Source organism: Phycisphaerae bacterium (assembly GCA_018003015.1).
In the GTDB taxonomy this organism is placed as follows: Bacteria; Planctomycetota; Phycisphaerae; order UBA1845; family PWPN01; genus JAGNEZ01.
This window is the reverse complement of the sequence record JAGNEZ010000002.1, coordinates 1-57671: the sequence shown is the minus strand read 5'-3', so window position 1 is coordinate 57671 and position 57671 is coordinate 1. Positions and strand designations below refer to the sequence as shown.

Genomic DNA, 57671 nt, shown 5'->3' with positions numbered 1-57671 from the left:
GACCAACAGCCACCAGGCGATCGGCACGAGTGGGACGACGCGAATCCACGGCGGCAGTCCCAGCCGTGGCGGTTGCAGATGTCCGCCGGACAGACAGGCGAGGCCGTACAGGTGGGGAGCCAGCCAGTTGCGAGCGGCCAGCACTACGACCAGGGGCGACACCGCGAGCAACAGTCCCGCGCCAGTCCATGCGGCTGACCAGACGGCCTCCCGCCGGCGGCCCGATCGCCATGCACGAATCGCCCCGTGGACCAGGAGAGCGACCAGCAGACCGACAGCCGTCTGTTTGACTGACAGGGCGAGGCCCAGGCCGAGGCCTCGAACCAAGGCGCGCCGTCGCCGGTCGGGCATGGCCAGATGAGCCAGCACGGCGACGAGTGCGGGCAACAGCAAGTAGTTCTCATTGACATTGAAGCCGGCCGTACTATCGTCAAGCGTGTTGTAGGCATTGAACGCGAGAACCAGCATTGCCAGCTGTAGGGAGGCGACGCGGGAACCGTGGAGACGGCGTGCCAGATGCCAGAATGCCGCGTAGCCCGCGAGAAGGAACGCTGACTCGATGGGAACGAGGGCCAACCGCGAGGGGGATCCAGGCCACAGCCGGTAGCACCAGCCGGTCAACAGGGCCTGGCCGGCCGGTTTGTCGGCGACGAGGTCGGCGGCGAGAGCGTCCGGGCTGTAGAATTGCCAAGCGGCGACGGCGTAGGTGAGGCTGTCGTAGTTGGCGCTGGTGCAGATGGCGCTCACCCGGGCCAGGACGTGCGCGGCGGCGATGGCCAGAGTCAGGAATACCAGGAACGGGAACCGAGAGGCCTCATCGGGGCGCCGAGGTAATGCAGCGGCCGGGCCCATCCCGGTCCGTCCCGCGTCGAAATCGCCCGTGTCGCTACCCAATGGTTTCCACTCAGAATGGAGACATCCATGCCGCGCCGGCCAGCAAGACGGCGTTGAACCAGGCGCTGACGCCCGGCCAGGAGAGTCCCAAGACCGCCAGGATCGACAGGGCTCCGAGCATTGCCTCGATCGCCGGGCGCTCGCGTCGTCGGGAGAGCATGTCCGCCGCGTCCGTCATTCCGAGAGGCGCGAACCACCACACCGCCAGCACCACCAGCCGGACGTTCAGAGGAAAGCCCAGAACGATCGGCAGGATGGCGAGCAGGCTGATGGCGGCGCAGCCGGTCAACGCGCGAACGGACCCTTCGTCGTCGCTCCGACGGCAGCGGGCCAGACCGGCCGCACCGAGCACTACCACTGGAAGGCACAGCAGCAGATCGCGGTGCAGGGCGTACGCCACCCCGTCATGAGAGTAACCGGTCAGCGCGGGCAGTCCGATCAGGCGTCCCGCGATGCACCCGAGAGAACCCGCGATCAACAGGCCCACGCCGCGGACGAACGGACCGCCTCGTCTGGTTCCTGCACACAGGACACCCAGCGGCCACACGAAGCCGGTCGCATCCAAGCCGCAGGACGCCGCCGTGAATACGAATCCGAGCGGGGTGCGCAGCCACCACCCAGTCGCCAGGCCGGCCCAGACTGCCAGGGCCGTTACCACGAAAGCGGCTGCGGCCTGAAGGTGGTGCTGAGTCTCCTCCACGGCCAGCGGGACAAGTGCGGCCATCGCCATGGCGGCCGCAATCCGCGACCAGGCAGGGGTCGAACGGCCGAACACGCGGGCGGTCGAGACCAGCAAGGCTGCGGAAGCCACCCAGAAACAGAGGAACACGGGCAGCCACTCGGCCAGATCGAACTCGCCCTTTCGATGATCCAAGGCACCCGGCAACGCCGCCGGCGCGGCCAGAAGGCCGCAGGTCACGATCGTCAGCCAGAGGGAAGCTCGTCCGACCATCAATGCTCGTCCTTGATCAGGTGATCGGCTGCCGTGCTCGGCGACCATGTCTTCACCCAGTGATCGAACTCGACCACCTCGTTCTTCGGGTCGAACGTATGGACCCGTTTAGATGCCTCCGCCGCGAGGGGGAGAGCAGCCACGATCGCAAAGCCGGCGGTGGTCGCGCCCACCCAGATCCAGAGACGCAGCCGGTCGCGACGAGTCAGATCCGCGAAGCGCCGAGTCACTCCGACGAGGGCCAGGCCCGCCGCCAGGGCCACGGGGGCGACGAGTTGCTGGTAGTAGTGGGTTGACGGCTTGGTCATTGCCCAGACCGAGGTTGCCTCGATGGCCAGCCAGAGCCACACGAACGCGGTCACCGACCAGTCGCCGGATCTGTGCTGCGGCGGGTCCACCGGCCGCGGCCGGCAGCACCACGCTGCGGCTCCGAGAAGCAGCCACCACAGGCAGGGCAACAACGGGGAGATGTTGTACCATGGCGGGCACTCGAAGGGCATCACGGTCAGATGCTTGCCCGAGAAGCGGCCCAGATCATGAAGGTGCGTTTCCAGCCAGCCTTGGGCGTGCAGGAAGCCGACCAGCGGCAGGGCGACCAGGGCCATGCCTGCCAAGGTCCCGAGGCCGGCCAAGGCATTCCGACGGGGGCGCCCGGCGATCAGGGCCGTCAGGAGATCATGGATCACGAACGCCACGAGGAGTGTTGCGGCCGTCTGCTTCACCGCCAGGGCTGCCCCGATCGCCAGGCCGCGCAGGAGACCTCGCTTTAGCGGACGCTCGATCACCAGGTGTGCGTACACTGCTGCGAGCACTGGGAGGACCAGGTAGTTTTCTCCGAGGTTGAAGCCATCGGTGGTGATGTCGCAGGCGTTGTAGGTATTCTGAGCAACGACAAAGAAGAGGGTCATTGCCGCCGCCGTTTGCCGGCCGAACAGGCGCGAAGCCAGCAGCCAGAACGCCACGTATCCTGCGATCAGGAAGGCCGATTCGACGGGAAGTAGCTTCACCCGACTGGGCGGCCCGGGCCAGACATGAAAGACCCAGCCGCTCAGCATGGCCTGGCCGGGGGGCTTGTCTGGAATCAGGCACGCGACGGTGGCGCCGGGGGCGTAGAGTTGATAGGCGGCCACCGTGTAGACGAAGCTATCCACCTTGACCGGGGAGCAGAAAGCGGCCGCCCGGCCGACACAGTGCATCAGGATCGCCAAGGTCACCAGCGTGGCCGGTCCGCTCAGGAAGAAAGGCAGCCGCCGGGCCGACCAAGTCATGCACCCACCTGTGGGATAGCGCACCTAGGCCGGCAACTCGGCCCGATGCTGGTAGATTTTCTCGAACGCGGTGGCGATATCGTCCATATCCGACCTTGGCCCCAGAAGCACGCTCTGATAGAGCCAGGCGCCTTCGGAGGATGAGGCGCGTTCGCACACCGGCAACGACACCTTGCGATAATCAAGGCCGGGATGGGTGTCAAGGGGAGCGGTGTAGGGGCCGAAGTCCTGGTTGGTGAACATCGGTTGGCGGTGCAGTGGCACGACGTAGCCGGGTGACGCGGGGATGCCTTCGGCTTCCAGGGCCTTCAGGAATCTCGCCCGAGGCACGCCGAAGACGGATTCGTCATACCGGAACACGAAGAGGTGGTAACCGTGTCGGGTCTCGCCCTTGCCGCGGGCCTGGGGCCTGATTCCCGGCACTCTGCTCAGACGTTCGTGCAGGTAGCGGCCGTTTTCTTCGCGTCGTCGGCACTGTTCTTCCAGCCGGTCGAGTTGGGCGTTGAGAATACCCGCCTGGAACTCGCCGAGGCGGTAGTTGCCGCCCATGTGATGATGATCGTACCAGGCCCCGCCGGGGACCCGCCCGCAGTTGTGGGCCGATTTGCAGGCCTCACACAGTCGATCATCGTTGGTCACGATGATCCCCCCCTCGCCGCAGCAGAGATTCTTGGATGACTGGAATGAGAATGAGCCAAGGTGGCCGATGGCGCCGACTCGTCGCCCCTTGTACTCCGCTCCGTGGGCGTGGGCGGCGTCTTCGATCACCAGCAGGTTATGCCGCTCGGCGATGGCCATGATCGCCTCCATATCGGCGGGCAGTCCGGCCAGATGCACGGGAATAATCGCCTTGGTACGCGGGGTGATGGCCTTCTCGAGCAGAGCGGGATCGATGTTGTAGGTATCCGGTTCCAGATCCACGAACACCGGGGTCGCGTTGGCCTCGAGGACCGCGCTGGCGGTCGCCAGGAAGGTGAACGGTGGAACGAGGACCTCGTCGCCGGCCCTGATTCCGCCGGCGATGAGGGCGAGGCGAAGAGACACGGTTCCGTTGACGACCGCGATGCCGTGTTTTGCGTTCTGGTATTCGGCGAACCGCCGTTCGAATGTGGCCGTCTCTTGCCCGTCGATCCTGCCCCACTTTCCGCTGTGCAGGACGCGGAGGAGGGCCTGCTCTTCGGGTTTCCCGTAGACCGGCCAAGGGGGAAAGGGGGTGGTGCGAACGGGTCTGCCGCCGCCGATCGCCAGATGCTTGCTCACTTCACTGTCCTCCTGGGAACGAGTGCTAACGCGGGTAAGCAACCGTATTCCCCGTAGCATACCCCCAAAACCGGTCCGAGAACAACACCCGGGCCGGAAGAGTTTCGACCGGGCCGTGGGCCTGGGGGCCCTGCCTTGGCGGCCGTGGCGTCCTGAAGGAGCGGGTCGGTGCCGAGCCCGGGGGCCGTGGCCTGGGCGGCTTCCGTCGCGAGTCGGTGGCGTTTCTCGCGCCCGCGGGAACTGGGTCCATCGGCCGGCGTCTAAGCCGATAGCTGAGAGGCCTGAATGCGGGGCTGGTCAAGAAGGAGACCCAGATGTCAGCATATCGAAGCGTTACGGGCTTGGGCGTCGTGATCGCAGCTGTCGCCGCCTGGATACCGGTGTTGCCGGCCCTGGGCGACGGGCTCATCATCATTGAGCGGCCGCCGATGCCGATCATCAGGCCGGGTCTTCCGCCGAGAGCTGCCCACTTTCCCCTGGAGGTCAAGAAGCACAACGTCGAGTGCAGCATCCGCGACACCGTCGGGGTGACGCGTGTGGATCAGGTCTTCCACAACCCGAATGCGCACATCCTCGAGGGCACCTACATGTTTCCGTTGCCGGAGACGGCCGCGGTACAGAAGTTCTCGATGTGGATGAATGGCAAGGAGGTGCATGGCGAGCTGCTGGATGCGGAGAAGGCTCGTGCGACCTACGAGGAGATCGTTCGCAACATGCGCGATCCGGCCCTGCTCGAGTACGTCGGATCCCGATTGTACAAGGCCCGGGTGTTTCCGATCCCGGCCAACGGTGACGTTCGCGTTGCCCTGGAGTATACCGAGACGATCGCGGTGAACGATGGTCTGGCGGTGTACCGTTATCCTCTCAACACCGAGAAGTTCAGTGCCAAGGACCTCGAGGACGTCAGCATCGTGGTGGATCTCAAGAGCGAGTTGCCCCTCAAGAACATCTACTGCCCATCGCACAACGCCACGGTCAGCCGCAAGGGCGACCGCGAGGCGCGCATCGGCTTCGAGGCCCACATGGTCAAGCCTGACCAGGACTTCATCATCCACTATCAGATGAGCCGGAGGGACTTTGGGCTGTCGGTGGTCAGTTACCGCCCGGCGGGCGAGGACGGCTACTTCATGGCGAGGATAGCCCCGCCGTTCGACGCCCCGGTCGGCAAGACGATTCCGAAGAACGTGTGTTTCGTCTTCGACACGTCGGGCAGCATGGCTGGCGACAAGATCATGCAGGCCAAGCGAGCCATGCGTTTCTGCCTGTCAAGTTTGAGGCCGGAGGACCGCTTCAACGTCATTTCCTTCGCCACGGAGACCCGGCTGTTCCGCGACTCGCTCATACCCGCCAACCGGCAGAACGTGGAAGCGGCCAAGGAGGAGGTTGAGCGGGTCGTTGCCGCCGGAGGCACGGACATCCACTCTGCCCTGCGTGAGGCCGTCAAGGCGGGAACCGAGGCTGACAAGGATCGCCCCTACATGATTGTCTTCATGACCGACGGAGAACCAACGGTTGGCGAGCGAGTGCCGGAGGTGATTCAGGCCAACGTGAAGGACCTGAACAAGGGGCGGTGCCGATTGTTTGTCTTTGGGGTTGGGCATAATTTGAACGCCAAGCTGCTGGATCGGCTTGCTGACGACAATCGGGGAGCCCGCGAGTACATCGACGAGAAGGAGGACATCGAGGTCAAGGTTTCGGGCTTCTTCAAGAAGGTCGCTGATCCGGTTCTGAGCGATATCGAGCTGCGGTTCGGCGGTGCCGAGGTAGCCGAGGTGTACCCGAAGGAGCTGCCCGACCTCTTCCATGGCGGGGAGATGGTGGTTTTGGGTCGCTACCGCAGGGCGGGCAGGCACGATGTGGTCATCCACGGCCAGCGGGGCAAGGACGCGGTGGTCTGGGAGTACCCGAGCGCGTTCGCGGACGGGAGGACGTCAAACGACTTCCTGCCGCGGCTGTGGGCCACGAGGAAGATTGGCTACCTGATGGACGATATCCGGCTCCATGGGGAGAACCGGGAACTGAAGGACGAGATCGTTCGGCTCGCCAAGCGCTACGCGATCATTACGCCCTACACGTCGTATCTAGTCATCGAGGACGAGAAGCAGATCACGATCGCGGGCGGGCGAAGCAGAGGGGGCGATGCGTTGTTGCCCGAGCTGCTGAACAGGAGCAGGAGGAGCAACGAGAGAGCGCGATCGGAGATCGATGCGGCCGGTTCGTTCTCGCGCGCGTCCAGCGGGCGAGTCGCTGTCGATGCCTCCAAGGAGGCCTTGGCCATGCGTTCGGCGAGTCCCGCCGGCGGCGCGTGGGGGACCTACGGCGGATTGGGGTTGGACGCCGGCGACAAGGGAGAGGGTATGGCCCTGATGATTCCGGCCGGGCCGGGCGAGAAGGAGGCCGGCACGAGCCCGGTTCGTTTGATCGGAAGCAAGACCTTCTACCGCGACGGGGAGCGGTGGGTCGACAGCGAGTATGATGCCAAGGCCGAGACTCAGAAGGTCAAGGCGTTCAGCGACGCGTACTTCAAGGTGCTGGGCGACAAGCCTGATCTGGGCAAGTATCTGGCTCTGGGCTCGCGTCTGGTGGTCGTGCTGAGCGGCACGGCCTACGAGGTCACCGAGTAGTCGCGGGCGCGTAGCGCTGGATGCTGACGCCCGACTCGTGGGCTGACGCCGTCGACGCGGACGGGGTGTACCGGTCCGGCAGGAGGGTGTGGAGGGCCTCGTCCATGGCCGGTTCGCGGCCGACGATCGGCGAGATCACGAAGAGTGCTCCGCGTTGACCGTTGCCACGAGGGCCGGTGTTGGCGGCGGCCCGAAGACGCTCCTGGAAGTGTGGATCGAGGGTCCGCGGCACCATGCGGTGCACCGGGGGTTGCCCGTGGTAGACCGGGTTGGCCGTGGTGAACAGCTGTTCTCCGGCGACGTTGTGGCCAAGGTAGTAGACGACTTCGTCCTCGAACAGAGCCGGATGGGTGACGATCATGTCGTCCGGTCCCAGTCGTTCGCTCAACCACGCGAAGGGGGCTTGGTCCGGGGGGCGCCGATCGGGTCCCCAGCAGACGTAGCCGACCCAGACTCCGGCGTAGCTCAAAGCGAGGGCCGCGCTGACGATGCCCAGGCCGACTCGCCCCGGTCGACGCGCAGCCGCGGCCCCGCCGACACTCATGAGCAACACCGCCGGGATCCAGGCGGGCAGCAGAGTGCGGATCGCGGTTCCGGGCGCGCTTGCGGTCCCGGCGATGACCAGGAGGCTGGTGTAAGTAGCGACGGCGGCCGCCAAGGCAAGCGTCTGGCGGCGGGTTTGCTGGAGGAACAAGCCGGCCACGGCGAGGATTGCGGGGGCCGCGATCAGCCAGCGTTCGAGTCCGAAGAGGGCCCACCTTCTCAGGGGTGGCCCGCCGACCAGATCACAGAACCGCAAGGGGTCGATTCCGAAGAATGCCTCGAGGAGACCGGCGATTCGTGAGCCAGTCAGGGGTGGCACCCACCAGCTGCTGTCTGCGGCATGGATCGGCGCCCAGTGACGGGCGAGGCAGATCACCGGGACGACAGCCGCCAGCCACAGGACAGGTGCCGGCCACCACAGGAGGCGGCGGCGGGCGGGGCCCTCGGATCGGACCAGGAGGTAGACGACCACCATTGGGCAGACCAGGAGCCCGGCGACGTGGCAGTGGGCGGCCAGCAGGGCACTGACGGCCAGAAGCAGCAGCGATCGGTAGCCGCGTTCGCCTCGAGCGGCGTTTTCGGCGAACCAGAAACATGCCGCTGTCGCCAAGGCGAGGAAGCTGTAGGATCGGATTTCCTGGCTGTAGTGAAGGAGGACGTGGGAGAACGCGCTCAGCAGTCCGGCGATCCACCCGCTTCCCTTTCGGATTCGTGCCGCGGTCGCCATGACCACGCCGACCGTGGCCACGCCCGCCAGCACCGGAAGGAGGCGGAACTCGAGTTCGGAACTGGCCACGAGCGACCAGAGCTTGAACGCCAGGAAACCCAGCGAGGGACTATCTTCCACCCAGGGCAGCTTGGCCAGGAGCTCCCACCAGGGTGCCCGAGCGTGAATCAGGGTGATGGCTTCATCGCGCCACACCTGGGTGCTGGTGACGCCGAGGAGGCGCCACACGAGGGCGAGGGCAAGCACGGAAGCCGCCGACGCCCACACCGCGACGGCGTGTTTCGGATGATGGCTGCTCTCGGTTGACATGAAACCGGCGGACGCACGCGGAGGAGCACAAGCCGGTCCGCGGCCATTCTAGAAGGACAGACTACTGCCGCTGATGTTGAGCCAGTGGCTCAGGACGGTGCGGACGTAATCATTGGCGGCACTGGAGAGGATTCCACCCACGACCTGGGCGGCCATTGTGTTGCAGCTACTCTGGAGAAGAATGCCGCCCGCGGCCATCCAGGCCAGGTAACGCTTCTTGCGGAACAATCGTGCGACCACACACACCTCGCTTGTCTTACGAACGGACGGCTGCGCCGGCACCGGGCGGGCTATCCGCTGAGTGTTGGGGATACGGTTACTTCGCGGCACCCGTTGTGGGCCGCATGGTGGTTCGCGTGGGCTCCGAAGTCGACGGCACGGGCATGACCGTGGACCTGGTCGGCGCGGCGGCGGGGTCCTGGACGGTGATTTCCCGAACCACGAAAACGGGCACCGGCGGGAGCGTGTTCTGCAGGAAGCGCTGTTCGCTGGCCCGGATGCCCACGTACTTGCCGTAGTAGTGGACTGGATCGATCGGGCTGCCAGCCGGCACCTCGATGTAGGCCAAGGTGCGATCGGTCTTCGGATCCACCACCCGCCACCGCTTTGGCCGGTTGGACGAACCGTCGTACAAGCCGCTCACCCGGATCTCGCCGCGCACCGCGATCTCGTCTGGCGGAGGGGCGGGCTTGACGGTGATCTTCGCTCGCTCGCGTGCGATCCGCTCGGCATCGGTCAGGGCCCGGTCCTTGAGCTCGCGCATTTCGCGGACCGCGGCGACCAGTTCGATCATCCGCTGGAGCTGGGTGATGCGGTACTTGCCGTAGGTTTGGGCGGTCAGGTCTTCGGACTGGTCGGCCAGCGGCTGAATCTTCTTGATGATCGGCTCGTACCTGCGCTGATCGACCGGCTTGACGGTCTCGGCCGCGATCTCGGCCTCGATGGCCGTGATTTCCATCTGGTACTTCCCCACACCGGTTTCAGGCTCCGCGGGAGCCGTCGTGGGTCTTGGCTTCTCGAGCCGGGGCTGGCCGCCGTCGAGCGTCACCTTACCGGTTGTTGCTTTTTCGCCGGCCAGTTCGCCCGGCCGGACGGTTTCGATCTTGGCGGGCCTGGTAGCCACCTCGTCGTCCAGCCGGCCGGTGCGGTCGACCAGATCGCCCTTGATCCACAGGGTGGCGCCCGGCGGCGGCTCGATCTTGTAGAAACCGCCGTCGGCGCTCTCGCCGATGATCTTCACCCGGTCGCCCTTGACGAGCTTGATCTGCTTGGCGTACTTGCGGTCGTTGAGATTGCTGCCCGCGAAGACCTGAGCGGTATCGTTCAGCACGCCGACCTGATCGTCTGCGGTCGGGCGATCGACGCGGGTCTTCTCGACAAGGCTGTAGGTTCCAGCAGGTGGCATAATCTCCAGCCATCCGAAAACCGAGCCCAAGACAGTGACCTCGTCTCCGCGATTCAGCTTGGTGACCGGGTAGTAGCTTGCGTCATACCCGCTGCGGACGTAGACGTCGTTGCCCCGCACGCGGCCGGTCTTGGATTCACCGGCGGTTGTTTCGGCCGCGGGTTTCGTGGCCGGCGGAGCGGTCTCGGCCGCAGGCTTGACCTCGGCCGCAGGCTGGGTCGTCGCCTGAGCCCACGCGGCGGTCGCGAATGCAGACAGTACGATCCAGCACGTCCATGCAACCTGCTGTCGACAAGCGTTCATGATTCCATTCCTCAACAATCCGTGGCGGGTCCGCAGCCGCACCGAGGCGAAGGTCCGGGCCGCGCAACTCTCCTCCCGGGCGAATCTTGTGCCAACGACCGAGGGACGGGGCCGACTACCGCGCCGTGCCGGCACCCACGTGCACACTCGTCATTGGCTGTCCAGGCTATGGAAACTACCCTCCAAGGGTGATAATGTCAACGAGAAACGTGAGGATCCGAAGTGTCCAAGCCGCGGTGAATCTGCCGGTCGAAGCGGTCCTGGCCCGTGTGGCCGCCCGCCGCCGGCCGGTCGTGCTGGACAGCGTCGGTACGCGGGCCCCGGAGGGACGTTTCACGATCGCGGCGTTCGACCCGGTCATGACGGTGGAATGGGGGTTACATGGCGTTACCCGGGCAGCCGTTCTGGAGCTGGCCGGGCAATTGGGCATTCCGGCTGAGGAGTGGCCCCGCACCATCAGGGATTTGCGACAAGCGGACGGAGTCTTCCTGACGAATGCGATCATGGAGGTGATACCGGTCACCCGGGTGGAGCGGAAAGCCATCGCCGGGGAGAGGCCCGGTCCGCTGACGCAGCGGCCAGCCTGGGCCTACCGGGAGCTCGTTCTTTCGACCGCCGCGGACTGTTGATGGGCCACCGGGCAGTTGGACGGATGCCGGCGAGGGTGCCATCGCCGGTCCCGCCGGTGTCGGCGGCTACTCTTTCGTGTACAGAATCGGCCGCTTGCGCCAGTCCTTGTCCTTGTCGAAGCCGTATTGCTCGACTCGGGGACGGCGTTCGCGGAGTCGAACGGACTCGAGGCCGAGGCAGTATCCCTCCGAGCGGTTACTTTTGCCGACGCACTCCAGCCGGAGCGTGTAGGTACCCGGCTCGGGCCAGAAGTCGAGCAGGTGGAATTCCCGGTCGATCAGTGTCTCTGCGTGGAAGTCCATCACCCCGCCGAGTTTCACCCCCTCCAAGGATGCCTGGTACCGGCCGTAGTCCGGGGCGCAGGTGACGTTGATCAGCAATCGGAGCGGCTCCTTGCGTTTGACCTCGAAGGGGACCTCGACGAAAGCACCGTCGGCCTTTTCGGGCCGGTAGAAGAGCTGCGGCTCGTCGAAGAGATCTGGGATCGGCTGGGGGCCGGCGTGGCCGTTGCCGTGGTACCTGGCATCGGTGAAGTTCCTGGCCAAGGCCACGACACGATCCAGGCTGGGCAGTCGCCGTTCGTTGGCGTTCGGGGCTCGGGCCGCGAAGGTCGGGGTTCCGGTCTGATACCAGAATGCGACGCTGGCGTAATCGTCCTCGCGTTCATTCCAGCTCATCCGCTTGTGGTCGGGGTTCTCATCTTCCGATATCCAGCTCTTGTGTTCGAGTGTGACCTTGATACCCGTGTTGAACACCAGCGGATCGCCGACATGCCAGCGATAGGCGGCGGTCATACTCCCGACGATCTCGAACTGATTGAAGTAGGGGACGCCGAAATAGGGCAGGCTGCAGTTTGCCAGCCCCATGGCGCAGCAGAAGAAGTCCTCGGTTCCTGTTCCCCAGATGGACGGTTTCGTCTCGCCATCGATGTAGATCTTCTCATCGCCCTCGCCGAACCACAGGGGGCTGCGGGTGCGAATCGCCAGGACGGTGCCGACGTAGTGTCCTTTGCCCCGGGTGTCGAGGATCACGTAGTCCTGGCTGCTGGTCTGGGGATACTCCTGGCGGTACTGGGCGTAGAAGTAGGGTGTGTCCTCCGGCAGGTTGTCCTTTTTGATCCAGTCGATGTTGTAATAGAGCAGAACCAGGGGGCGGTCGCTATCGTTAGCGATTTCGATGCGGGCCGATTTGCGGAAAGGCATGTGCCAGTAGCAGTTGTACGAATCGCCGCCCTCGACGGCCACGGGGACGCTGTTCACCTCGCGGCGTTTACCGAAGCAGCTGGCGAAGAAATCGCCGAACGGCGCTTCGACGCCGGGCCGCTCGCTTCCGTCCCAGTACATCCGCAGCAGGAATTCCTGGTGGTTCGCCCGGCCGGGCTTGTTGTCTCGCCTGGGCTGGGGTTCCAGAAACGTGAACCACATGTGGGTGACGAGCCCAGGGCCCTGGGCGTCGAGCAGAACGACCTGATCGCCGGGGGGCACGAGCCGGTTGTCGAAGTTGCTTTTCTCCTGCTCGTCGCCGAGGGGGTTGGCATGGGCATCATACTTGCCGTCGGAGCCTTGCCGGAACGAAGAGGTTGCCCTCATGCTTCTGCCCTGCACGGGGCGAGCGAGCTCCGACAACGCGCCCTGAGCCCAAGCCCAGGTCGCGAGCAGCAGGAACACGAGAGCCGACAGGAGGCGACGGCGCACCCGTCCGCCAGCGTGGTTGGTGTTGAGTGTGGGCATGGCGGGAAGCTACGCGAAGCCGCGCTCCCGGTCAATCGTCACGCGGGGCGGGTGGTCCGTGCAAGACAGCGGAGGCCACACGAAACCACCTTATAGGTCCAACACGATCTCGCGGCCGCTGCAGGGCCGGGGGAGGCTCGGCTGAGGCGGTGCCGGTCGGAAGCCCTTTGCACCTCGTGTCCAAGGGCGTCATCGGCGTCGAAGGTCGCGGGCGGCTGATCAGGACCGGGCGCGGTTCAGGACACGGCCAGTTCGGCGGTCCTCTTGCCCGGAGCCGCGCCGCCGGCCACCCAGTTGCGGAGGATGCCGAGGGTCTGGGGCCACTTGGTCGACAGACGGCGTTTCAGGAACGCGTGATACAGGGCGTCGATGCCCTCGATGAGGTTCCGCAGGTGCTCGACTCGGCTCTCGAACACCGTTTGCCGGTCGGCCCCGTCTTCCGGGTCGGGGAGTCGGATCGCGCTGAAGTTCATGGCGTCGCCGCGGACGGTCAACGCGTACACATCAGCATGGACGGCGACATGAAGCCCGGCCCGCACCGGCCGCTTGCCGCTCGCCAGGGCCGCGGAAGACTCGGGCAGGCGGGTGGGGCCGTCCGCGGTGATCGTGGTTGTGCCACTGACCCTGAAAGCGCACTCCATTTGGAGGCATCGCTCGAAGAGCACAGTCACCGGATGGCCCTGCGAGGTGGCCACGTCGGGTGACTCGACGTGAGAGGCGTACCACAGCCAGGTGAGCCACTCGGTTCCCAGGAAGTCGCGGCTCCGGGGCTCACCGGGGATGAGGGGGTCGTCCTGCTCGGCCGCTCCTTCCGGCGGCTTCACCAGGTGGGCTGGGCGAGCGTTATCCAGAGCGGAGCCCTCCCCGGCCTTGGTCGCCCACCGGCTGGCCAGTTCGCCAGCAGAAGCTGGCACCGCGCCGCGGTCGAAGGTGTGCCTGAAGAGGAGCAGGAAGCGGTCCACGGCCGAGGCCGCGGCGGTGCCGAGGTAGACTTCGTTCCGATTGAAATCCCAGTACACCGGCACCTGCTTCATTCGGCGAAAGGTCCCCGATTCCGCCTCGGCATCGGCGCGAGCGATCGCCTGGTCGCGAGCGTCCCGCCGCTCGATCTTGGACAGGAAGGGCCGGCCGCTTGCCTCAAGCATGGCCTGCTCATTCATTCGCTGGTAGCTACGGACCAGATCGGCCGGCGGCTTGTTCGTGTCGATGCGCAGGGCGAAATGCAGGCCGTCGCCCACTACGTTCTTGGACCATTCGAAGTGGGTATCGAGGAGGTGTTCACCGGTTACCCAGCCGAAGTGGGTCTTGTCTGTCGCTGTCTCGTCGCTCTGACCTATGGCGTGGGTTGTGAGCTTCTCCAGCAGAGACTCGTCCACCCGATCGAGGAGGCTTCCCTGGACGAAGAACCGTTTCAACGTCACTGCGCCGCTTGAAAACCCCATGGTCGCTAACCTCCCTTGTCAGCACAACCGTTGTGATCGCAGGGGGATGCTACGAACCCCGGCCGACGGGTGTCAAACAACCCAAGAACATCTCTGCCGTGTGCCCTGTGAATTGCTGCTTGAGGTCCGCGCCGGCCCGTGTCGCCAGAATGGGGCACCCTAATGCCCCGTTTTCCGCCAGCCGGGCTGGTTGCCGAGGGCCGGTGACGGTTCAATGAATTCTGTCACGATTGAGGCATATTCCCCATACCACAAACGATGGCGAGAGCCGACAATACGTGTGGATATGCGATCAAGCCGTGGGTCAAGGACCCAGCAGGCACGGACCAACGCCATCCTGGCAGCTACTCCACGACCCCCGACCGGCCGCCAGGATGGCACTTTTTCTGGGCCCGCTTCCCGCGTCCGCCGACGGCCGCATTCCGGGTATCCCCTCACCGCCGAGCATCGACTCCCCGTTGAGCGCATTAGCTGGTTATTGGAGGGATTGGAGACTGTAGCCCTGACGCCGGATGACATCAGGGCCGACCGGCCTTGCGTGGGGCCCGTCCGAAGACAGGTGTGTACAGGACGAAGGCGGCGAGGAGCAGGCCACCGGCCATCAGGAGGAAGAGAGAGCGATTGGGGGCCCGGCCGAACAGGTCTCGCCAAGGCCACGGGGGCAGCCAGTGAGACAGCGTGGCGACCCAGCGATCGAGCCCGTTGGGATCATCGGCCGAGGTGGCGAGGGGCTCCTCTGATCGAACGGTGTGAGCCGTGCTGAGTTCGTAGGGGGACCAGTGGATGACTTCTTCCCCTTCCGGGCGATAGTTGAGTTCGCGCCGGGCAATCCGTTCGTTGACCAGGGGATCGGCCAGCAAAGCCTCGATGCGAGCCTGGTTACGGGCAATCTGGTCCTTGAGTTCGGTGACCTGAGCGGCCATGGCTTGCTCTTCCTCGCGCAGTTGCTCGGTATCCATCCACATGGGCACGAGGACGCAGGGAATGAATATCGCCAGAGCCAGACCGGTCAGGACCCAGAACATGATGGGGTGGGCGGGCGGCTGGTACATCGCCGGACGGGAGTCCACCGGAAAGGGTTGGTCAGTCACGAGCGTACCTCCTTGTACACCATCGGCAGGAGGGGTCGAACCGGCCGAGAAAAGGAGTGACGGAGAGAACCATGCAAACCGTTAAGCTGCCCGCCGCTTGACTGCCGCCAGGCCTCCTCGGCCGATGGCCCCTGTCGGGCTTAACGCCCCGCGGCGTATCCGGCGCACCCGGGAGCGATTCTCACCTCACGTGCCCGTCACTCCTTCCCTGGGCGGTACTCATTTCCTCCAGAACTGCCCGCCGTACACGGCGTCCTCGCCCAGCTGTTCCTCGATCCGCAACAGCTGATTGTACTTGGCGATACGATCCGTGCGGCTGGCACTGCCGGTCTTGATCTGCCCGGCGTTGGTTGCCACGGAGATATCGGCGATGGTCGTATCCTCGGTCTCGCCACTGCGATGGCTGATCACCGCGGTGTAGCCGTTCCGCATGGCCAGGTTGATCGCGTTGAACGTCTCGGTCAGGGAGCCGATCTGGTTCACCTTAATCAGAATGCTGTTGGCCGTGTTTTCCCTGAGGCCGCGGGCCAGGCGTTTGACGTTGGTCACGAACAGGTCGTCGCCGACGAGCTGGATCTTGTCGCCCAGTTTGGCGGTCAGCCTAGCCCAGCCGGCCCAATCGTCCTCGGCAAGGCCGTCCTCGATACTGCGGATCGGCCACTTGCGGCACTTGTCCGCCCAGTAGTCGCTCAACTCATCGGAGCTAACGATCTTATCGGGAGCGGACTTGAAGAAGCAGTAGCCTTCCTTGCCCTTCTCCTTGGCTTCGTTGAACAACTCGCTGGTAGCCGGATCGAGGGCGAAGAAGATCTGCTCGCCAAGCTTGTAGCCGGCCTTCTCGACCGCGGTGGCGATGACCTCGAAGGCCTCGTCGTTGCTCTTGAGGTTGGGGGCGAACCCGCCCTCATCGCCGACGGAGGTGTTGTAGCCCTTCTTCTTGAGCACGGCCTTGAGGCTGTGGAAGATCTCGGTCCCCCAGCGCAGGCCCTCGCGGAAGTTGGGTGCGCCCCAGGGCTGGATCATGAATTCCTGGAAATCGACGTTGTTGTCGGCGTGCTTGCCGCCGTTCAGGATGTTCATCATGGGGACGGGCAGAATGTGGGCGGAGGCCCCGCCGAGATACCGGAAGAGGGGCAGACCGCTGGATACGGCTGCCGCTTTGGCCGCGGCCATGGACACGGCGAGGATCGCGTTGGCCCCGAGGACTCCCTTGTTGGGGGTTCCGTCCAGCTCGAGCATCTCCCGGTCGAGCTGCTCCTGATCGCAGGCATCCAGGCCGACCACGGCGTCGGCGATCTTGCTGTTGACGTTCTCGACGGCCTTGAGCGTACCCTTGCCCAGGTAGCGGGCCTTGTCGCCGTCGCGGAGTTCGACCGCCTCGTGCTCGCCGGTGGACGCCCCGGAAGGCACTGCCGCCTGGCCGGTGCACTCGTTGGCCAGCACCACGACGGCCTCGACCGTCGGGTTGCCGCGTGAATCCAGGATTTCGCGGGCACTGACATGGATGATTTCGGTCTCGGTAGACATAGCTCTTTTCGCCTCGAGTCAAAAACGCCTTGCGGCGATGCCGTTCGCGAGCCGGGAACATTCCGGCCAGATTGCCGCATACTCTAACGCGAGAAGAGGTTACGTCAAGCTGTGACCGGGTCTTCGCGACGTTGGCCGGTGATCCTGAGCCTCGAGGCTGCTTGCGTTTCCGATCCAACTGAGCACAATTCACGCTATCTTCACAGAAGGAGTTGGTCCCATGCTGAGATCGTTCGCGAACGGCTTCCTCGGAATGGCGTTAATGGCTTTGGTCTTGGCTGCGGGCCCCTTCAGAGCGGCGGCCCAGGCCGAGATTCGGCCGTCTGACGCCTTGTTCAGGTTCGGCTCGTGTCCAGGCCCTCAGTGGCTGGTGCAGGCCGGCTACTTCTCGAGCTATGATCGGACGGGCGGTAACAACGACGGCTTCGAGGGCACCTACTCAGCCCTATACCGGCTTGCGAACGGCGAGCACGTGATCGTCGATCTTGACGGTCCCGGCTGCCTTTACACTCTCTGGTTCACGGGCATCCACGAGGGCTATGAGTTGCCCATCGGGCAGATCCGCTTTTACCTCGATGGCGAGGACACGCCCCGAGCGGCGGTGGAGGCACGGGAGCTGTTTACCGGCGACCATCCCATGTTCCCGGCCCCGCTTGTAGCCAACGACTACATCGCCACGGGTGGGAACGTCGCGTATGTACCCATCCCCTTCCAGCGACGCTTGATTATCACCACGGAGAAGCTGGCCGGTTTCTACAATGCCTTCCATCACCGTTTTCCCCCCGGCACGCGGGTTCAGACCTGGACCGGCAAGGAGGATCTGACGGCGGCGATTGCGGCCTGGGACGCGGTGGGGGCACCGCCCGCCCGCTCGTCCGGCATGAAGTGGTACCGGGGCGCGGTCGGGGTCGCGGGCAATGAACGTCGCGACAAGCCCAAGGTGGCCGAGCTGCTGAACCTCCAGACGTCGGGGATGATCCGGGCCATTCGCCTCAACCCCGGCCAGCCGCAAGCTGGGTTCAACCTGAACCACCTCTGGCTCAAAATCTGGTGGGATGGCCAGGAGAAGCCCTCGGTTGATGTTCCTCTTGGACCGTTTTTCGGCAGTGCCCTGGGCGAGACGGCGGTTCGCTCGCTGGCGATCGGCATGAGCTCCAGCGGCCCGTATTACTGCTATCTGCCCATGCCGTTTCGCAAGGCGGCCAGGATCGTCCTCGAGAATCACCAGTTCAGCTCGATCAACGGGATTCACTACGAGATCGCGGTCAGTGATTTGCCTGCCCGCGGGGAGGACTGCCCGCCCGGGCTGTTCACGGCCGTCTACCATCGTGAATGGCCCACGACCGCAGGAAAGGACCATCTGATCCTGCACTTCGACGAAGGGCGTGGTCTCTACCTGGGCCACTGCCTCATGGTGCAGCCCTATGCGGCCGACAACAAGCAATGGTGGGAAGGCGACCTGCGTGTCTGGCCGGACCGTCGGCGGCACCCGATCCTGAATGGCACCGGCCACGAGGACGAGTTCCTTGGCGGCTGGTCCAACCGCTGGCTGGAGGGTCCCTACTCGCTCCCGCTTCACGGCCTGCCCGCAGTCGACCTGTTCCGCGAGCGAGCTGACGGCCAGTGGAACGGAGCGATCACCGCCTATCGCTTCTTCGCGGGTGGAATCCCGTTTCGATCGGGCATCAAGGTCAGCACGGAGCATGGCCTGAACAACGTGGTTGTCACGAACTACGCCAGCGTGGCCTACTGCTACCTCGATGATCAGCCGGGCATGGTCCCGACCGACATGCTCGAGCTCGGTAACGGTTCCAGCGAGCAGTCCCACACCTACCGAGCCGAGGGGGGCGAATCCGTGGCCGGAGCCAAGGCGACTTTCACGGGAGATGAGAGCGATCCGGCCTCGCTCACGTTGCAGGTGGACGGCCGCAAGGGGGCGACCGAGGAGTCCTTCACGATGAAGATCGACCCGGCCAACAAGGGTGTGTTGCTCCGGCGGTTGTACCTCCAATCGGAAGGTCGGCACCGTGCCCGCGTGAGCGTAGATGATTCGCCGGTCGGTTTCATGGGTACGCCGGACGACTGCAAGGTCGATCGCTGGCGTGAGGAGGATTTCATCCTGCCCCCGCCGTTGACCGCGGGCAAGGACAAGCTCGCCATCCGCATTGAGGTCGAAACCGGCTCCTGGAACGTATTCGGCTACCAGGCGTGGTCCATACGGGGGTAGAGGATGCTTCCGCGTCAGCCGGAACCGGAGTACATGGATTTGCCGGAGGAGGCCGAGGCGTATGCCCGGGCGGATTTCTCCGAGGTCAATCAGGCGTTCGTCGATCGGCTGGTCGAATGGGCCGGTCCATGCCGCCAAGCCCGAGCCCTGGATCTGGGCACCGGTCCGGCCGACATTCCCATGCGTCTGCTGGAGCGCCGGCCGCACTGGAGAGTCGTGGCGGCAGACGCCTCGCTGGCCATGCTCAAGCTCGCTGTTTCCGGGATTCGAGATCGCGGGTTGAGTTCGTCACTCGTTCTGGTGCTTGGGGACGCCAAGCGGCTGCCTCTGGCCTCAAAGAGCTTTGACGTGATCTTCTCCAACAGCATCCTCCATCACATCAGCGCGACGGAGGACCTATGGTGGGAGGTGAAGCGGCTGGCTCGCCCAGGGGCGGTGGTTTTCGTTCGCGACCTTGCTCGCCCGGCGACCGCTGAGGCCGCCCGGTGCATCGTCGAGCGGCACGCGGGCCAGGAGTCGCCCCTGCTGCAGGAGGCGTACTACCGCTCGCTTCTGGCAGCCTACACGCCTGATGAGGTGCGTTCCCAGCTGGCCAAGGCGGGTCTGGGTTCTCTCCAACTCCAAATGATCACTGACCGGCATATGGATATCGCCGGCCGTTGTTCCTGACCGCCCCTCCTTATTCTCAGGCGTTAGGGGACCTCACTTTGGTGCTGCCGCAGCGGGGGTGCTTGGCGGCTTGGTGTCGCTCGGCGTGCTCGCTGGGGTTCGCGGTGAACGATCCACCTTCCCATCCGCGGGCTGGTACACCCGCACATAATCGATGCAGAACTGCTGCGGGAACGCGCTTTCGTCGATACCCTTCTGCCCGCCCCAGGCTCCCCCGATGGCCAGGTTCAGAATGAGGTAGTGGTCCTTGTCGAAGGGCCAGGCGTCCGTGCCGCTTCTCTCGTTGCGATAGGTAAAGTACTTCTTCTCATCGACGAAGAAGCTCATCTTCTCCACGTCCCACTCCACGGCATACACGTGGAACGTCTCCGAGGCGTCACGGATGGTGATCTTGTCGCCCTTGCCGTTGCCCTTGGTGTGGTTGTACTTCTGGGTATGAACGTTCGCATGAATCACGCCCGGCTCGAAGCCGACGAACTCCATGATGTCGATCTCTCCGCACCTGGGCCAGCCCACTTCGCGGATATTCGTCCCGAGCATCCAGATCGCCGGCCAGGTGCCGCGCGCGGTCGGCATCTTGGCCCGCACTTCGACCCGCCCGTGCGTCCAGGCGGCCTTGCCCTTGGTGATCAGGCTGGCCGAAGTGTACTCCGCGAACTCCTGACCTCGACGGCTCCGGCTGCCAGATCCGGCCTCTGGTCTGAAATCGGGGTTCTTCCACTTCTCCCGGCGACCCTCGATTACCAGGCGGCCGTCCTCGACGCGTGCGTTCTCACTTCGGGCACGGGTATAGAACTGGGCCTCGTTGTTGCGCACGAAACCCACCTCGTAGTCCCATTTCTTCGCGTCCGGCAAGCCGGGCTTGTCGAACTCGTCGGACCACACCAGTTTCCATTCCGCCCCGAGAGCAGGGTTAACCGCGACGACGGCGAGGCAAAGCCCAATCAAGCACTTCATCGACCGCTCCTCCAGCATTGCGCCAATTGACTCCCGCTGAGATGACACTATACGCGCAACCGGCCCGGATACGCCAGCGAGACCCCGTCGAAGCCGCGACCCCTCCCCCGTGCCTCCGACACCGGAAGAGAGTACCATGCGACCCGGCGTTGCCGCCCGACCGGGGCGACATCGGTACCCGGCATTGCCGGGAGACAGGTCTGGCCGGGCCCGATGGCATGCCGGGCCGTTCGGTGACCCGCCCCGGCGAAGAGGAGCGTCCTGATGAACCGGAACGTAGAGACTGCCGCAGGGTTGGCTGTACTCGCCCTGTTGCTCGCCGGGTGTTCGGCCGGGCCCCCGCCGGTGCGAGACAGCGTCGATCTCGGAATCCCGGATCGCGGCTGGGATCCGAACCGACCGGACAAGACCGTCGGATGGTGTGGCGAGACCTGTATTCAGATGGCCATGGGCTTTTTTGGCAAGGAGGTGTCACAAGTCGCGATCAACCGGGCCGGCCGGCCGGCGCAGCCTGACCTCTACGAGAACGACATCGAGAAAGCCCTCGAATCCCTGTCGGTCGCGTACGTAACCTGGGACCGCTCCCACCATGACGCGGACGCCTGTGTCGCCTGGATCGTTGAGCAGCTCCGCCGCGGCTACCCCTTGATCTGTGGGGTCAAGATCTACCCGGATGAGAACCCCACCTGGCTCGTCGATCATTTTGTCCTGGCCGTCGGATTCAGCCCCCAGGGCCTGCTCGTCAACACCAACACCGACGGTCAGCAGCGGGTGGCGTTTGCGCAGCTGGTTTCACGTCACGATGGTCTGTCGCTGCGGAACCACCGCGACGAGTACTACGTATGGGCGATCACCGGCCTCCGGTGAGCACCACGGCCGTGCGACAGACGCGTGCCCAGAGACTGGTCGCACGGTTTTCGCGAAAGCCGCGTGATGACGCGCCTTCGGCTTGCCGTGTGGTCGGCGAGGGTGACGTGGTCCTGTCGGATGACGGTGTCGGTCAGGGATGCAGGGGGACCGTCATGCCGGCCGACTTGAGCTGGGCGCGCTGCCCCCTTAGCATGATCTCGGCCTGGAGGTGCTCGATGACCCCTCGCGCGATGCGACTGTGCATTTACGTTGCCGGACTGATGTCCGTCCATCCCCTGGTCATGCACGGCCAGGATGCTCCGCCTCGCCGCCACCGGCCGGGCGATGTCATCCCCAAACTGGAGTTCACCAGCGTTGAAGGTATGGTGGTGACCACCCGGCCGCCGGACGGCAGATTCCTGCTGCTCCTCGCGTGGGACATGAGAAGCCCGCAAATCGACGCGTTGGCCAAGTCGTCTCTCATGCTGTTCCGGCGATTTCACGACCGAGGGCTGGAGGTGCTCACGCTCTGCCGGGCAAACTCGGAGGATGACATCCTGAACCTGGCCGCTCGATGGCAACTGCCCTGGCCGATCGTTTCGGACAGCGGCGACCTCCGTCCCAGCCGCAGGTTGGCTGTTCGGGCGATACCGGCGAGTCTGCTTGTCACCCTGGACGGTCGGGTGGTTGCGGTTGATCTCGAGGGCGAGCGGGCGCACGCCATCGTGGCCGAGGGGCTGAAGGTGTCCCTGGATCATGTTCCCATGCCCAGGGAGCCCAGTCCCCTCCAGAAGCCTCCGGAAGGCAGATCCCCCCCGACTCAGAGCGTTTCGAGGAAGGCCCGGGCTTTCCTGGCCTCCTCGAGCAGTCTGGGCAGGTCGCCCCGAGTCAAGGTCTCGACAATGAGCGGCCCGTGGGTGAAGCCGCCCTTCTTGAGCCGGTCCATCACCGCGAGGAAGTTCACCTGGCCGCTGCCCGGCGTCACATCGACGTTCTTGGGGTGCCGGTAGTCCTTGACGGACATGCCGACGACGAGGCCGTCGACCGTCGCGGCATCATCGATCGGATCGAGCCGCCCGTCCGAGTAGTAGAGGATGTTCCCCGGATCGTACCACAGGCGGAAGTTGCGGTGGCCGACGCTTTCGATGGCTTTTCGGCATTGCGGCCCGGTGGCATTCAGCCCGCCGTGCGGCTTGACGCTGATGCCGACCTTCTTATCGGCCGCGTAGTCGCAGCATTCGGCGATGGCCTTGTAGTAGGCTGTGTAGAGCCTCTGGTCACCGATGCCGCCCATCATCAGGTTACCCACTCGGGCGGCGGCGCAGTTGTCGATGAGCCGCCGGAGGGCGTTGATGCCGGCCTCCAGGGATTCGTGGACAGGAATATCCCCGCCGTAGACGGACGGCGCGATCAAGCCCCGTTTAGCGACTTCCCGGCCGATGGCTTCGGCCTCCTCCACCCTGTTTGCCGCGGAGATCACCAGTGGTGGCTGGGCCTTGGTTGTCATCAGCCCAACGTACTTGAAGCCGGCCTCGGCGATGGCGTCGAGTGCGACCCTGTAGTCATGCTGGTCCCAAGGCCGGGTGTAGCAGCCGATCTGCCAGGCCTTTTTGGGGGGATTCGCGGGCATTGGTCTTCCGCCAAGCGGGCCGGTTTCCGAACAGCCGACCGCCAGGAAGGCCCCGGCAGCGGTCGCGCCCTTCAAGAAGTCTCTCCGCCCCAATCGATCTGTTGCCTCCATGGTCGATGTCTCCCGACTCAATGTCATTCCTTGATTGGCGGCTCCGCTTCCATTCGCTCGAACTCGCGGTAGCAGAGGTACAGGGCCCGGGGGACGTGGAAGCAGCCTTTCCATTTTCCGCCTTTGAGTTCGAGCAGCCGCTTGCCCCGGCGGGTCAGGTAACCGAACCATTCGCCGTGCTTGGGATCGGGGAATCGCTTCCAGGTGTACTTGTGGACCCGGTCGAACCACTTGCGGCAGTCCTTGCGGCCGGTGAATGCGTAAGCCATGGTCAAGGCGACGAGTGCCTCGAGGTGTACCCACCAGAGTTTCTGATCCCACTCGAGTTTTTCGAGCGGCTTGTTCAGCGAGTCGACGAAGTACAGGATGCCGTCGTAGTCCTTGTCCCACCCGAACTCGACGAGGTTGAGGATGGCGTCGGCGGCCCGGTCGATGGTCTTGCGATCGCCCCCATGGCGGCGAATGGCCTCGAGGACCAGCCACATGGCTTCCAGCCCGTGGCCGGGGATAATCGCCCGACCGGCAAAGGTATCGAGGTGCATGCCATCGGGGGCGATGTTCTCCCAGGTGATTCGCCGCTGGTGATCGTAGAACTGGGTCATGATCTCGCGGCGGCAGTCATCGAGGATCAGCTGGAGTTCGTCGTCGGAGAGGATGCCCTCCATTTCCAGGGCGAGATTCAGGAGCATGAGCGGCACGGCCAGGGCCTTGGTCGGCCGGGTGCCGGGAAAGACCTTGTTGTACTTGCCCTTGGGATTGTCGCGCCGACCGAGGACGTTCCGCCAGGTGTGCAGGGCGATGTCGCGGGCCTCGTCATCGCCCGACGCCAGGGCGTACTGGGCGAAACCCATGCCCACGTAGCAGTCGGTGAACCAGTTGTAGGGCTGGACGAGAGGCTGGCCCTCGCGGGTGAGCGAGAAGTACCAGTTGCCCTGCCCGTCGCGCCCGTACCGCTTGAGGAACTCGGCCCCGTGGCGGGCGATGTCGAGCCACGCCGACCGCTGCTCGAGGTTGCGGTAGAGCATGGCGAACGTCCACATCTGGCGGCCCTGCATCCAGAGGAACTTATCGCTGTCGAAGACGTCGCCGCTCCGGTCCAGGCAGCTGTAGTAACCCCCGCACTCGCGGTCGATGGAGTGCTTTTCCCAGAACGGGATCACGTCGTTCAGCAGATTGTGCCGATACAGTCTCTTCAGTCCGGCGAAGTCCCAGGCCATCAGTTCGTCCCTCAAGTCAGGTTCCAAGAGGCGAGGCTATCCCGGCCGTTTCTTCATCAGCTCCAGCCAGTTGAAGCGGTAGTACTTCTGCTTCCAGGCCGGGCTCTGATCCTTGGCGGCGTTGGCGACGTAGAGCACGCCGTCGGCCGGGACCATCAGGACGTCGTGCAGATTCTCTCTCATGGCCACCGGCGCGTCCATCAGCCGCACGGCCTTCTGCTCGGTGAACATGCCGTAGCCGGCGGCCACCAGTTCGCTGAGGGCCTTGTATCGGTCACCCGCGGACATGAGGACGGTGTTCTTGACTGGGCTGGGCAGCAGCGGGTGTTGGGCGCCGGGGCGAATGAGCTCGACCTTCTCGGGGACGGCCCTCATGCCGACCGCGGAGTCCGCCCGGGCATCGGAAATCACGTAGTAGTACTCGCAGGTGCGGGGATTGTCCTGGAACACGCCGATCGCCTGGTCGAGCGTCCTGGCCTGCTCGAGCACCATGCGGACCAGGAAGGACATGGGGATGCCCTGCCACTTGCCCTCGCCTCGCCCGCCCATCTCCCCGATACCGATCTGCTCGGCGTTCATGCCGGTGACTGAGCCGATGAAGCCGGCATACGAGACGTTGACGAAGGGGATCCGACCATCGGGCTCCTGGATGATCAGGACCGCGTGCTCCTGGAGCCTCCAATCCACGCCATAGTCGAGCACTCTCCCGTGATACAGCTTGCCCGTGGCCGTCGCCTCCTTCAGCAGGGCGAAGCCACTGCAATGGAACAGCTCCGGGATCAGGTTGGCGGCAATGACTTTGGCGCCGGGCAGATCCGCGCCCCTGGCCAGCGCGTTCATTTCCTTGACGAATCGCTCGGGGACCTTGTCGACGAACAGGGTATTCAGAAACGCGGCGATCATCGGCCGGGTCAGCTTGAAGCCCCCGACCTCAAATTCCTCATCCTGGGCCTGGTCGAGCAGAAAGGCCATGTTCTCGCGGACGTGATCCTTGAGCAGCACGCCGTGTTGGTAACCCATTTCCTCCGGCGTGCCCTTGAGGTGCAGGACCAGGTAGTCGTCCACCTTCTCCAGGTAGCCCTTGCCCTCGGTGGCCACCAGCTCGCGGGCGGGCTGCGTCGCCGGCGACCGGGCGAAGGATGAAACGCAGACCACCAGTAGCAGCGAGAAGCGTACCAGGAAGAAGATAGCTTTCATGCCAAGACTGTCCTATGCAAGAGACCCACCCCGACCCCGGCGAACGGCCGTTACCCGTCGGACCTGTACGAGCCCCGGCCATTATAACGGCTCTACTCCCTGGGGCGTAGCCTGGCGGAGGTCGGCTCAAGGGACAGGAAACCGCCCTTGCGAACCACGCCCAACTCGTCGTCCAGCCGGGATTCGAGCGAACTGGCGGGCTGGCCCCCGAGTCGCCTGAGCACCTCGCGCCGCAGCCACCAGAAGCCGGAGTTCCAGCAGTACAGGTGGTGCCCGTAGGGCTGGCCCTTGGCCGTGTCCAGCGACTCGTGGAAGGCCGGCATGTAGGCCAGTTCCCGGCACAGGCGCCAGAGCAGCCGGTCGTCCACCCATGTCGGATCCATGCCGTGGATCAACCCGTCGAGGTAGTTGGCTGCATCGTTGAGGAACCACGAACCGCCGTAGACGTAGGCTCCGCTGTGGCCGTCGAGCAGGCTGCCGTCCGGTTTGGAGATGACCCGCATGCCGTGCGGCGACTGAATCCGCACCGAGGTTTCAAGGTGGCGGCGAACCATTTCATCGGGCAGGAGCTTTCGGCCAAAGACCGCGAAGGTCAGCACCTCGCCGTAGAGGGCGTCCTGACCAACATGGTCTTGCTGTTTGAGGCTGGTGGCCATGTAGCCGCCCGAGGTGTTGAACATCCGCCGGTATCCGGCCGTGGCTCGGTCGATGTCCGCGTCGGTGACCGAGAAGCCAAGTTCCCTGGCGGCCAGGAGTGCCCCGCAATGGAAGCCCTGGTTGGACGAAGGGGCGTCATCATCGTCATAGGGAAGCTGGTCGTGGTAGGTCTTAAGGATGGGCTTTTCGGGATTGAGTCGGGGCGGGATGTAAAGCCCGTCGCGTTCGTGCTCGCGGATGAAACGATAGGCTCGGCCGACAGTCCGTTCGTCCAGGTCGCCGCCCGCACGCCTGACCATAGCTGACCAGATGAGGTAGTACTGGGCGTTGTCCTCGTAGTTGATCCGCTCGAAGAAAACGGCCGCGTGAGCCTGGGCGTCATAGGCCGGGTCGTCCAGGCCGCGACTGGTCCAGAAGCCGTCGCTGACCCACTGTTTCCAGCCGTAGCCGACACCGGAGATGAACAAGTAGTCGCTCTCGGTGCGGAGCAGGTTGCGCCGCAGGAGCAGGTAAGAGGTATTGCGCAGGATGGCCTCGATGGCGGAGTGGTTGAAGCCTTTGGCGTTGGCCAGGGCCAGATGGGCGGCCAACTGGACGTCGTAGAGCGATTGGACCGGCGAGGAGAAGAGCCAAGTCCTGAACGTCTGGCTCTGGCCGGCCTCGATGTGCTGCCACCCGTCGAACGTGGTCCGGTAGACGCTGGTGGCGTCCACGTTCCGCGGGATGGTGATGACGCGTCGCGGGCTACCGTCGCCGGTGGTGAGGCCGAACCGCCGCTTCTCGATGTCGAATAGGAGGAAGCAGCGGTTTTCCCAGAGGCCGGGGGTGTCGCCCATCAGGCCGTAGAGTGTGTTTTCGGTACGGAGCCCCAGAAAGGGAAAGGTCTGCAATGAGCCGCCTCCGAATTCCGGGCCGGCACAGGTTGGGGTGTAGCTCCTGGTGGCCAGCTCCGGACCCATGAAGGAGCAGAACTCGCCCGGCTGGGCCACGGACCAGCCCAGGTCGACGTAGTACCGCTGGTCGCTGGCCGCGGTCACGGTGACGGCTCGCTCGATCAGGCCGGGAGTGATCACGCGGTACGTTTCCGCGACGGTTAACCCCGGCGCGGCTCCACCCGTCAAGCGTAGGGTTCCATCCTGCGTTTCGGATTCCCTGCAGACCACCGGTGTTCTACCGGACGGTTGGACGATCAGCAGGGACGAGTCTTTCTCGATGGGGGTGAAGACCGGCCGATCGCCGTCGAGAACGCGCGGTGCCACGCCGTCGGCTGACCGATCCTCCGCCATCCGAAGATCGGCCCATGCCGGGAAGGCCATGCAGGCCTGAAGGACGAGACAGCGCAAGAGCGTCATGACCTTCGCGAGATTCCGCCCCCCTCTCACCACCCACCTTCCATTTCTGGACTCCTTGCGGTGACGGACGCAGCGGCAGAGCCTACACTTTGACGAACGTTTTCTTCCGGTACATGTAGAGGAGGATCAGCCAGACCACGGCGAAACCACCCGCGGCCCGTATCAGGTCCTGCCATGAGCCGGTCCACTTGCCGAGGCCGCCCACGAAGATATCCGCGATGCGGCGGAAATCGAACAGCATGTTGGCCATGTACACGGCGATGGCGTTCATGCCGATCACCATGAACACGAATGCCCACCGCCGCAGGCCCCAAACGTCGATGAGCAGGTAGAACAGCCCCATCAGGGCCAGGCTCATACCGCCCGAGTAGAGCACGAACGAGCTGGTCCAGAGGTGCTTGATGATCGGGAACCACGGGTTCCAGCCCAGGCCGACAAGGAAGCACGCGCCGCCAGCGATCAACAGGACCATGGCCTTGAGCCATGACCGCAGGCTGGACCGCAGCAGCTGTCCGGCGAACGCCCCCAGCAGAACCGTGCATCCGAAGGTCATGCTGCTCAGAATCCAGGAGTAGGTTGTGCGGTCCTGGAAGGCACCGAGGATCCGATGATCCAGCCAGATCGCCAGATTGCCGTCGGGAGTCAGCTTCCCGGCCCCATGCCCGGGGACCGGCACCCAGGCCATCAACGCCCAGAAGCCCAGCAACAGGCCGACTGCAACCGCGATCTGCCCGACGAGTCGGAGGTTTATCAGGCAGAGTGCGGCGATCAGATAGCCCGCGGCGATGGCCTGCAGCGTATTGCAGAAGATGTGCAGCTTTGACAGGTCGTAGGCCAGCAGGTTGCCCTGGGCGACCATGCCCAGGACGAACAGAATGGCGAACCGCTTCGCGACGTGGGCATAGAGCCCGCGCTGATCGTGTCCGGAACCCAGCCGCTTGGCAAACGAGAACGGCATGGCCACGCCGGATATGAACAGGAACAGCGGCATGATCAGGTCCATGAACTGGAACCCTTCCCAGGGTACATGGCCCATCTGCCGGGTGACATGATCGCTGAACCACGGACTTTTCAGGCCGGCGTCCAGCCCGCGGACCATCCGTTCGCCACCGATGATCCAGAACATATCGAAGCCCCGCAGGGCGTCGATGGACATCAGCCGGCCGCTCGCGGATACCGGAGTGTTTGGCTCCATTCCAGATGCTCCACCGATGGTGTACCGCGGTCACGAGCCTTTGGTGACGTCCCAGGCCCATTCCAGCTTCGCGCACACAGCCGCGACCGGGCGGCCGGTTTCGGCAATCACCCCTGATCCTCCATCCGACAGCCAGCCGAATCGACGGGACGGGGCAGGGCCCCTGCTTCTGCGCACCGCTGCCGTGCCCTCCTCAGCCGGTCGCGAGGGAAGCGCGCCCGGCGCTCCGCCGGCAGGGGGCATTGGGACCAGTCGCCCCGGCCGGCATCAGGCCTCGTTGACCACCTTCAGGTCCAGAGCCTTGGCCAGTTCGTTGACCGGCTCTTTCAGGTCGCCGTAGACGGTCACCCGATGCCAGCCCCACTGGTCCCACTCGGCCAGCAGCTTGTCCATGTCGCCCTTGACCTCGACGGCCAGTTTGCTGCGACAAGCCTTATCCTCGTCGACGTTGGCCACGGCCTTGCCCTGATGGAAGATCACCGCCTTCTTGACCGGGTGGAACTCGACTGTGGTGGTCATGAACCCCAGCGGCATCAGGGACTGCACCACAGCGCCCTTGCGATCCTCCGAATGACTGCGGATGAGATAAGGGTTGGACCTGCCATCCGGGCCGAAGACCTTGGTGGAGGCCACACAGTGAGCGTAGATGATCTGGTTCTTCGCCGTATCGATAACCGGGTCGGAAATGTAGCCTGGCCGGCCGGTGAGGGCATTCATCGCCAGCATGGTGATGGTGGACAGCTGGTCGGCTTCGCAGGCACCGATCAGGCCGTCGTCGTTGAGCTGGGCGAAGCCCAGGCAGGGATAGGCCTTGATGTGGTTGTCGTAGAAACCGCCAAGGCAGTTGATGGTAATGGCCTGGGCACTGTACTTCTTGAGCAAGGCGAGTTCGGCCAGATACATCGCCCCGGAGCGAACGATCTCGTCCCGCCCGGGCTCGACAGTTTTCTCGGCCCCTTTCATCCAGCGATCCGCCCACTTGGCAGCCTCGTCCTGATCAGCCTGTTCGTACGCCCCGTGCAGCTCCTTGAAGTCGATCGGGATGACCTTGGTGCCGAAGACGTCCTGGATCCCCTTGGCTATCGTCGGGTTGCTGGCGCCCACGACAAGCATGGTCGCTGCCTCGAGCTTCTTGAGGCAGTCCGCGGGATCGGCGATCTTCGCCTTATCCTCGGCGCACTTCAGGTCGCCGGGCTTCTTGAGCCCCTTCCTCCGAGCCGCCTCGGCGGCAGCCATGAAGGCATCCGCGGTCGCGCCCGGCTTCTTGAGGACTTCGAAGCACCGAGCCACGGCGGCCACATCCTCGACCCGAGACGACGACACGCCCACCACGTTCAGCTTCGCACGCCTCGCCGCGGCATTGGCAATGAGAAACTCGCCGGATCCGCCGTAGAGATCGTCGGCATACACGGTTGGACGGCCGGAAGCCCCGATGACCCTAGGGGCACCGGTCCACAAGCCGAGGATGTACACCAGGTAGCCGTCGATGCCCTTGTCCTGGTCAAGCATCTTCTTGGCTTCGTCGGCGTTCTGAACGCTGATCGGCTTGAACTCGATGCCCGGACAAGCCGCCTCGAGTGCCGCCGTCAGTTCCTTCTTGCGACGGTCGAAGTCGTAGCCGATGTTCGGCCAGATTGGTCCGGTCGACGGGGCGTAGGAGTAGACGAGCCGGACCTTGGGCTTGGTGGCGTCCTCGGCCGCCGCCGCTCGCCTCGGGTGCAGCAGGCCCGCCCCGCCGGCGCCGGCCACACAGGCCGCACAACCGGCGAGAAACCGTCGCCGATTCAACATGCAACAGGCACAGTTGCCGGCCAATCGAGAACTCACTGACTGACGCATGGGCTCGCTCATGGTTGGCTCCTTCAGGACCTTGTCTCGGACCTCACCCGTTCCTGGTTTGCAGGCGACCGCTCAGCGGGAGCGCCGGCTCTGGCGTGTGAATACCCAGCATACCCGTTTCCCGTCGCGGTCACCAGCTAGCGATCGAGGCGAAACCGCTTGTCACCGGCCGGTCAACCGTCCTACACTATGGGGCGCGCGTGGGGCGCGCGAACCGGACCGGTTAATGTGGCAGGAGGATGCCGCCGTGCGCTATCTGGTCGCCATACCCATCTACAATGAGGCCCGCTCGCTGCCCAGGGTCCTCGAGCAGGTTCGCTACTACGCACCTGACATTCTGGTCATTGACGACGGCTCGACCGATGAAACGCCGCAACTGCTGGCCGCCGAAAGGGGTATCCACCACATCCGCCACGTGGACAACCGCGGGTATGGCCAGAGCCTGATCGACGCCTTCGCGTTCGCGGTCGAGCGCGGCTACGACTGGCTCATCACCATGGATTGCGACGAGCAGCATGAAGCGGCCTGGATCCCGTACTTCCTGTGGTCGGCGGCCGCCGACGACGCCGACATCATCAGCGGCTCGCGTTATCTGCAGGAGATGCCCGGCAACTCGCAGCCGCCGCTGGACCGCCGGGCGGTCAACCAGAAAGTCACCGACCTGCTCAACGAAATCCTCCACTTGGGCATCACCGACGCGTTCTGCGGGTTCAAGGCCTACCGGGTTTCCGCCCTGAGGCATCTGAATATCACCATTCCTGGCTATGCCATGCCCCTGCAGCTGTGGGTCCAAGCGGCTTGCCGGGACCTCCGCATCCGCGAGATTCCCATCCGTCTGATCTACAACGACCCCAACCGGCACTTCGGCGGGGCTCTTGATGACCCCGACGCCCGCCTGATGTACTATTATGACGTGCTCGTCCACGAGCTGGGTGGCTCGCTCGACGAGCTCAAGCAGAAGGCGGTTGACCGCGTCATTTGCAGCTGCGACGCCCTGGAACCGGGCTAGGGTTTGCCTTCGGAGTGGGGTGGCACCGGCGTCTGGCCGGTGTCTCCTCGAGACCTCCGGGGCAGCCCGAGGGTTCAGGTTCGTGGGCGAAAGCGCGGCACGCACTTGAAGAGCGGACAATGCCTCCTACAGCTGGTTCGGAAGAGGCGGGAACGAACCTCATCCATGCTTGACTTCGATCGAATCCAGACCCCGCCCGGGGACGGCGACGTGCTCGTCGAGCCGGTGGGTGAGTCATGGTTGCAGCTGATGGAGAAGAACGCGCGGGCCGGGCCGCAACTTGAGCTCCAGCTGGCCGGGATACCGATCCGCGAGGCACGAGCCAGGGTGCGGGCCGAGTTGGGGCTGGACACGACCCGCCTGACGATCGCTTGCGGCCACCAGCCGGCTTTCGTGCATCCCGGGGTATGGGCCAAGCATTTGGCGGTCAGCCACTTCGCCCGATCCCGCGGGGTGGCCGGAATCGACTTCGTGGTAGACAACGACGCTCCACCCTCGCCGAACGTGGTTGTGCCGGGTATCGGGACCGATGGGCGGTGTACGACGCATGCCATCCCGTTCATGGGCGAGGCGATGGCTGGCGCAGCCTATGAGGGATGGCCGGGACTCGGTCCGGCCGAGTTGACCGTCGCGGGCGAGCGGCTGCGAAGCGCCATGGGCCATCTGTACGGTCAATCGCTGCTCGGCGAGTATTTGGAGGGCTGGGCGAATCACGCCACGAATCCAAACCGGGAGCCGGACGACGACCTCGTCACCGGGCATCTGGCGGGCAGAGCCCAGATCGACGCGTCTTTCAGGGCCAACCTGCCGGAACACCGGGTGAGCCATACGTTTGGCGGCCCGTTCGTGGCCGACCTGCTGCTGAACGCCGAGCGGTTTGCGGCCGCATATAACGCAGCCTTGGCCGAGTACCGAGGCCGGTACGGCGTCCGCAGTCCCAACCGCCCGCTGCCGGACCTGGCTCGCGACGGCGACCAAATCGAGACCGCGTTGTGGATCTACCAGCTCCGCCAGCGACGTCGGCGGCTGTGGGTGATCCGACGGGGTGACACGATCCACTTGATGGCCGGTCAGACGTGCGTTGGGACTGTCGCCGAGAGAGCCCTGCAGGTGAATCCCGACGCCGCGTTAGCCGAGTTGCGGCCGTGGCTGATTCGCCCGCGAGCTCTGGCGTTGACCCTGTGGATCCGGCTGCTGGCATGCGATCTGTTCATACACGGCATCGGGGGAGCCAAGTACGACCGCATCGCCGATGGCATCATCCGAACCTACTGCCAATGTGAGCCCCCCGCCTACGCGTGCGTGACGGCCACACTCCGCCCTCCCCTGCCGAGGCAGCCCGCCTCAGCCGGCGATCTGGCCCGCGCTCGGCTGCATATCCGCGACCTGCGATTCAATCCGCAACGATACCTGGAGAATGCACCGGCCGACCTGCTCAGGCAGCGTGAGAGTCTCATCGGGCAATCAACGCAAGTGCGACTCGCTCGCGGCAATCGATTGACTCGACGGCAGGTGTTCAGCGACATCCGCACGCTCAACGAACGACTGATCGCATCTCAACCCGGTCTCGAACGGAATTGCCAGACGCGAGTGGAACAACTGCAACTGGACCTGGCGAGCAACAAGGTGGCGGACAACCGGGAGTTTTTCTATGCTCTCCAACCGCCCGCGCGGTTAACCTGGCTGGCGGAGCGGGTATGGGAACAAGCCGAGTAAGGCGTTGCCCTGGGTGCCGAGCGGGGAGCGACAGACAGCGAACACCGGTTGACTAGTACTGCGACGCCATCCCGCACCCGGCTCGGGTCGCACCCGAGAACACCTGATTGGCCTTCAAGAATGGCGTGGTATCGCTCGGGCCCTGCTCGCTGGGCATGGTCGAGATTTCCGGTGGCCAGTTGATGGGTCGAGGCCATCCCGCCTTCGCGAGCCTTCCTCATCCGTTGACAGCAGCTGCTTTCGCCCACACACAAGCTGATCCCGTACGTCGAGTGACCGGCCCAGGCAGCATTGGCCCTGCCGCTCCCCGTGTGCCCGGCACGCGGCGATCAGCGGCCGGCTCATCCCGTTCTCGACGTCCTCACGGTTGGCGTACGGCAGCTCGGTTGTGAACCCTATCGCCCAGCGTCCCGAGCTGCTATGATAGCGGTGCCGCGTGGCGGGTACGGGCTTGCCAGGACGGCATGGCTACAATAGCTGCACCGGGAGTACGTCCTCCAACCCTGAACACTCGCCGGCATGACGCCGGGGCCGCACGGGTTCCAGGACGTCCTCTGATGCGACAGTGACGGGAGTGAGTAATGCCGGACCCCAACAACGAGCAGCCGAAGATCATCGTCGATGACGACTGGAAAGCCCAAGCCCAGCGCGAGAAAGAAGAAGCAGACCGACAGACCCGGGAGCACGAGGAGAGCGGAAGCCTGCCCGCGGCGCATCTGGCCGAGATCGTGCAGATGATCGCCTTGCAGGCCAGCGTCGGACTGGGCCTGGTGACCGACCCCCGCAGCGGCCAGCCGATTCCGCCCGACCTGGCAGTCGCCAAGCACTTCATCGACCTGCTGACTCTCTTGCGGCAGAAGACGGGCGACAACCTGGACGACGTCGAGAAGAAGATCGTCGAGGGTACGCTGTACGAACTGCAGATGGCGTTTGTGCATGTTGCCAGCGGCGGACCGGCGGGCGGCAACCAGGAAACCTCACCGAAGTAGGCCGGCGAGCTACAAGATCTGGCAGAGGCATGCCGCCCGACGGGCGCCCCAAGGCAGGGCCGGGGAGCAGACCACGCGGAGCGGGTCCCGCTCCCAAAGGGGCCGAGAGCAGAAGATGTTCATTCCCATCTCAACGGATACTTCCATCCGCCGCACGCCGTGGGTCAACTACGGCTTGGTGACCGCGAACCTGATTGCGTTCCTGCTCACCCAGGCAAGCCACACGGGCGGTCGGCACACTGAGCCATCCACGCTTGCGGTGTGGCTGGGCGGCGGCGTCCTCGACGGCCAGTCGCCGGAGCTCTACCAGTTTTTCACCTACCAGTTCCTGCATGCCAACTTCGCCCATATCGCGGGCAACATGCTGTTCCTGTGGGTGTTTGGCAACGCGGTCAACGCGAAGATGGGTCACGCACCGTACCTCCTGTTCTACCTGGCCGGCGGCGTGTTTGCCGCCACAGCGTACGGCTTCGGCAACGACCAGGCCTTGATCGGTGCTTCGGGGTCGATCGCGGCCGTCACCGGCGCCTACCTGGCCCTCTTCCCGCGCAGCCACATCACTGTCCTCTACTGGTTCATCGTGATCGGCACGTTCGAGCTGCCGAGCATGCTCATGATCGTCTTCAAGCTGATCCTGTGGGACAACATCATGGCTCCGAAGATGGTCGGCGGCTCCAATGTTGCGTTTGGTGCCCATCTCGCGGGCTACTTCTTCGGCTTCCTTGCCCTGGTGTTCATGCTCTGGCTGCACGCCATGCCACGCGACCAGTTCGACGTCGTTGCCCTGTGGCGCCGGTGGCTGCAGCGGCAGGCCATGGCGACGGCCATGGGCGACCCCAACGCCCAGGCTCGGGCCCAGTACGGGCGGGTCGCACGCCCCGTCTCCGTCGACGCGGTGGCCGGGCCCCACGGGGAACCCGTGATCGTCTCGGACCCGATCGTCACGCTTCGATCCGAGATCACCGACGCCCTGGATCGCAACGAACGGGATGCCGCGGCCAGCTTGTACGAGAAGCTGATGGAGATCGACCCCCGGCAGGTCCTGCCCCGCCAGCAGCAGCTCGACATCGGCAACCAACTCTGTTTCAGCGGCCGACTGCCCCAGGCAGCCGCCACCTACGAGAAGTTCCTCAACCAATACCCCACCGCCCAGGAGGCAGACCAGGTGCGGTTGCTCCTGGGGATCATCTACGTCCGCGATTTGCACCAGTACGAGATCGCCGAGGGTCACCTCGCCAAGGTGCTCGGCAGGCTCCCGGACGCCAAGCACGATGAGAAGTGCCGGTACTGGCTCAATGTCGCCCTGACGTCCCTGGGCAAGCCGGGGCTGGGAACTGCGTGAGGCTCGGGCCACATGGCCGCCAGCCGGCCAGCGGTCGGCGAAGCGATGTGACACCCGCGACGGATTCCCGGAATTCTGTCATGGGGCGGTCTCGACACGTCAATATAGCATGGTCCTGGACCCCCGGGACCAGGGATGATCATGAGACCCTGAAGGCCGGGTGCGCGTATAGCGCCGATGACACGTATTCACTGACAGCTGACAACTTCAACACAAAGGAGCGAAGGATGAGTCGGGTCGCGCGATGGAGTTGGATCGGGGTGCTTTGGCTGGGGGTGGCTTGTCCAGCCGTTTCGGCAGGCGAGATGTCGGACCTGTTCCCGGAAGGAACGATCTTGTACCTGAACTGGCCGGGCCTCGACCAGTTGTCCCAGAGCTGCGAGGATACCGCCCTGGGCAGAATCATGGCCGAGCCTCAGATGGCCCCACTCCGCGAGAAGCTCATGCCGGCACTGGTCGCTCTGATCAAGAAACAGGCGGCCAGCCAGGCGGAGGAGGAGCTCGCGGGCGTAGCTTGTGATCTGGCGCGGAGTTTGGGCAAGTATCCCTTCGCGGTCGGTCTGGGGAGTGTGGGCGGCGGCGGCACGATGGTCGATGCGGCCCTCGTGGTGCGTGCGGGGAAGGACGCACCCAAGCTGCAGGACCAGGTTGAGAAGCTGGCCCGGCGGGCGGAGTTGCCGCTCGACGCCGCCACCACGCTGCCGGCAGACTCGAAGCTGAAGATGAAGGAACTGGCCATCCTCGGCCCACTGATGCCGATTCGCTGGGGTGTGGTCGGTGATGACTTCATCGTCTCCTTGGGCACCAAGACGACGGACCTGCTCATTGGCAGTGACGGGGTCAAGCGACTGACCGGCTCGCCGCACTTCACGGCCGCCATGAAGGCCACCGGCGGCTCGGGTGCCCCCCCCCTGCTGTATCTCGACTTGGCCGAGACGGTGAGAACGCTCGAGGCGTTTCAGGCCATGTTCGCGGCCGGCGATGTGCCGATCCTGGGTGTGCCTGGCGGACTGCGCAAGGTTCTGGACGAGACCGGCCTCGGTAAGCTGGAGTCGCTCACTCTGGTCCAGACCCCGCAAGCGGGTGGGTTCAGAACGACCTTCTTCGCCCGCGTCCCCGGCATGGGCCGCAGCGAAGGCAACGGGCTGTGCGGCGAGCCGCTGACCGACGCGGATCTAGCCCTCGTTCCCAAGGACGCCACCAGCGCATCGGTCGACAACGGGGACGTGGCTGAGCTATACCGGTGGGGGCTGAATCTGACGAAGATTCTCGGCCCGGAGGTGGCAGATCCCGTCTCACAGGGAATCGCCGAGGTCGAGAAACGGCTCGGGATGAAGGTAGACGAGGACCTGTTAGCCGGGTTCGGGGATACGTGGGTCTGGTACAACTCGCCCAGCGCCGGGGGCTTCTGGTTCACCGGGCTGACCGTCATCGCCGAGGTCAAGGCGGACAATAAACTCGATCAAGGTTTGCAGGCCATCGTCAAGGCGATCGCGGAAGCCGCCGACGCCGAGGACCAGGTCACTGTCCAACATGAGACCTACCGCGACCAGACGATCACCTTCGTGAACTGCCCGGGCGTCCCCATGCCGATCGCCCCGGCCTGGACGATCTACAAGAATCGGTGGGTCATGGCTCTGTACCCGCAGATGGTTCGTACGGCCCTCGACCACATGATGAACCAGGGGCCGTCGCTGCTGGACAATGCCGACTTCCAGCGGGGCTACCAGCTGCTGCCCAAGGGGGCAAGCTCAGTCGTCTACAGCGATACGGCCGAAGGGGTACGTCAACTCTATGCCATCGGCCTGCCCGTCTCCCAACTGCTGCTGTCCATCGGCCAGGGGGAGGGACTCGAGCTCGACGCGAGCGTGCTGCCCTCGCTGACCTGTATCAGCAAGCACCTGTTCGGGGACGTTGGGTGTCTCGTGGCGGTACCCGACGGTTGGATGATGGTCGGGCACGGCCCGCTGCCCGTCGAGATCCCTTCGATGGGTGAAGGTGGCATGGCGATCCCGCTGGCGGTCTCGATCCTGCTCCCGTCCTTGGCTCGGGCCCGGGAGACCGCGAGGGAGATGGTCTCCCTCACCAATTTGAAGAGTATCGGTATCGGCCTGCACATGTATGCAAGCGAGCACCACGGCAACTTCCCTCCCGATCTCAACACTCTGCTCAAGGCCGGCACGATCAAGCCCGAGATACTCATTTCACCTCTCGATCGAGACCCGAGCCGCAAGTGTTCCTACATCTACGTCGCCGGCCATACCGATAAGAGCAATCCGGGCGACATTCTGGCCTACGAGCGACCACCGAGCGGCGGCAAGGAACGCATCGGCGTACTCTTCCTGGACGGCCACGCAGAACGGATGAGCATGACCGCCTTCGAGGAAGCCCTGAAGAACACGGCGGAGCGCCTCGGCCGGCCGCTGAAAGCCGGCGAAGAAAACGAGGGGGCCCCGGTGAAGGAAAAGGAGCAGAGAGAGGAATCGAAGTAACGACCGGAGCAGATGGAATCACGGTGAGAACCGAAACCGCGCCGGGGCGAGCGGGCGACCGCCTGCCCCGGTGTTCTTCTGTCCTCGGACTGCTGCCACCCCCCGCGGCAAACGCCCGGCGATCGCGGGTCTGCTCCCCTCCGGAACGTTCGGAGCCGGCCCGGAAGCCGGTGCCGTCGCGGTCGCTTTTCGATCCCCGCAGATTCCGTTCAGCAACACCGCCAATCGTACCCCGGCCGCCAACAGACGATCCTCCACGACGGGGATGGTCCGGTCGAAATACGCCTCGGCGATCTGGCCATCCCTGGGGACCTGGTAGGCGAAGTCCGCGGCCAGCTTGGCGGATTCCGTCGCCCACGCGCAGACATCCCTGCTCCGTTGCCAATGGGCGAGCCTCTCGGGCGTAATCCTCGTACGAAGCTCCTCGGCGTACTGAAACCAGGGTTTCCTCACACGGCGAATCAGCAGCTCGTCCCAGACCACATGCAGATTCGTCCGATCGAAGAAGAACTCGACCTTGATGTCGTTTCCTCCCCGGTCCACGGCCCGCCCCACATGCAGAGGCTGATGGATGTCGCCGACGAAGTGGATCAGGAACTTCAGCGCTTCAGCCCGCTGGGCGGTTGTGGCCTTCTCGTCGAGAAGCACAGTCTGATAGTCGAGAATGGCGGAGACGACGCACCCGCTCTTCGCGCAGTCGCGATCCATCTTGAACGAGGTGGCCCCCGCCGGCACGTTCACGTAGTGCAACGGCTTGGCCCAATCGTAGCTGCGGTCACTCTTGATTTCATCGGCCCAGTTGGCCACCTCTACGATCGACTTGTCGCCGAGCAAGGCCCGAATCTCCTGCTCGGTTCTGGGATCCAACTGGCGAGCGGCAATCTCGGCGATGATCCGGTGCCCGTCCCCAGCCCATGCAAAACACGGCGAAGGGACCAGTCCAACCACGATCGCCGCAACGACCCGGGCTCCACGGATGCGCATTCCACCACTCCCGTGTCAGGCAGGTCCTTCAACCTGGGCGGCAGACGCTTCCGCCTGGCGAGGGATGGCGCCGTTCGGCCCGCGGGCGCGAACAACACCGGAGACAGTCTACAGGCATGAGAGAAGCGGATTCAACCCGAAGCCGATCCCCCCGGATGGCAATGAGGCAGGCACCCCTCAGCGGCACTCGGGGATTTCCAGGCGGCGGAACCGGCTGGCAACCCGGGCGATGGATTCGATGGTCCGCCGGCCGCTGGCCGATGTCTCCAGGCCCACGAACTGAAGGCCAAGGCGCCGCCGGCCGTCGGGAGTCTTGTCACAGTGCCGCAATGTCCCGGTCACTTTCTGCACCGAGCGGCCGGACTCCAGAGCGAAGCTGCAGGTCAGGATGTCACCGGCCCTCCAGCGAGGCCCCTTGGCTTCCGGCAAGGCGACACTGATGCCCCCGGCCGAGAGATCCAGCAGCACGCCGCGGGCGGACTGCCCAAGCTTGTCGGCGGCCGGCTGGCAGCGAGCCACATCGACAGGAATAACGACCCGGGGCGGAACCCGGGTCCGCGAAAAGAGGCGCCGCTGCAATTCGTGAACGCTGTCCGGCCAGGCGATCTCCAGGACCGGTGCCTCGATCCCCCCACCCATGGGATAGTTCGTGCGACCGATCACCTGGCTTTCGAAGACACACTTCTCGTGTCCACGGCGGAATGCGACGCCCAGGCTCTCCCCGACGACGATCTCAGGCTGAGCGCCGTCGGCAACGTACGGATAGAGGATCACCAACAGATCGCCGGATCGATCGGCGCGCAACAGACGGGACTTCAGCGTGGCCCAGGCTCCAACACCGTGGTAGTTGATGGTGAGCGAAACCCGATCACCGGCCGCTTCCTGAAGCCACTCCGCCTGCTGATCGGCCCCCAGGGGATGCATGTTCGTCATAGTCCCTCCTCCTTCGCAGGCCGACTGGTCAGCAGGTGGCGGCTGAGCAGCCGGCGACGAAGCGACTCCACGGCCTGCGTGGAATACTGATGTGACGGTCCGGTGAGGAACTGAACCCCGATCATCACCTTGCCTTCGGTACCGGTCGGCGTCTTGCTGCAGATGGTGGCTTCGAGCATGAACCGCTGGGTGTCCGTCGGCGAGAGCGCGAAATTGACCTGGATCTGTTCCCCGATCCAGAGCCGGTCAGCGACATGAGCATCCACTCGGCAGGCCAGACCGTCGGCACTGATGTTGCAGATCCAGCCGATGCCCTCGTCGGCGGTATCGTCGGAGCGAATCCAGTGAAGGCGAATCTTGGTCGAATCCGCGAGCGAAATCCGGTGGAACCGGCGTCGCTGCGTCACCTGGATCGTCTCCGGCCGAGTGAGATGAACCACGGGGTGGTGATCTGCGGCCGCGGGTTTCTCGATCCGCAAGACGTCGCAGGAACAGAGGTACAGATGGTCGCCCAGCCTGATGGAAAGGTCGCAGTAGGTGCCGACCAGGGCGTCGATGCGGGCCAGCATGGTGGTGAAGGCCGCCTCGTTGGCCAAGACCACTTGAGCTTCGCGGCTGGCGGAAGAAGCATCGGCCGCAGCCATGATCCGGCAAGCCAGCGCCGCCCTGGAGCCGGCGACGGACGGCGGTTGCATCCGGCACGGGATCGGCTCACCGTCAGGCCAGATTCTCGGCTCAATCAGGACTTCAGCCCCATGCCGGATCGCCTGTTCCAGCGTCCGGACGGACTGCCGCGAGTTGAGATCGATTGCGTATGGCATGGTAATACTAGCCTGATTTTCGGGTCAGCGAGGGAACGACTTGACCTTCGAATCCGACCGCGCAGCAATCGATAACCACGATGCTGCAGTTACCGGAACTTCAAGCGAGGAGTCCGAGAACCCACACCGCCGATGAAAAGGTGAGACCGCGGGCAGGCACGCCGAGGAACGCGCCCCACATCGCCCGGGACCGGCGTAGACCGGTGTTCGACGCGCCGCCTTCTCGCAGGCTTCGATGACGGGAGGCTCTTGCTCGGCGTCCCGGCCTTGCCCGCCATGCCCCGTGCGACGACAGCATGCCCGACTAGCCGAGTCAGGGCTCAGAGTTCGGATTCGGGGCGCCCAACCGGAGCCACCGGGCCGAACAGGTCCTCGATGCTGGACTCCTCCCAGCGGACATCCGCGCTGAGTCCGCCCTGCTCGCTGAGCCGGTACAGAAGATCGAGAATGACCGCATAGTCGAGCCCGAGCCCCTCGACCTTGCCTTCGAAGTTGCGGCTCAGGTCCTGGCCGAGGAACCGAACCAGGGTGGGCACGTCTGGCGGGACCTGGATGGGACCGATGAGGATGCCCCCCGAGGCGTTCTTGCGGATCAAAGTCAAGCTCCTGTCGCCCTCATCGGCCGAGAGAGTGATCGGCTTGCCCTGCTGGGAGTAGAGTAGCGGAGGTCGACAGACCATTCGGTCGCCCCCGATGAGGGCGATGCGCCGAAACTGGCTGCGGCGGGCATAGACCGTCGCCGGGCCACTGGATTCGACGACCTCGAGGACGAAGTTCTGAGGCTTCTTGCCGACCACGACCTGGGAAATGCCCTCCGGATCCGCGTCGCGGAGCGACTCGTAGGCCAGAAGGCGAAGCTGAACTTCCGGGTCGGTCAACAGCGTACGGAGTGCGGCGATCGCTCGAGGATTGTGGACACAATGCCCCAGTTCCCGGACGGCCATCCGGCGATAGCTGCTCTTGGGGTCCTCGGCATGTCGGACCACCACCTCGACGCCCAGATTGTCTCCCAGCCGCAAGCCGGCCCGGGCGGCGTAGTAGTTGACTGCCTTGCGCGGGTGAGTGTAGAGAGGCTGAAGCATCCGCACTGCCGAGAGCCCGACGCCCTCGACCGCGAGACTGAGTTCCTCCAGGGGCGCGTTCTCGCGGGTGAACTCCACAATCAACGCCTTGGCCCGGGCTTCCAGCTGGGCGTTGGACGATGTCAAGGGCAGATAGCGGACCTTCTCGATGAAACGGTTCTCGCGCCCCCGGTACTCGGCCGGGATCGTCAACTGCACCGTCGTTGGGCTGATCGCATCTGCAGCGGGGGGTGTGGTGGGAAAACGGCGGTTGATGACGTCGCGAATCTGGCGGACCACGGAGTACGATTCGACCACACAGACCATCTCCACCTTGCGCACGACCAGGTTCGAGCCACCACCGATGACCAGCCCTTCCCGCGGGTCGACGGTGGTCCCGGCATTCGCTCCTCCGACAAACGGATTGGTGAAGACCGGCCCCTGGGCTTGAGCATGGGTCTTGCCTTCAATCACCTCGGCCGGCCCGACCTCGCGGTAGATCTTCAGGTCGCACGGCAGGAGGATACCGCCGGCGATCGACTGGGTGTCGGGATCCATCGCTTGAACGCGGACGTCGAAGGCGCGCTGCTTGGCGGCGGCGGCCGGTACCTCCGCATCCACGACGACGACCGCCGTGTCCAGACTGTTGAGGAGTGCGTCGGGGCTGGGGACATTGTCATCGTCGCCGGTGCTGGTCACCCGCTGGCGGGCGAGTTCCTTGCGGAGGTAGTCACGAACACTGGGCGGGCAATTCCGGCTGCCCTTTCCACCGAGCCCGACCACCAGACCGTAGCCGCGAACGGGCAGCAGCCGGCCGCCCTCGACGTAGGTGGCCGCACCTATGGCACCCTGCAGGGCCAGCGTGGCCTGCTGGGGGGATGCAGTGGAGATGCTGTCGGTCGTGCCGGCGGGGCGAGTCGTCGGCTTCTTGGACTTGCCCATCCAGTCGCTGCAGCCCGCAACCAGCACCACCGCAAGCATGCCCGAACACGATGTCGCAAGGGAAAACCAACCCTTCATGGCATGATACCTCAGGCGTTGGCCAAGACCGTATCCCATGCCCGGACGACTGTCAACTCGGAGCAGCGGGGAGGGCCCGCAGGGCCGAAGACGTGGCCAGCCCCTCCGCGGAGGCCGTGGCCCATGGCTGATGGTCAACCACCATTGGGACATGGAACCAGGACGTCGCAGATGATCAAGCTGTCTCGGCCCGCAGCGGCTCAAGCGGCTGAACCAGCCGGGTCTCACGGACCAGGACGTCCGTGGCGACCTCCTGAACACCCGTAGGTTCTGTCGGCAGGAACTCGAGAATGTTGCGAACGGCTCGAGGGTGCGGAAGGAAACCGACTCGCTCGCGCGTCACATACAGCGGGCGGTTGCGGACTTCCTGGTAGACCCGGGCCATGTACTCGCCCACGATCCCCAGACAGATCAGTTGAATGCCCCCCAGTAATCCCAGACCACAGCCGACCAGCAGCGATCCGGCGATTCCCGGATCGACGATCCCGAACCGGAAACCGGCGATCAACAGACCGGCCATCGAAATCAGGCCGACCGCGCATCCCAGTGTGGTGATGAGCCTGAGCGGAGCACTCGAGAAAGCCAGCACGCCCTCCACGACGGTATGCAGCTGCCGCGACAGAGAGTAAACCGGACCGGCTCCCAACCTGGGCGACTCAGGCGTGTACTCGAGCACCGCCTGACGGAAACCAACCCAGCTCCGCAGACCGGTAATGAACCGGGTGCGTTCCGGCAGGCTGTTGAGTTCCTCCACCGCCCGGCGGTCCATGAGAGTCAGCTCGCCCGTGTCGGTCGGAATGGGCACCTCGCTGACCTGGCGCAGAATCCGACGGCAGATCCGGCTGGCCACCCGGTGAACCAGGTTCTTGTTGCGCCGGCGACGGGCGAAGATCACCTCATAGCCTTCGTGCCAGGCTTCGATGAGCCGAGGAATGACTTCCGGCGGGTCGGCCAGGTTGCCGTCGATGGTGATGACCGACCGACCGGTGGCCGCCTCGAGCCCGGCACACAGCGCCGCCTGACGCCCGAACCGACGCGACAGGATGATCCCTTTGACCGCACCCTCTTCGCGGTGCAGGGCGCTGATGATGTCTGGCGTCTGGTCCGTGCTCCCGTTATCCACGTAGAGGATCTCATACGGAATCGCCAGCCGGCGGAGCATGGCGGTAAGACGGAGATGAAGGCTGGGCAGAGAAGCCCCGTCATTGAACACCGGAACGATAATCGAACATTCGGCTGACACTCGGCGTATTCCTTCCATCTACGTCCACGCGCCCGCTCAAGAGGCGGCGCCCCACTGGCGTTATCGGATTTCCGGCCGGACGCTTTAGCCGGGAGTGATCGCCAATCGAATCAGGGACACGCGTAACCGACAAACCGCGGGAGTTATGAGACTTTCAGGCGTTCTTGTCGCATTGACCGCGTGCTGGTAGGATGCAACCGGTTTGCAGAACCTAGCCCCTTCGGGAGCCCGACCCGCTGAAATGGTTCTCCGCTTGCTGCTGCTGTTCACCCTTGTGCCGCTGGTTGAGCTGGCCATCCTGATCAAGATCGGGAGCCGCATCGGGGCAGGCACGACCATCGCGATGGTCTTGCTGATCGGCTTCGTCGGCGCGGCCGTCGCCCGGCATGAGGGATGGCGCACGATCCAGGGCATTCAGGCCGACATGGCCGCCGGACGCCTGCCGGGTGATCGCCTGGTCGACGGGCTGCTCATCCTGATCGGAGGTATCCTGCTGATCACGCCCGGCGTGCTCACCGACATCGCCGGTCTGCTTCTCTTCCTGCCACCCGTGCGGGCCTTGGTCCGGGCCGACATGAAGCGCAGGCTGCGGACCAGAATCACCCTGCTCACCCCGGGGTCATTCGGGCCACAACGGGATGACGACTTCATCGACGTCGAAGCCCGTCCGCCAGGAACGCCGGACAGCGAATCGCGGGCCCGATAGCTCCGGCCGTTGCCGCCGGACGCGATTCACGCCTTGGGCAGTTCCCAGGGGCGGCGGTACGGATTGGTGATCATCGCGTTGGCCAGATCGTTGCCGATGACCTTCATATTCTCGACGTCGTACTCGATGGATCGACCGGTGCGGAGGGCCAGGTTGCCCAGGTGGGCCACGGTGGTCACCCAGTGGCCCAGTTCGATGTCCTCGGCCGGCTTTCTGCGGGTGCGGCAGCACTCCAGGAAATCGCCGACCAGCTTCACCCGGCACAGTTCCGGTTCCTCCTCTATGTTCTTCTTGAGGGCCGGAACCGGTGTCTTGCCCTCGGGATAGACGTCGTAGCCGGAGCCGTCGACAACCAGGGTGCCGTTGGTGCCGTAGAACGCGCAGCCATGCTCGCGATGCTCGGGCCCGTGGCCGGTACCGGCCTGATGCTCCCAGACCAGCGTGAACTTCTCGAAATCATAGAGCGTGCATTGCGTGTCCGGCGTCTCGGCGGTGTCGTCCGGGTAGATGTACTTGCCGCCGGTGGAGGCCACCCGCTTGGGAGCACTGGCGTTCATCGCCCACAGAGCGATGTTGAGGAGGTGCACGCCCCAGTCGGTCATCAGCCCGCCCGCGTAGTCGTAGAACCAGCGGAACGCAAAGTGGAACCGGGCCCGGTTGAACGGCCGCCTGGGCGCTGGCCCGAGCCACATGTCGTAGTCGACGCCGGCTGGCACCTCGGAGTCCGCCACCTTGCCCAGGCTCTGGAACCAGCCTAACGCCGCCCAGCAGCGAACCAGCCGGATCCGCCCCAGCTTGCCCGACTGCACCTGCTCGACCGCCTCGCGGAAATGACTGCTCATTCTCCACTGAGTACCCATCTGCACGACCCGGCCGGTCCTGCCGGCCCAGTCCAGCATGGCCTTGCCTTCGCCGATACTGTTGGCCAGCGGCTTCTCGCAGTAGACGTCCTTGCCCGCCTGCATGCACTGAATGGTCTGCAGGGCGTGCCAGTGGTCCGGGGTGGCGACGAGGACCACGTCGACATCCTTGCGATCGCACACCCTGCGGAAATCCTTGACCCGGTCGGGCGGGCTCTTCCCGTTCTTCTGCAGCCACGCGGCGGCCTGATCGAGCATCGCCTCGTCGACGTCGCAGATCACCGGACATTCGAGGCCTCGGTTGTCATGCTTGAAGAAGGTCATGAGATCGTGGCGGCCCTGCCCGCCGGTGCCGATGACCCCGAACCGCACCCGGTCGTTGGCGCCCAGAATCGACGTGCTCACCGAGGCCAGCGACGATACCGTCGCCGCTCGGGCAGCAGCCGCCGAGGCCCCTGCCGCCCCGGCCGAAACCAGCGACCGATTCAAGAACCGTCGTCGAGTGATACTGTTCACGACCCAACCTCCTGTGCGCACGGGCTCGCTCGCCGTGTCGGCCATGCACCAACACGGGACCATTCTAACGCCCATGATCACAGCCCGTAAGCCGGCGGGACGCCCTGCGTTCAGCTGGGCTTGGGCCCGGATTGCGGCTCGCGGAGAAGCCGCAGGACGGGTTCGATCTCAGACGCCTTCATAAACACCCGCCAGCACAGTCCGGTCCGGTAGTTCTCGATCATGGGGGCGATCGGCCCGAGGTCGATTCCCAGCCAAGTCTTCGACACCCAGGCCCGAGAGAGGTTGAAGGAGTCGGCAAAGCCGTAGCCGCCCCACAGACGAGCCCGGTAGCGTTGATCCAGCTCCAGCAGACAGGACAGGCTCTCCTGAGGGACGTACGGCATGCTGGACAGGGCGGCGGTAGGAGCGAGCGTGCCGTCGTCACCATCACCAGGGGCAAACGCCTTGTAGCCGTCGGGACCGAGACAGGCCGTCAAGCCCCACAGGGGGCCATAGCCTGCGAAGGTGCCGCTCTTGACCCGGGCATACTGAACCTGCACGCGGCACAGATCCCGGAAGTGCTCGAAGTAGGTCTTGCCCTCGAAGGAGATCGCTCGGGGGTCGAACCCGAGATACGAGTAGTGGACGAAGAAGAGAGGCATCTCCAGGCCTCGGCCCAGAGAGACATGAACGCCATAGTGCTCGCGCTCTCGGGCATAGTCACGGCCCTGCCATCCCTGCCAGTAACACTTGGCTGGCACCGCGTGGGTCGGGGAAGCCAAAGCCAGCAGATAGGTGATCTGGCACTCGTTGAAACCGCGCACCGGGTGGTTCATCCTCCACTCGACCCGCGGCGACCAATGCCACAGGAGGTACGCGTCGGCGTTCTTCTCCTTCACGAAGAAGTCCCATTCGATCTCCCGCCACATCTTCTCGGCCAAGCGGCGCAACTCGGTCTCGACCGGATCGTCCGCCGAGAAGTACTCGCGCACCGCGATCAGCCCTTGAGCCAGGTACGCGGTCTCGACCAGATCCGCGCCGTCGTCGTTGGGACTGAACGGGATGACCTTCCCGGTCCGCCCGTCGAGCCAGTGCGGGAAGGCGCCATGGAATCGGTCGGCCTTGGTCGCCAGGAACCGGAGCATCTGGCGAATCCGCCTCGCGGCCTGGGCCCGGGTGAGGAAGCCACGCTCGACGCCGACCATCAGATTGAAGAGCCCCATGCCCGTCGCGCCGACGGCGCAAACGTCGGGGCCGTGACCGGTACCCTCCCGGGCCAGACCCGAAACCGGATGGCCAAACGCATCGAAGTAGCGGATGCCCGCCTGCTGTACCTGGGTCAGCAGGGCCTCGACTTCGGGCGAATGACGCGGTTGCGCGGTCGCGACCGTGTCCCCCGCACGGAGGCCGACGGACGACAGGCCGACCAGCAGACACATGATGGTCATGGCTCGTCGCGGTGACATGCAGGGGATTATGACCCGCCGTTGGCGGAGGTTCAATTCAGCGGTTCGGGACCGTCCATGTCCAGTCATGACTCGGAGACATCGACCTGAAGCCCAACCGTACGCGGATGGACGATTGGCTGACCGTGGCGAGGCGGGCAACGTTCGAGACACTTCACGGGTGCTGCACGGGGCATGTCCGACGATCATCCCGCCCCCTCGACCCTGGTCGGCAGCGCCCACCGCTTGGCTCAAGGCACGGCGGACAAGCCGTCACAGCCGGGCTCCGTAGTTGTTCGCGAAGTGGAGCAAAACACAGGGCCAGAGGCTCCGGGTCCATTTGAGCAGATAGCCCTGGAAGAAGCCGAGAACGAAGATGGACAGTGACGTGCCAGGGTGGAGGTGGGTCGTGAGCGTACCGGCGAAGAACCAGCCGGGCAGGTGGATGGCAAAGAAGAGAATCGCCTGAGCCAGGTTCGCCCACCCGAAGCGAGCATGCTGCCTCAACGCCTGCAGGATGCACCCCCGGAACAGCACTTCTTCGATGAACGGCGCTCCGATGATCATGATCACCAAGGCTGCCGGATCGGACAGCGGCAGTGGCTCCCGGTGCTCGATATGCGTCACCCGGATGAAGTCCTTCGCCAGGGACAACGCCCCGATCGCAAGACCGAGGAACAGACCGCGGCAGACGTGGTCCTTGAGAGCCAGCGAAGCGAGCCCGTCGGAGCATCCTCGCCATCGCAGGAAGATTGCGGCGGTACCCAGCCAGATAGCCGCCTTCAGGCACGACAGAGCCACGTCGGCCGCCTGCTTGCCCAACCGCGCGTCGAGCCAGGGCTTGGCCGGCGAGTACCAGAGTGTCTTGGCGAGGATGGCCCATGTCACGAAGAACACGCCGATGAACAGGAGCAGGTTGACGGCACGCGTCCCCTCGCCGGCAGGGCCGTTTGGGCTCGGCGAAGTCACGCACGGATCGTCCGTCATCTGCCCAACACTCACGATTCGGGGCATGCTGTCCGGGGCGGTCCGCAACCTCCTGCCCTGATCACACCACGTCAGCGCGAGCCGATTTCCACCGGCCGGTGCGGACCGGTTTGGGCTTGGGCAGGTCCTTGATCGCGGCCAGCGATCGGTTCATCAGTTCCTCGGGCAGCGGGTAGTCCTCCAGCCGGCCGGCAAAGTACTTCTCGTAGCCAACCAGATCCATCAGTCCATGGCCGCTGAAGTTGAAGACAATCACCTTCTCCTTGCCCTCTTCCTTGGCTTTGTTGGCTTCCTGGATGGTGGCTGCGATGGCGTGACTGGTCTCCGGAGCGGGGATGATGCCTTCGGTCTGGGCAAAGAGGACCGCGGCTTCGTAGCATTCGATCTGGTGGATCGCCCTCGGCTCGGCCAAGCCCTCCACGATGGACTGACAGACCAGCGGAGCCATGCCGTGGTAGCGCAGTCCCCCCGCGTGGATGGGCGGGGGCACGAAGGTGTGTCCCAGCGTGAACATCGGAAGCAGAGGGGTCATGCCGGCCGTATCCCCGAAATCGTAGGCGAACGGCCCGCGGGTCATCTTCGGGCAGCTGCTCGGCTCGGTTGGGATGATGGTGATGTCTGCCCCGGCGATCTTGTCGGCCATGAACGGGAACGCCAGGCCCGCGAAGTTGCTGCCGCCGCCGGCACATCCGATGACCACATCGACCTTCTTCTCGCCGATCTTGGCGAACTGCTTCTTGACCTCGAGGCCGATGATCGTCTGATGCAGCATGACGTGGTTGAGCACGCTCCCGAGGGAATACCGCGTCTTGCCGGTCTCATCGCCCACGGCGTCCTCGATGGCCTCGCTGATGGCGATGCCCAGGCTGCCTGGCGTGTTCGGATCCTGCTCGAGGATCGCCCGGCCGGTCTGGGTTTCCGTGCTTGGACTGGCGATGCACTTGCCGCCCCAGGTTTCCATCATCAACCGGCGGAACGGCTTCTGATCGAAGCTGATTCGGACCATGTACACCTTGCACTCCAGACCCAGCAGGCGACAGGCGAATGCCAAGGCGCTGCCCCACTGTCCCGCTCCCGTCTCGGTGGTGATTCGCTTGATGCCGGCCTGCTTGTTGTACCACGCCTGGGCGACGGCGGTATTGGGCTTGTGGCTCCCCGGCGGGCTGACGCTTTCATCCTTGTAATAGATGCGGGCCGGCGTCTTCAGGGCTCGCTCCAGGAAGACCGCCCGGTGAAGCGGAGTGGGTCGCCAGCGATAGAGCATCTCCAGAATCTCGTCTGGAATGGTGATCCATCGCTCTCGGCTTACCTCCTGCTCGATGATATTCATGGGAAAGACAGGGGTGAGCATCTCCGGCCGGACCGGCTGCCCCGTCGGACCGAGGGGCGGCTGCATGGGGCTGGGGAGATCCGCACCCAGATTGTACCACTGACGAGGAATCTCGTGTTCTTCAAGCAATACTTTGATTTGCATGCGATCGCCTTTCTCGAGAAGATACTGCCCTTGGGTTCACGAGCCCGAATGGAGGCGCATCGGGAACGACGGCCACCAGGACTGCGGGGGGCGATAATACCCGATGCCCGGTCGCTTGTCGATGAAAGGTACTCGCCGGCCAGGTATAGGGTATTTACCCCATGTCAAGGCTGATTGTTTTTTTTCGGATCTGCGTAGAGAATACCGCCAATCCGGCCCTGCGGCGCGGCAGGCCCGGCGCATTTCCGACCGGTGGGCGCGACCCCGGGTTCGCCCACCAGAGGCAAAAGGAGTTCGATGATGAGGCAATGGAGACTGGCAGCGGCGTTCTTCCTTTCGATCGGCGTCCAGGCGGCTCTTGCCCAGGTTGCGGCCGAACCGGGCGGACCAAGCCCCGCGGCGGCCCAGGCCAGCGATTCGAAGGCCGCGGCGGAGAAGGCGGTTGCGGAGGAGAAGACCGCCGCCGTCGGCGAGAAGGCCTCCTTCGCCGGCGACAACTGGATGGACTGGAAGAAGATGACCGGCGACTGGGGTGGTCTCCGGAATCAAATGGCGGATGCCGGCATCACTTTCGACATCAACGTCACGCAGATCCTGCAGGGCAATGCGCACGGGGGCGTGGACACGAAGAACGGTCACCGCTATTCCGGATCCGGCGACCTGACGCTGACGCTGGACACGGCCAAGATGGGTCTGTGGGACGGCGGCACCTTCGTGCTGAACGCCGAGCCCAAGTGGGGCGACGGCATTCTCAACAAGGTGGGTTCGCTGATGCCGGTCAACATGGATGCGGTCAAACCCGGCTTTGGAGAGGGCTGCATGATGACCCTCTCGGAGTTCTTCTACCAGCAAGTGCTGTTCGATGGGAAGCTGATTCTTCTGGCGGGCAAGCTCGACGGCTCCCGGGCCTTCGACACCAACGTCTTCGCCAATGACGAGCGCACCCAGTTCATGAACCTGGCGCTGCGCAACAATCCGGTCATTCCGTTGTTTCTTCCATACACGACGATGGGCGTGGGAGCGGTGGTGAATCCGATCGAGGCATTGTCCATCCGCACTGCGGTGACGGACGCCGAGGGCCAGGCCAAGACGACCGGTTTCGAGACCACGTTCCACGGGCCGACGCATACCTCGCTGCTCCATGAATGGGATATCAAGGTCAAGCCGTTCGGCCTGCCGGGCAACCAGCGTTTTGGCTTCCTGTGGACCTCGATGGAGAAGCAGCATCTGCAACCCAAGTCACCCTTCAAGGAACTGGGACCGACCTTGACCAAGGTGGTTGGGCCTAAGGTCATGGGCTGGATGGCCCCGTACCTGCCCTTTGACACCAGCCCTGACGAAGTGGGCCTGTTCTACAACTTCGACCAGTACCTCTACACCGAAAGCGACGATCCGACCCAGGGCGTCGGCCTCTTCGGCCGGTTCGGCTGGGCCCGGCAGGACGCCTCGGCGATTGCCCACCACTACAGCTTTGGTGTCGGCGGCAAGGGAGTCATTCCCACACGCGACAACGACACCTTCGGCGTCGGCTACTACTATCTCGATCTGAGCAACAAGATGCCGGACGCATACAACTGCGAACAAGGCGTCGAGGTCTACTACAACATCGCCATCACTCCTTGGCTCCATATTTCGCCGGACCTCCAGGTCATCATGGATCCTGGTGGAAGCGAGGCTCACGATGTGTCCGTCGTCTATGGCGTGAGGATGCAAGTGAACCTGTGATTCCTCCGCCTGCGGCCGTGCTGAGACTATCGACCGTTCGAATAAGAGCCCAGGCTGGGTCAGCGCGGGCTCGTGGGCGCGCCGCACCCGTGCCGACCGCTCCGATACCACCCAGTAGAGTCTAAAGGAACTAAAGTAGGGATTTTCTTCGTGAAGTAAAAGGCTCTTTCCTGGCTGGCACCGCCTTCCTTCCTGGAGAGAAGGAGCGGCCGCCCCGGTGGTCGTTTCTGATGCCCGTACTGGCCGGCGGAAGCCGACCGGGTGTCTTTTTCAGCGAATTGAGCCTTTGCGGACCCTCCTGGACGATATTTTCCAAACATATATTGTTCTTCCGTGTCAAGTATTATGGAACGCTGGCCGGGTGGTAGCTTGAGCGTCTGGCAAGAGACCAAGCTACGTGGAACCGGCGGCCGGGGTTTCCCGGAGTTGCGTTCCTGGAGGTTTGCCATGTACCGCTCTACTCCGAACGCTGTGCCGCCCGTGGCGGTGTTGAAGCCGGCCGGCGGCGGTTGGCAGGCTGCGATGGCCTGGTTCCATCTTCTTCGTGCCCCCTACGGTTGGCGTGTTCGTTCCACAGCACTGGCGGTACTCCTCCTCGCGGCGACGGCGGCCGACGGAGCTGCCCGGCCTGAAAGGCGGAGCGGCCAGCGTCAGCCGGCGTTCCGAGCGCCGGCCGCCTCACCGGTCAAGATCGAGCGTTCTTCGCGGCCCGCGGTATCGCGTTCGTTTGAGCGGTCAAGCCCCGCCGGTCGCGAAATGAAACCGAATTGGGCTCCCATGATTCGTCGTTCGGAGCCAAACGCCGGGTTCTCCAAGTCGGTCCCCAATCTTGCGCCGCGCATTTCGTCGTCTTCCTCGCCGACTGGCCGCCCGGCGCCGGGGGCGCAAGCGCCGGCACGCGTGCCGTCCTCGGCGTCACCTCTGAGCATTTTCCGATCGGGGCCATCCGCTGATCGCCCCAGCATTCCGCAGGCGCTGTCGGGTGCCCTCCGCAAGGAGGCCGATCGGCTGCCGTCCTTGCCGAGCCGAGCGGGGTCCCAGGCAGGCGAACGCCGCTCGACCCCCTCGATCGCGCTGAATCCCAACCATGCTGACAGGTCGGCACCGACCGTCTCCCGACCGGACGGCAGCGAACGCAGTCGCGCGCCGCTTGCCCTCGGCAACCACGCCCCGCGACAGGGCTCCCTTCAGGGTCACGAGTCGCAGCGCAGCGGTCCTCAGCGAGGTGATATGCCCTTCTCCGGGCGTTTCACGCAGACGCCATCGGCCGGTCGCGACCTGTTCAACCGACCGGGGAATCGTGGGTTGGCCGGCTTTTTGCGTCCGGCGCACGGCGAGCGTCGAGGGGAGATTCCTCCGCCGTACCCGCCTCGTCCTGATCATTGGCGCGGCCATCGCGCCGACCGGCACCACTTCGGGTTTGGTTTCTACAGTGCGTGCTTCGTGCGTCCCCGGGTCTACCCGGTCTACTACCCCGCTTACGTCGCGTCCTCGACCTACGTGGTGTCGGCCCCTGTGGTGGCGCAAACCGTGGTTGTCGCGCCTCCTGTTCAGCCCGCGGTGGCGACTACCGGTTCGGCCCTGGCCCTGCCGGCGGACCAGTTGAAGCAGATGGTGACCACCGGGACTCAGTACTTCCGGGATGGCCGGTACAACGAAGCGGCCGATCTGTTCTTGCGGGTTGCGAACGCCGACCCGCAGAACGTGGATGCATGGTTGTCGTACGGCATGGCCCGGTTTGCGACCGGCGACTATGCCGCGTCGGCGGAGGCCCTTCGCCGCGGGATCCGGCTGTTCCCGCAGGTAGTCGATTCTGCGATGGATGTGCGTAGCGCGTATGGCGACCCGGCGGACTTTGATCGGCAGTGGGACCAGCTGGCGCGGCGGCTGCAGGATGTGCCGGGGGATACCGACGCTCTGCTGGTGGTTGGTTTCGTCTATCACTTCGTCGGTGACCGCGAGCACGCCGCGGAGGTATTCAGGCACATCAAGGACCAGGTTGCCGCGGACGGCGACATTGCGGACTTCTTCCTGAATGCCAAGCCCCTGGCGGAGGCCACTACGGCCGTTGGCCGGAATCAGGGGCCTGCCCCTGCCGCCGCCGTGGAGCGACCGGTGGGGGCGGTCCCGTCGTCGTCGCCGATGCCGGTAGCCCTTTTCCAGGGCATGGTGAGCCGGGACAGCCGGGTGGCCGGCAAGGAGATGCTCACGGTGGATGGGATCGTCATCAAGGTGGAGGACACGGACGGGCATCCGCTGGACGCAGACCTGCAGATTCGTGTTGGCGGCACTAGGTGGAACTATGAGGATCTCCCGATTGGGACGGTGATTCAGGTGGTGGGTATATCCGGCCGGAGTCACCACGTCCAGGTGACCGCCCTGGAGGACCACAGCGAGACGGTCTGGTTCACGGTGAGCCCTTAGGTACCGATGCGTCTCTCCGCCTGTATCCGCCGGGGAATGAACAGCTCCTGCCGGCTTGGTGAGAGCTCCTCCCGCCTCTGGCCGCGGGTCAACGGCCTCCGACCTTCTTGGGGGTTGAGCCGTTGAGATGTCGGAACTGGCCGTAGACGACGTCGTTGAAGATACGGGTTTTGAAGGCCACGTATTCCTTCTGCCAGTAGTCGAGCATCTCGGGCGTGTAGGGTTCGCCGTGGGGGTGGGCCGGGGTGTAGTGTTTGAGCGTCCGGTCATAGTACTCCAGTCCGCCACGGCAGGTCTGGTGTGAGCCGAAGACCCACCAGGCCAGTGCGACCCAGGGCCCCGCCTTGAGGTGGTCGTAGTAAGCCTGCATGGTCTCGATGGGCGTGGTGTAGGTGGTCTCCTTGCCGGCCGGTCCGAGCTGGCCGCATACCGCGATGTACCACATCATGGCGTTCCTGGCTTCCGCCAATTGGATCGCGTCCATGAGGGCGTGGGTGTCGTTCCAGCATTCGGGCGTCCAAGTTGCGGGATTGCTGCTGTCCTTGCAGACCCGGACCTGCAGTCCCTCCGGATAGTACCTGGTGCGAATGCGCTGCCATTCGTCGGCGTGGGCTCGGACCCGGGCCCGCGGTATGGACAGGTCCGCCGGGTCAAAGGGGCTGTATTGATGGAACCAGTAGTGGTACACGTCCACGCCGATGGCCTGGGTATTCGGCGGCAGTTTGACCCGGCGGTGCTTCTCGATGTCGTTCTGGCTGGCCGCGTAGCAGCCGTTGTAGTCCAGTGCCGCATAGCCGATCATATTGAACCAGGCCTTGATGTGGCTGAAGGGTCGGCGGTCGTCCTTTTCGCGAAGCCGGATCTGGCGGTCGAAGTCGGCGAAGAGCCTCTCGAGACCGTCCGTTCCAAGGCCGCACTCTTCCTCGTCGCCCACGCTGGCAGCCAGGATGTTATTGATCAGCTGGCTTCCAGTGGCCCGATCGCCTTCCGGATCGACCAGTTCGGTATCCCGAGCACCCCAGAGCTGGTCGAGGATATGGCCGAGATTCTCGAAGCCATTTTTCCCCTCCTTGATGGAGGGCCGGGCGCTCAAGATAATCAGCTGTCGATGTCGGTAGCAGCGGATCATCAGGTTGACGATCTCATCTCGAAAGCGGTCGTGCCGATTGTAGAGCTGGATGGCGGTGGACCAGTGACTGGCAATGTCGATCCGGCGGACGTTCTCCGCGTGCAGGTTTTCCAGGGGCTGCCGGTCGTCGAAGGCCATCAGATTGTACTCGAAGAGGTAAGGCAGGATCCCGATTCCTTCCTTGGGGGCCCAGGTTCGGATGGGCACGTAGGAGTAGCTGACCACGTCGCCCTGCACATGCCCCGGCGGCAGTTCACCGGGAGCGGGAGAGGTGGACGGCCGAGTCATCGGCTGCCCGTGCGTCTTCCCGACGGGCAGCAGAGCCAGGCATGCAACGACGCAGGTCAGGGCAGGTCGAACGGACATAATGCGGTCTCCTCGTCTGCGGGGACCATGGGCAAGCGGGGCAAGAGTCAAGGCCACCGAGCTGTTTGCCTGGGGCCTAGGCCAGGGGCCATTCTGTCATGGCGCCGGGCCTGAATCAACCGCTGCCGACGCGTTGCCTGCACCCCGGGAACCTCTCCAAGAGGGAGGATCACAGGAACGGGTGCTCGGCCAAACGAAGCCATTGGGCACAGCTGGCAGGCGGGGCGAGATTGGGGGGCATTCGCTCGGGGCGTCGGGCCGGACTCAACGCGATGCGGAAGCTCGGTGCGGAAGCTCGGCCTGGAGCGGTCGCTTGGTCCGTGCGGTCGTCCACGCAAGCGGAGAAGTGGCGGTTGACCGGAGAATAGGCGTTCGAAATAAACGGGACTGTCCCGTTATCCCGTCCTTAGGAGGGAGGCCGAGTCCCCCGGTGACAGTGATACCAGGTTTGGGTATAAGGACCCTCAAGATGAAACGAGCGGATCCAGCCCCTTCGCGTCGTGCCTCCCTTCACCGTTCCCGGGTGGCAGTCAGGATCCTCGTTTGGGCATCCTTCTCCGCACTTGCCGAGGCATCCCCCCCCACCAACACCGTCCCTGCTCCCGGCGAATCCCCCCAGCCCACCTCCGTCGCGTCAACCGCGGACTGGCCCATGTGGGGCGGCCGCCCCGACCGCAACATGGTCTCCAACCAGCGAAACCTGCCTACCGAGTGGGGGGTCAACGACAGGGGCAACCTCAAATGGGTAGCCACTCTGGGTTCCCAGACCTTTGGCAATCCCGTTGTGGCCGGCGGCAAGGTCTTCATCGGCACCAACAACGGCAGGCCGCGTAACCCGGCGATCAAGGGCGACAAGGGCGTGCTGATGTGTTTCGCGGAAGCCGATGGCAGGTTCCTCTGGCAGGCCGTCCATGACAAGCTCGAGCCCCCAGCCGAACTCGACTGGCCGGAGATTGGGATCTCCTCGGTGCCTTGTGTCCTGGGCGATCGCGTCTACTACGTCAGCAACCGCGGCGAACTCGCTTGCCTGGACACCGAAGGCTTCCTTGACGGCACGAACGATGGCCCGGTCACGAATGAGAAAGCCCATGGCCTCGCCGCGGCCGATTTTGTGTGGACGCTCGATATGGTCCACGAGCTTGGCGTCTCGCCCCACCAAGCCTCGGCCTCCCCGCCGCTGGTGTGGGACGATCTGGTCTTCGTGGTCACCGGCAATGGCACCGACATCACCGCCGAGCAGGTTCCGGCCCCGCAGGCCCCCAGCTTCATCGCCGTAGACCGAACCACCGGCCGGCTCGTCTGGGGTGATCACTCGCCCGGCGATCGCATCCTGGCCGGCCAGTGGTCAGGCCCGGCGTGTGGCTTGGTGAACGGCCGGCCCCAGGTCGTATTCCCCGGCGGCGACGGCTGGATATACGCCTTTGAGCCTGCCACCGGGAAACCGCTCTGGAAGTTCAACTGCAACTCGCATTTGCCGGCCGATGTGGCCGCCGACCGCGGATCCCTGGGGCATGCCGTCGCTACCCCGGTCTTCGTCGACAACAAGGTGTTCATCGCCGTCGGGCATGCCCCGGAGAGCGGCAACGACGGTCCCGGCTGTCTTTGGGCCATCGATGCGACCAAGTCGGGCGACGTCAGCGCCGCCCCGGTCTGGCGATACACCGCCGACGATTTCGCTCACAGCATCTCGACGGTGGCCATTCACCGTGGCCTACTCTACCCCCCAGTTGCATAAAAGCCAGCACGAAGGTGCCGAATTGCACGGCCCGGCCGGGCGAATCGTGCCCGGCGGCCGTTGCTCCCGGAGTTCACCGGCGGTGAGGTTCGCGAACCGCAGGGCTA

General features: G+C 64.6%; 42 protein-coding genes (1 of these 42 running past the window's edge). 14 read left to right on the top strand and 28 right to left on the bottom strand.

Annotation, left to right across the window (positions count from 1 at the left end):
• The 4 genes in view from KA354_01125 to KA354_01110 are tightly spaced (at most 24 nt apart) and all read right to left on the bottom strand, a layout consistent with a single transcriptional unit that may run on beyond the window.
• Nucleotides 1-894: the 5' portion of a hypothetical protein gene (locus KA354_01125; GenBank protein MBP7933222.1), read on the bottom strand. It extends 411 nt beyond the left edge of the window; 894 of the gene's 1305 nt are visible here — the first part of the coding sequence; its start codon is at nt 892-894; its stop codon lies beyond the left edge, outside the window.
• Nucleotides 895-904: 10 nt separating this feature from the next.
• Nucleotides 905-1846 (bottom strand): hypothetical protein, encoded by a 942-nt coding sequence (locus KA354_01120; GenBank protein MBP7933221.1) that lies wholly within the window; start codon nt 1844-1846, stop codon nt 905-907.
• Nucleotides 1846-3114, bottom strand: coding sequence for a glycosyltransferase family 39 protein (locus KA354_01115; protein MBP7933220.1), 1269 nt, complete (start codon nt 3112-3114; stop codon nt 1846-1848). Before KA354_01115 ends, KA354_01120 begins: the two co-directional genes overlap by 1 nt.
• A gap of 24 nt (nt 3115-3138) precedes the next feature.
• Nucleotides 3139-4434, bottom strand: a complete 1296-nt coding sequence (locus KA354_01110) for a DegT/DnrJ/EryC1/StrS family aminotransferase (GenBank protein MBP7933219.1) — start codon at nt 4432-4434, stop codon at nt 3139-3141.
• Nucleotides 4435-4688: 254 nt separating this feature from the next.
• On the opposite strand from KA354_01110, the gene KA354_01105 reads away from it, so the two are divergent.
• Nucleotides 4689-6998, top strand: a complete 2310-nt coding sequence (locus KA354_01105) for a VWA domain-containing protein (protein MBP7933218.1) — start codon at nt 4689-4691, stop codon at nt 6996-6998.
• On the opposite strand, the gene KA354_01100 is transcribed toward KA354_01105, so the two are convergent.
• The 3 genes from KA354_01100 to KA354_01090 all read right to left on the bottom strand — a co-directional run bounded on the left by KA354_01100 (nt 6988) and on the right by KA354_01090 (nt 10285).
• The gene (locus tag KA354_01100; GenBank protein ID MBP7933217.1) at nt 6988-8577 is read right to left on the bottom strand and encodes a glycosyltransferase family 39 protein; all 1590 of its coding nucleotides are present in this window, start codon (nt 8575-8577) and stop codon (nt 6988-6990) included. The genes KA354_01105 and KA354_01100 overlap by 11 nt on opposite strands.
• Nucleotides 8578-8625: 48 nt before the next feature.
• Nucleotides 8626-8817, bottom strand: a complete 192-nt coding sequence (locus KA354_01095; GenBank protein MBP7933216.1) for a hypothetical protein — start codon at nt 8815-8817, stop codon at nt 8626-8628.
• Between the two features lie 76 nt (nt 8818-8893).
• Nucleotides 8894-10285, bottom strand: coding sequence for an SH3 domain-containing protein (locus tag KA354_01090; GenBank protein ID MBP7933215.1), 1392 nt, complete (start codon nt 10283-10285; stop codon nt 8894-8896).
• Between the two features lie 209 nt (nt 10286-10494).
• Between KA354_01090 and KA354_01085 the strand changes: the two genes are divergently transcribed.
• The gene (locus KA354_01085; GenBank protein MBP7933214.1) at nt 10495-10914 is read left to right on the top strand and encodes an aminotransferase class IV; all 420 of its coding nucleotides are present in this window, start codon (nt 10495-10497) and stop codon (nt 10912-10914) included.
• Nucleotides 10915-10980: 66 nt separating this feature from the next.
• Here KA354_01085 and KA354_01080 read toward each other — a convergent pair whose 3' ends face one another.
• The 4 genes from KA354_01080 to eno all read right to left on the bottom strand — a co-directional run bounded on the left by KA354_01080 (nt 10981) and on the right by eno (nt 16705).
• Complete coding sequence (locus tag KA354_01080) at nt 10981-12645, bottom strand: DUF2961 domain-containing protein (protein ID MBP7933213.1); 1665 nt, start codon at nt 12643-12645, stop codon at nt 10981-10983.
• Between the two features lie 236 nt (nt 12646-12881).
• Nucleotides 12882-14087 (bottom strand): hypothetical protein, encoded by a 1206-nt coding sequence (locus KA354_01075; GenBank protein MBP7933212.1) that lies wholly within the window; start codon nt 14085-14087, stop codon nt 12882-12884.
• Nucleotides 14088-14605: 518 nt separating this feature from the next.
• Nucleotides 14606-15178 carry a septum formation initiator family protein gene (locus tag KA354_01070; protein ID MBP7933211.1) on the bottom strand — a complete coding sequence of 191 codons (573 nt, stop codon included), beginning with the start codon at nt 15176-15178 and terminating at the stop codon, nt 14606-14608.
• 219 nt (nt 15179-15397) lie between these two features.
• The gene (gene eno, locus KA354_01065; protein MBP7933210.1) at nt 15398-16705 is read right to left on the bottom strand and encodes a phosphopyruvate hydratase; all 1308 of its coding nucleotides are present in this window, start codon (nt 16703-16705) and stop codon (nt 15398-15400) included.
• Nucleotides 16706-16925: 220 nt separating this feature from the next.
• Between eno and KA354_01060 the strand changes: the two genes are divergently transcribed.
• Nucleotides 16926-18932, top strand: coding sequence for a DUF2961 domain-containing protein (locus KA354_01060; protein ID MBP7933209.1), 2007 nt, complete (start codon nt 16926-16928; stop codon nt 18930-18932).
• Between the two features lie 3 nt (nt 18933-18935).
• The gene (locus KA354_01055) at nt 18936-19601 is read left to right on the top strand and encodes a methyltransferase domain-containing protein (protein ID MBP7933208.1); all 666 of its coding nucleotides are present in this window, start codon (nt 18936-18938) and stop codon (nt 19599-19601) included.
• Nucleotides 19602-19634: 33 nt separating this feature from the next.
• On the opposite strand, the gene KA354_01050 is transcribed toward KA354_01055, so the two are convergent.
• Nucleotides 19635-20558 (bottom strand): glycoside hydrolase family 16 protein, encoded by a 924-nt coding sequence (locus KA354_01050; GenBank protein MBP7933207.1) that lies wholly within the window; start codon nt 20556-20558, stop codon nt 19635-19637.
• A gap of 264 nt (nt 20559-20822) precedes the next feature.
• On the opposite strand from KA354_01050, the gene KA354_01045 reads away from it, so the two are divergent.
• Nucleotides 20823-21425, top strand: a complete 603-nt coding sequence (locus KA354_01045) for a hypothetical protein (GenBank protein ID MBP7933206.1) — start codon at nt 20823-20825, stop codon at nt 21423-21425.
• 802 nt (nt 21426-22227) lie between these two features.
• Here the strand turns inward: KA354_01045 and KA354_01040 are convergent.
• From KA354_01040 to KA354_01015, 6 genes are all read right to left on the bottom strand, one after another.
• Nucleotides 22228-23148: a sugar phosphate isomerase/epimerase gene (locus tag KA354_01040; GenBank protein MBP7933205.1), complete on the bottom strand. Its 921-nt coding sequence runs from the start codon at nt 23146-23148 to the stop codon at nt 22228-22230.
• Between the two features lie 23 nt (nt 23149-23171).
• Nucleotides 23172-24365 carry an AGE family epimerase/isomerase gene (locus KA354_01035; protein MBP7933204.1) on the bottom strand — a complete coding sequence of 398 codons (1194 nt, stop codon included), beginning with the start codon at nt 24363-24365 and terminating at the stop codon, nt 23172-23174.
• Nucleotides 24366-24401: 36 nt separating this feature from the next.
• The gene (locus tag KA354_01030; protein ID MBP7933203.1) at nt 24402-25562 is read right to left on the bottom strand and encodes a peptidase C45; all 1161 of its coding nucleotides are present in this window, start codon (nt 25560-25562) and stop codon (nt 24402-24404) included.
• 92 nt (nt 25563-25654) lie between these two features.
• Nucleotides 25655-27571, bottom strand: coding sequence for a hypothetical protein (locus tag KA354_01025; protein MBP7933202.1), 1917 nt, complete (start codon nt 27569-27571; stop codon nt 25655-25657).
• A gap of 82 nt (nt 27572-27653) precedes the next feature.
• Nucleotides 27654-28766 (bottom strand): DUF5009 domain-containing protein, encoded by a 1113-nt coding sequence (locus KA354_01020; protein MBP7933201.1) that lies wholly within the window; start codon nt 28764-28766, stop codon nt 27654-27656.
• Between the two features lie 267 nt (nt 28767-29033).
• Nucleotides 29034-30617: a hypothetical protein gene (locus KA354_01015; protein MBP7933200.1), complete on the bottom strand. Its 1584-nt coding sequence runs from the start codon at nt 30615-30617 to the stop codon at nt 29034-29036.
• Between the two features lie 214 nt (nt 30618-30831).
• On the opposite strand from KA354_01015, the gene KA354_01010 reads away from it, so the two are divergent.
• The 5 genes from KA354_01010 (at nt 30832) to KA354_00990 (ending at nt 38153) form a co-directional block, all read left to right on the top strand.
• On the top strand, nt 30832-31614 hold the full coding sequence (locus KA354_01010; GenBank protein MBP7933199.1) for a glycosyltransferase family 2 protein: 783 nt from the start codon (nt 30832-30834) through the stop codon (nt 31612-31614).
• Nucleotides 31615-31779: 165 nt separating this feature from the next.
• Nucleotides 31780-33330 (top strand): hypothetical protein, encoded by a 1551-nt coding sequence (locus KA354_01005; GenBank protein MBP7933198.1) that lies wholly within the window; start codon nt 31780-31782, stop codon nt 33328-33330.
• A 581-nt stretch (nt 33331-33911) separates the two neighbouring features.
• Nucleotides 33912-34319, top strand: a complete 408-nt coding sequence (locus KA354_01000; GenBank protein MBP7933197.1) for a DUF1844 domain-containing protein — start codon at nt 33912-33914, stop codon at nt 34317-34319.
• A 115-nt stretch (nt 34320-34434) separates the two neighbouring features.
• Entirely contained in the window at nt 34435-35661 is a 1227-nt protein-coding gene (locus KA354_00995) for a rhomboid family intramembrane serine protease (GenBank protein MBP7933196.1), read from the top strand.
• Nucleotides 35662-35888: 227 nt separating this feature from the next.
• Nucleotides 35889-38153 carry a DUF1559 domain-containing protein gene (locus tag KA354_00990; protein MBP7933195.1) on the top strand — a complete coding sequence of 755 codons (2265 nt, stop codon included), beginning with the start codon at nt 35889-35891 and terminating at the stop codon, nt 38151-38153.
• An 18-nt stretch (nt 38154-38171) separates the two neighbouring features.
• On the opposite strand, the gene KA354_00985 is transcribed toward KA354_00990, so the two are convergent.
• From KA354_00985 to KA354_00965, 5 genes are all read right to left on the bottom strand, one after another.
• Nucleotides 38172-39137, bottom strand: coding sequence for a S1/P1 nuclease (locus KA354_00985; GenBank protein ID MBP7933194.1), 966 nt, complete (start codon nt 39135-39137; stop codon nt 38172-38174).
• A gap of 177 nt (nt 39138-39314) precedes the next feature.
• Nucleotides 39315-40070, bottom strand: coding sequence for a PilZ domain-containing protein (locus KA354_00980; protein MBP7933193.1), 756 nt, complete (start codon nt 40068-40070; stop codon nt 39315-39317).
• Nucleotides 40067-40891: a PilZ domain-containing protein gene (locus tag KA354_00975; protein ID MBP7933192.1), complete on the bottom strand. Its 825-nt coding sequence runs from the start codon at nt 40889-40891 to the stop codon at nt 40067-40069. The genes KA354_00980 and KA354_00975 overlap by 4 nt, the downstream gene beginning before the upstream one ends.
• Nucleotides 40892-41211: 320 nt before the next feature.
• Nucleotides 41212-42972, bottom strand: coding sequence for a flagellar basal body P-ring protein FlgI (locus KA354_00970; GenBank protein ID MBP7933191.1), 1761 nt, complete (start codon nt 42970-42972; stop codon nt 41212-41214).
• A 175-nt stretch (nt 42973-43147) separates the two neighbouring features.
• Nucleotides 43148-44215 carry a glycosyltransferase family 2 protein gene (locus KA354_00965; GenBank protein ID MBP7933190.1) on the bottom strand — a complete coding sequence of 356 codons (1068 nt, stop codon included), beginning with the start codon at nt 44213-44215 and terminating at the stop codon, nt 43148-43150.
• A 241-nt stretch (nt 44216-44456) separates the two neighbouring features.
• Between KA354_00965 and KA354_00960 the strand changes: the two genes are divergently transcribed.
• On the top strand, nt 44457-44921 hold the full coding sequence (locus KA354_00960) for an FxsA family protein (protein ID MBP7933189.1): 465 nt from the start codon (nt 44457-44459) through the stop codon (nt 44919-44921).
• A gap of 26 nt (nt 44922-44947) precedes the next feature.
• Here the strand turns inward: KA354_00960 and KA354_00955 are convergent, their stop codons facing one another.
• From KA354_00955 to KA354_00940, 4 genes are all read right to left on the bottom strand, one after another.
• Complete coding sequence (locus tag KA354_00955) at nt 44948-46297, bottom strand: Gfo/Idh/MocA family oxidoreductase (protein MBP7933188.1); 1350 nt, start codon at nt 46295-46297, stop codon at nt 44948-44950.
• Nucleotides 46298-46407: 110 nt separating this feature from the next.
• Nucleotides 46408-47745: a beta-glucosidase gene (locus KA354_00950; GenBank protein ID MBP7933187.1), complete on the bottom strand. Its 1338-nt coding sequence runs from the start codon at nt 47743-47745 to the stop codon at nt 46408-46410.
• A 252-nt stretch (nt 47746-47997) separates the two neighbouring features.
• Nucleotides 47998-48711 (bottom strand): CPBP family intramembrane metalloprotease, encoded by a 714-nt coding sequence (locus tag KA354_00945; GenBank protein ID MBP7933186.1) that lies wholly within the window; start codon nt 48709-48711, stop codon nt 47998-48000.
• 61 nt (nt 48712-48772) lie between these two features.
• The gene (locus KA354_00940) at nt 48773-50185 is read right to left on the bottom strand and encodes a TrpB-like pyridoxal phosphate-dependent enzyme (GenBank protein MBP7933185.1); all 1413 of its coding nucleotides are present in this window, start codon (nt 50183-50185) and stop codon (nt 48773-48775) included.
• A 297-nt stretch (nt 50186-50482) separates the two neighbouring features.
• Between KA354_00940 and KA354_00935 the strand changes: the two genes are divergently transcribed.
• Together KA354_00935 and KA354_00930 are read left to right on the top strand one after the other, a co-directional pair.
• Nucleotides 50483-51910 (top strand): carbohydrate porin, encoded by a 1428-nt coding sequence (locus tag KA354_00935; GenBank protein ID MBP7933184.1) that lies wholly within the window; start codon nt 50483-50485, stop codon nt 51908-51910.
• A gap of 1443 nt (nt 51911-53353) precedes the next feature.
• Nucleotides 53354-54334: a tetratricopeptide repeat protein gene (locus KA354_00930; protein MBP7933183.1), complete on the top strand. Its 981-nt coding sequence runs from the start codon at nt 53354-53356 to the stop codon at nt 54332-54334.
• 88 nt (nt 54335-54422) lie between these two features.
• Here KA354_00930 and KA354_00925 read toward each other — a convergent pair whose 3' ends face one another.
• A complete protein-coding gene (locus tag KA354_00925; GenBank protein MBP7933182.1) occupies nt 54423-55829 on the bottom strand; it encodes a hypothetical protein in 1407 nt (468 codons plus the stop codon).
• A gap of 469 nt (nt 55830-56298) precedes the next feature.
• On the opposite strand from KA354_00925, the gene KA354_00920 reads away from it, so the two are divergent.
• A complete protein-coding gene (locus tag KA354_00920) occupies nt 56299-57564 on the top strand; it encodes a PQQ-binding-like beta-propeller repeat protein (protein MBP7933181.1) in 1266 nt (421 codons plus the stop codon).
• The last annotated feature ends 107 nt before the right edge of the window (nt 57565-57671 follow it).

Bases quoted from the DNA above. Each gene is read 5' to 3' on its own strand.
- KA354_01025 (MBP7933202.1), bottom strand. From the start codon at position 27,571: ATGACGCTCTTGCGCTGTCTCGTCCTTCAGGCCTGCATGGCCTTCCCG.
- KA354_01120 (MBP7933221.1), bottom strand. From the start codon at position 1,846: ATGGTCGGACGAGCTTCCCTCTGGCTGACGATCGTGACCTGCGGCCTT.
- KA354_01020 (MBP7933201.1), bottom strand. From the start codon at position 28,766: ATGGAGCCAAACACTCCGGTATCCGCGAGCGGCCGGCTGATGTCCATC.
- KA354_00990 (MBP7933195.1), top strand. From the start codon at position 35,889: ATGAGTCGGGTCGCGCGATGGAGTTGGATCGGGGTGCTTTGGCTGGGG.
- KA354_01010 (MBP7933199.1), top strand. From the start codon at position 30,832: ATGTGGCAGGAGGATGCCGCCGTGCGCTATCTGGTCGCCATACCCATC.
- KA354_01080 (MBP7933213.1), bottom strand. From the start codon at position 12,645: ATGCCCACACTCAACACCAACCACGCTGGCGGACGGGTGCGCCGTCGC.
- KA354_01035 (MBP7933204.1), bottom strand. From the start codon at position 24,365: ATGGCCTGGGACTTCGCCGGACTGAAGAGACTGTATCGGCACAATCTG.
- KA354_01075 (MBP7933212.1), bottom strand. From the start codon at position 14,087: ATGGGGTTTTCAAGCGGCGCAGTGACGTTGAAACGGTTCTTCGTCCAG.
- eno (MBP7933210.1), bottom strand. From the start codon at position 16,705: ATGTCTACCGAGACCGAAATCATCCATGTCAGTGCCCGCGAAATCCTG.
- KA354_01030 (MBP7933203.1), bottom strand. From the start codon at position 25,562: ATGAAAGCTATCTTCTTCCTGGTACGCTTCTCGCTGCTACTGGTGGTC.
- KA354_00945 (MBP7933186.1), bottom strand. From the start codon at position 48,711: ATGACGGACGATCCGTGCGTGACTTCGCCGAGCCCAAACGGCCCTGCC.
- KA354_01090 (MBP7933215.1), bottom strand. From the start codon at position 10,285: ATGAACGCTTGTCGACAGCAGGTTGCATGGACGTGCTGGATCGTACTG.
- KA354_01100 (MBP7933217.1), bottom strand. From the start codon at position 8,577: ATGTCAACCGAGAGCAGCCATCATCCGAAACACGCCGTCGCGGTGTGG.
- KA354_00950 (MBP7933187.1), bottom strand. From the start codon at position 47,745: ATGTCACCGCGACGAGCCATGACCATCATGTGTCTGCTGGTCGGCCTG.
- KA354_01040 (MBP7933205.1), bottom strand. From the start codon at position 23,148: ATGGAGGCAACAGATCGATTGGGGCGGAGAGACTTCTTGAAGGGCGCG.
- KA354_00980 (MBP7933193.1), bottom strand. From the start codon at position 40,070: ATGACGAACATGCATCCCCTGGGGGCCGATCAGCAGGCGGAGTGGCTT.
- KA354_01105 (MBP7933218.1), top strand. From the start codon at position 4,689: ATGTCAGCATATCGAAGCGTTACGGGCTTGGGCGTCGTGATCGCAGCT.
- KA354_00935 (MBP7933184.1), top strand. From the start codon at position 50,483: ATGATGAGGCAATGGAGACTGGCAGCGGCGTTCTTCCTTTCGATCGGC.
- KA354_01045 (MBP7933206.1), top strand. From the start codon at position 20,823: ATGAACCGGAACGTAGAGACTGCCGCAGGGTTGGCTGTACTCGCCCTG.
- KA354_00920 (MBP7933181.1), top strand. From the start codon at position 56,299: ATGAAACGAGCGGATCCAGCCCCTTCGCGTCGTGCCTCCCTTCACCGT.
- KA354_01000 (MBP7933197.1), top strand. From the start codon at position 33,912: ATGCCGGACCCCAACAACGAGCAGCCGAAGATCATCGTCGATGACGAC.
- KA354_00940 (MBP7933185.1), bottom strand. From the start codon at position 50,185: ATGCAAATCAAAGTATTGCTTGAAGAACACGAGATTCCTCGTCAGTGG.
- KA354_01055 (MBP7933208.1), top strand. From the start codon at position 18,936: ATGCTTCCGCGTCAGCCGGAACCGGAGTACATGGATTTGCCGGAGGAG.
- KA354_01050 (MBP7933207.1), bottom strand. From the start codon at position 20,558: ATGAAGTGCTTGATTGGGCTTTGCCTCGCCGTCGTCGCGGTTAACCCT.
- KA354_00970 (MBP7933191.1), bottom strand. From the start codon at position 42,972: ATGAAGGGTTGGTTTTCCCTTGCGACATCGTGTTCGGGCATGCTTGCG.
- KA354_00925 (MBP7933182.1), bottom strand. From the start codon at position 55,829: ATGTCCGTTCGACCTGCCCTGACCTGCGTCGTTGCATGCCTGGCTCTG.
- KA354_00960 (MBP7933189.1), top strand. From the start codon at position 44,457: ATGGTTCTCCGCTTGCTGCTGCTGTTCACCCTTGTGCCGCTGGTTGAG.
- KA354_01060 (MBP7933209.1), top strand. From the start codon at position 16,926: ATGCTGAGATCGTTCGCGAACGGCTTCCTCGGAATGGCGTTAATGGCT.
- KA354_01110 (MBP7933219.1), bottom strand. From the start codon at position 4,434: ATGCTACGGGGAATACGGTTGCTTACCCGCGTTAGCACTCGTTCCCAG.
- KA354_01015 (MBP7933200.1), bottom strand. From the start codon at position 30,617: ATGAGCGAGCCCATGCGTCAGTCAGTGAGTTCTCGATTGGCCGGCAAC.
- KA354_01115 (MBP7933220.1), bottom strand. From the start codon at position 3,114: ATGACTTGGTCGGCCCGGCGGCTGCCTTTCTTCCTGAGCGGACCGGCC.
- KA354_01005 (MBP7933198.1), top strand. From the start codon at position 31,780: ATGCTTGACTTCGATCGAATCCAGACCCCGCCCGGGGACGGCGACGTG.
- KA354_00985 (MBP7933194.1), bottom strand. From the start codon at position 39,137: ATGCGCATCCGTGGAGCCCGGGTCGTTGCGGCGATCGTGGTTGGACTG.
- KA354_00975 (MBP7933192.1), bottom strand. From the start codon at position 40,891: ATGCCATACGCAATCGATCTCAACTCGCGGCAGTCCGTCCGGACGCTG.
- KA354_00995 (MBP7933196.1), top strand. From the start codon at position 34,435: ATGTTCATTCCCATCTCAACGGATACTTCCATCCGCCGCACGCCGTGG.